Annotated in this window: 51 protein-coding genes (1 of these 51 running past the window's edge); 26 read left to right on the forward strand and 25 right to left on the reverse strand. The window is 63.0% G+C overall.

Annotated features, from left to right (window positions below; genetic code table 11):
• The 6 genes from LCM24_RS07590 to LCM24_RS07615 form a co-directional block, all read left to right on the forward strand.
• On the forward strand, positions 1-2751 hold a 2751-nt coding region (locus tag LCM24_RS07590; RefSeq protein ID WP_224803488.1), incomplete at its 5' end, for an Ig-like domain-containing protein.
• 34 nt (positions 2752-2785) lie between these two features.
• Positions 2786-3496 (forward strand): OmpA family protein, encoded by a 711-nt coding sequence (locus LCM24_RS07595; RefSeq protein ID WP_224803489.1) that lies wholly within the window; start codon positions 2786-2788, stop codon positions 3494-3496.
• A 15-nt stretch (positions 3497-3511) separates the two neighbouring features.
• The gene (locus LCM24_RS07600; RefSeq protein WP_224803490.1) at positions 3512-4915 is read left to right on the forward strand and encodes a TolC family protein; all 1404 of its coding nucleotides are present in this window, start codon (positions 3512-3514) and stop codon (positions 4913-4915) included.
• Positions 4916-4938: 23 nt separating this feature from the next.
• A complete protein-coding gene (locus LCM24_RS07605) occupies positions 4939-7083 on the forward strand; it encodes a type I secretion system permease/ATPase (protein ID WP_224803491.1) in 2145 nt (714 codons plus the stop codon).
• Positions 7080-8096: a cell wall hydrolase gene (locus LCM24_RS07610; RefSeq protein ID WP_224803492.1), complete on the forward strand. Its 1017-nt coding sequence runs from the start codon at positions 7080-7082 to the stop codon at positions 8094-8096. Before LCM24_RS07605 ends, LCM24_RS07610 begins: the two co-directional genes overlap by 4 nt.
• On the forward strand, positions 8093-9358 hold the full coding sequence (locus tag LCM24_RS07615; protein WP_224803493.1) for an HlyD family type I secretion periplasmic adaptor subunit: 1266 nt from the start codon (positions 8093-8095) through the stop codon (positions 9356-9358). The genes LCM24_RS07610 and LCM24_RS07615 overlap by 4 nt, the downstream gene beginning before the upstream one ends.
• 18 nt (positions 9359-9376) lie before the next feature.
• Here the strand turns inward: LCM24_RS07615 and LCM24_RS07620 are convergent, their stop codons facing one another.
• The gene (locus LCM24_RS07620) at positions 9377-10372 is read right to left on the reverse strand and encodes a transglutaminase-like cysteine peptidase (protein ID WP_224803494.1); all 996 of its coding nucleotides are present in this window, start codon (positions 10370-10372) and stop codon (positions 9377-9379) included.
• A gap of 138 nt (positions 10373-10510) precedes the next feature.
• Between LCM24_RS07620 and LCM24_RS07625 the strand changes: the two genes are divergently transcribed.
• Positions 10511-11053, forward strand: a complete 543-nt coding sequence (locus LCM24_RS07625) for an acyloxyacyl hydrolase (protein WP_224803495.1) — start codon at positions 10511-10513, stop codon at positions 11051-11053.
• A gap of 12 nt (positions 11054-11065) precedes the next feature.
• Here the strand turns inward: LCM24_RS07625 and LCM24_RS07630 are convergent, their stop codons facing one another.
• The 6 genes from LCM24_RS07630 to LCM24_RS13030 form a co-directional block, all read right to left on the reverse strand.
• A complete protein-coding gene (locus LCM24_RS07630) occupies positions 11066-11371 on the reverse strand; it encodes a hypothetical protein (RefSeq protein WP_224803496.1) in 306 nt (101 codons plus the stop codon).
• A 209-nt stretch (positions 11372-11580) separates the two neighbouring features.
• Entirely contained in the window at positions 11581-11958 is a 378-nt protein-coding gene (gene rplL, locus LCM24_RS07635) for a 50S ribosomal protein L7/L12 (protein ID WP_221430170.1), read from the reverse strand.
• 81 nt (positions 11959-12039) lie between these two features.
• Positions 12040-12555: a 50S ribosomal protein L10 gene (gene rplJ / locus LCM24_RS07640; RefSeq protein WP_224803497.1), complete on the reverse strand. Its 516-nt coding sequence runs from the start codon at positions 12553-12555 to the stop codon at positions 12040-12042.
• A gap of 278 nt (positions 12556-12833) precedes the next feature.
• On the reverse strand, positions 12834-13061 hold the full coding sequence (locus tag LCM24_RS07645) for a helix-turn-helix domain-containing protein (RefSeq protein WP_224803498.1): 228 nt from the start codon (positions 13059-13061) through the stop codon (positions 12834-12836).
• Positions 13061-13597: a DUF2975 domain-containing protein gene (locus tag LCM24_RS07650; protein WP_090477484.1), complete on the reverse strand. Its 537-nt coding sequence runs from the start codon at positions 13595-13597 to the stop codon at positions 13061-13063. Before LCM24_RS07650 ends, LCM24_RS07645 begins: the two co-directional genes overlap by 1 nt.
• A 20-nt stretch (positions 13598-13617) precedes the next feature.
• Positions 13618-13746, reverse strand: a complete 129-nt coding sequence (locus LCM24_RS13030) for a hypothetical protein (protein ID WP_263617978.1) — start codon at positions 13744-13746, stop codon at positions 13618-13620.
• A 605-nt stretch (positions 13747-14351) separates the two neighbouring features.
• Here LCM24_RS13030 and rpoB point away from each other — a divergent pair.
• The 5 genes from rpoB (at position 14352) to LCM24_RS07675 (ending at position 27314) form a co-directional block, all read left to right on the forward strand.
• Positions 14352-18533 (forward strand): DNA-directed RNA polymerase subunit beta, encoded by a 4182-nt coding sequence (gene rpoB / locus LCM24_RS07655; protein WP_224803499.1) that lies wholly within the window; start codon positions 14352-14354, stop codon positions 18531-18533.
• Between the two features lie 58 nt (positions 18534-18591).
• Positions 18592-22920, forward strand: coding sequence for a DNA-directed RNA polymerase subunit beta' (gene rpoC / locus LCM24_RS07660; RefSeq protein ID WP_224803500.1), 4329 nt, complete (start codon positions 18592-18594; stop codon positions 22918-22920).
• 119 nt (positions 22921-23039) lie between these two features.
• Complete coding sequence (locus LCM24_RS07665) at positions 23040-25427, forward strand: putative bifunctional diguanylate cyclase/phosphodiesterase (RefSeq protein WP_224803501.1); 2388 nt, start codon at positions 23040-23042, stop codon at positions 25425-25427.
• A 79-nt stretch (positions 25428-25506) separates the two neighbouring features.
• Positions 25507-26853, forward strand: a complete 1347-nt coding sequence (gene gltX / locus LCM24_RS07670; RefSeq protein WP_224803502.1) for a glutamate--tRNA ligase — start codon at positions 25507-25509, stop codon at positions 26851-26853.
• Positions 26854-26873: 20 nt separating this feature from the next.
• Entirely contained in the window at positions 26874-27314 is a 441-nt protein-coding gene (locus LCM24_RS07675) for a hypothetical protein (protein WP_224803503.1), read from the forward strand.
• On the opposite strand, the gene pyk is transcribed toward LCM24_RS07675, so the two are convergent.
• Complete coding sequence (pyk, locus tag LCM24_RS07680; RefSeq protein WP_090477499.1) at positions 27311-28795, reverse strand: pyruvate kinase; 1485 nt, start codon at positions 28793-28795, stop codon at positions 27311-27313. The two genes, LCM24_RS07675 and pyk, sit on opposite strands and share 4 nt — an antisense overlap.
• A 46-nt stretch (positions 28796-28841) precedes the next feature.
• Between pyk and LCM24_RS07685 the strand changes: the two genes are divergently transcribed.
• From LCM24_RS07685 to LCM24_RS07695, 3 genes are all read left to right on the forward strand, one after another.
• Positions 28842-29156, forward strand: a complete 315-nt coding sequence (locus tag LCM24_RS07685; RefSeq protein WP_224804922.1) for a DUF1244 domain-containing protein — start codon at positions 28842-28844, stop codon at positions 29154-29156.
• 83 nt (positions 29157-29239) lie between these two features.
• Positions 29240-29476 carry a DUF2312 domain-containing protein gene (locus LCM24_RS07690; protein ID WP_090477501.1) on the forward strand — a complete coding sequence of 79 codons (237 nt, stop codon included), beginning with the start codon at positions 29240-29242 and terminating at the stop codon, positions 29474-29476.
• Positions 29477-29534: 58 nt separating this feature from the next.
• Positions 29535-29882 carry a heavy metal-binding domain-containing protein gene (locus LCM24_RS07695; RefSeq protein ID WP_160596155.1) on the forward strand — a complete coding sequence of 116 codons (348 nt, stop codon included), beginning with the start codon at positions 29535-29537 and terminating at the stop codon, positions 29880-29882.
• A gap of 1 nt (position 29883) precedes the next feature.
• Here the strand turns inward: LCM24_RS07695 and LCM24_RS07700 are convergent, their stop codons facing one another.
• The 4 genes from LCM24_RS07700 to secB form a co-directional block, all read right to left on the reverse strand.
• Positions 29884-30453 carry a type II CAAX prenyl endopeptidase Rce1 family protein gene (locus LCM24_RS07700; protein WP_224803504.1) on the reverse strand — a complete coding sequence of 190 codons (570 nt, stop codon included), beginning with the start codon at positions 30451-30453 and terminating at the stop codon, positions 29884-29886.
• Positions 30454-30607: 154 nt separating this feature from the next.
• Positions 30608-31660, reverse strand: coding sequence for a tryptophan--tRNA ligase (trpS, locus tag LCM24_RS07705; RefSeq protein WP_224803505.1), 1053 nt, complete (start codon positions 31658-31660; stop codon positions 30608-30610).
• 6 nt (positions 31661-31666) lie between these two features.
• Positions 31667-33238, reverse strand: a complete 1572-nt coding sequence (gene murJ, locus LCM24_RS07710; RefSeq protein ID WP_224803506.1) for a murein biosynthesis integral membrane protein MurJ — start codon at positions 33236-33238, stop codon at positions 31667-31669.
• Between the two features lie 29 nt (positions 33239-33267).
• Positions 33268-33798, reverse strand: coding sequence for a protein-export chaperone SecB (gene secB / locus LCM24_RS07715; RefSeq protein ID WP_090477509.1), 531 nt, complete (start codon positions 33796-33798; stop codon positions 33268-33270).
• A gap of 270 nt (positions 33799-34068) precedes the next feature.
• Here secB and LCM24_RS07720 point away from each other — a divergent pair, with 270 nt between their 5' ends.
• Genes LCM24_RS07720 through LCM24_RS07730 form a run of 3 tightly spaced genes read left to right on the forward strand, consistent with a single transcriptional unit; the run spans position 34069 to position 36496 of the window.
• Positions 34069-34740: a Tim44/TimA family putative adaptor protein gene (locus LCM24_RS07720; RefSeq protein ID WP_224803507.1), complete on the forward strand. Its 672-nt coding sequence runs from the start codon at positions 34069-34071 to the stop codon at positions 34738-34740.
• Between the two features lie 26 nt (positions 34741-34766).
• Positions 34767-35951 carry a murein transglycosylase A gene (locus LCM24_RS07725; RefSeq protein ID WP_224803508.1) on the forward strand — a complete coding sequence of 395 codons (1185 nt, stop codon included), beginning with the start codon at positions 34767-34769 and terminating at the stop codon, positions 35949-35951.
• Positions 35948-36496: a Smr/MutS family protein gene (locus LCM24_RS07730; protein WP_224803509.1), complete on the forward strand. Its 549-nt coding sequence runs from the start codon at positions 35948-35950 to the stop codon at positions 36494-36496. The genes LCM24_RS07725 and LCM24_RS07730 overlap by 4 nt, the downstream gene beginning before the upstream one ends.
• Here the strand turns inward: LCM24_RS07730 and LCM24_RS07735 are convergent.
• The 4 genes from LCM24_RS07735 to ahpC all read right to left on the reverse strand — a co-directional run bounded on the left by LCM24_RS07735 (position 36480) and on the right by ahpC (position 41916).
• On the reverse strand, positions 36480-37094 hold the full coding sequence (locus tag LCM24_RS07735) for a Pr6Pr family membrane protein (RefSeq protein ID WP_224803510.1): 615 nt from the start codon (positions 37092-37094) through the stop codon (positions 36480-36482). The two genes, LCM24_RS07730 and LCM24_RS07735, sit on opposite strands and share 17 nt — an antisense overlap.
• Before the next feature lie 104 nt (positions 37095-37198).
• A complete protein-coding gene (gene katG, locus LCM24_RS07740) occupies positions 37199-39415 on the reverse strand; it encodes a catalase/peroxidase HPI (protein WP_224803511.1) in 2217 nt (738 codons plus the stop codon).
• Positions 39416-39617: 202 nt separating this feature from the next.
• A complete protein-coding gene (gene ahpF, locus LCM24_RS07745) occupies positions 39618-41207 on the reverse strand; it encodes an alkyl hydroperoxide reductase subunit F (protein WP_224803512.1) in 1590 nt (529 codons plus the stop codon).
• A gap of 142 nt (positions 41208-41349) precedes the next feature.
• On the reverse strand, positions 41350-41916 hold the full coding sequence (ahpC, locus tag LCM24_RS07750) for an alkyl hydroperoxide reductase subunit C (protein WP_224803513.1): 567 nt from the start codon (positions 41914-41916) through the stop codon (positions 41350-41352).
• 254 nt (positions 41917-42170) lie between these two features.
• On the opposite strand from ahpC, the gene LCM24_RS07755 reads away from it, so the two are divergent.
• Positions 42171-42674 (forward strand): helix-hairpin-helix domain-containing protein, encoded by a 504-nt coding sequence (locus LCM24_RS07755; RefSeq protein WP_224803514.1) that lies wholly within the window; start codon positions 42171-42173, stop codon positions 42672-42674.
• Here the strand turns inward: LCM24_RS07755 and LCM24_RS07760 are convergent.
• Positions 42659-43243, reverse strand: a complete 585-nt coding sequence (locus LCM24_RS07760) for a sulfite oxidase heme-binding subunit YedZ (RefSeq protein ID WP_224803515.1) — start codon at positions 43241-43243, stop codon at positions 42659-42661. The two genes, LCM24_RS07755 and LCM24_RS07760, sit on opposite strands and share 16 nt — an antisense overlap.
• A 28-nt stretch (positions 43244-43271) precedes the next feature.
• Positions 43272-44339, reverse strand: a complete 1068-nt coding sequence (gene aroC, locus LCM24_RS07765) for a chorismate synthase (protein WP_224803516.1) — start codon at positions 44337-44339, stop codon at positions 43272-43274.
• Between the two features lie 78 nt (positions 44340-44417).
• Between aroC and ruvA the strand changes: the two genes are divergently transcribed.
• The 5 genes from ruvA (at position 44418) to ruvB (ending at position 47499) form a co-directional block, all read left to right on the forward strand.
• The gene (ruvA, locus tag LCM24_RS07770) at positions 44418-45023 is read left to right on the forward strand and encodes a Holliday junction branch migration protein RuvA (protein ID WP_224803517.1); all 606 of its coding nucleotides are present in this window, start codon (positions 44418-44420) and stop codon (positions 45021-45023) included.
• 71 nt (positions 45024-45094) lie between these two features.
• Entirely contained in the window at positions 45095-45418 is a 324-nt protein-coding gene (locus tag LCM24_RS07775) for a GFA family protein (protein ID WP_224803518.1), read from the forward strand.
• A gap of 34 nt (positions 45419-45452) precedes the next feature.
• Entirely contained in the window at positions 45453-45965 is a 513-nt protein-coding gene (locus LCM24_RS07780; RefSeq protein ID WP_224803519.1) for a DsrE family protein, read from the forward strand.
• Positions 45965-46474, forward strand: coding sequence for a hypothetical protein (locus tag LCM24_RS07785; RefSeq protein WP_224803520.1), 510 nt, complete (start codon positions 45965-45967; stop codon positions 46472-46474). Before LCM24_RS07780 ends, LCM24_RS07785 begins: the two co-directional genes overlap by 1 nt.
• Positions 46471-47499 carry a Holliday junction branch migration DNA helicase RuvB gene (ruvB, locus tag LCM24_RS07790; protein WP_224803521.1) on the forward strand — a complete coding sequence of 343 codons (1029 nt, stop codon included), beginning with the start codon at positions 46471-46473 and terminating at the stop codon, positions 47497-47499. Before LCM24_RS07785 ends, ruvB begins: the two co-directional genes overlap by 4 nt.
• 416 nt (positions 47500-47915) lie before the next feature.
• Here the strand turns inward: ruvB and LCM24_RS07795 are convergent, their stop codons facing one another.
• The 3 genes from LCM24_RS07795 to acnA all read right to left on the reverse strand — a co-directional run bounded on the left by LCM24_RS07795 (position 47916) and on the right by acnA (position 52292).
• A complete protein-coding gene (locus LCM24_RS07795; protein ID WP_224803522.1) occupies positions 47916-48758 on the reverse strand; it encodes a hypothetical protein in 843 nt (280 codons plus the stop codon).
• 100 nt (positions 48759-48858) lie between these two features.
• Positions 48859-49575: a prolyl hydroxylase family protein gene (locus LCM24_RS07800; protein WP_224803523.1), complete on the reverse strand. Its 717-nt coding sequence runs from the start codon at positions 49573-49575 to the stop codon at positions 48859-48861.
• A gap of 41 nt (positions 49576-49616) precedes the next feature.
• Positions 49617-52292 carry an aconitate hydratase AcnA gene (gene acnA, locus LCM24_RS07805; RefSeq protein ID WP_224803524.1) on the reverse strand — a complete coding sequence of 892 codons (2676 nt, stop codon included), beginning with the start codon at positions 52290-52292 and terminating at the stop codon, positions 49617-49619.
• 228 nt (positions 52293-52520) lie between these two features.
• Between acnA and LCM24_RS07810 the strand changes: the two genes are divergently transcribed.
• Positions 52521-52688 (forward strand): hypothetical protein, encoded by a 168-nt coding sequence (locus LCM24_RS07810; protein ID WP_177201796.1) that lies wholly within the window; start codon positions 52521-52523, stop codon positions 52686-52688.
• Here the strand turns inward: LCM24_RS07810 and LCM24_RS07815 are convergent.
• Entirely contained in the window at positions 52685-53575 is an 891-nt protein-coding gene (locus tag LCM24_RS07815) for a DMT family transporter (RefSeq protein ID WP_224803525.1), read from the reverse strand. The two genes, LCM24_RS07810 and LCM24_RS07815, sit on opposite strands and share 4 nt — an antisense overlap.
• A gap of 141 nt (positions 53576-53716) precedes the next feature.
• On the opposite strand from LCM24_RS07815, the gene LCM24_RS07820 reads away from it, so the two are divergent.
• Entirely contained in the window at positions 53717-55123 is a 1407-nt protein-coding gene (locus tag LCM24_RS07820; protein WP_224803526.1) for a L,D-transpeptidase family protein, read from the forward strand.
• A 6-nt stretch (positions 55124-55129) separates the two neighbouring features.
• On the opposite strand, the gene LCM24_RS07825 is transcribed toward LCM24_RS07820, so the two are convergent.
• The 3 genes in view from LCM24_RS07825 to LCM24_RS07835 are tightly spaced (at most 36 nt apart) and all read right to left on the reverse strand, a layout consistent with a single transcriptional unit that may run on beyond the window.
• Positions 55130-55837 carry a murein L,D-transpeptidase catalytic domain-containing protein gene (locus LCM24_RS07825; protein WP_224803527.1) on the reverse strand — a complete coding sequence of 236 codons (708 nt, stop codon included), beginning with the start codon at positions 55835-55837 and terminating at the stop codon, positions 55130-55132.
• Complete coding sequence (locus LCM24_RS07830) at positions 55834-56754, reverse strand: histone deacetylase (protein ID WP_224803528.1); 921 nt, start codon at positions 56752-56754, stop codon at positions 55834-55836. Before LCM24_RS07830 ends, LCM24_RS07825 begins: the two co-directional genes overlap by 4 nt.
• 36 nt (positions 56755-56790) lie before the next feature.
• Positions 56791-57671 carry the 3' portion of an NAD(P)-binding protein gene (locus LCM24_RS07835; protein ID WP_224803529.1) on the reverse strand. It continues 538 nt past the right edge of the window, so the window shows 881 of its 1419 coding nt (coding positions 539-1419); its start codon lies off the right edge, out of view; it ends in the stop codon at positions 56791-56793.

Below are 57671 nucleotides of genomic sequence, written 5' to 3' on the forward strand. Positions count from 1 at the left end.
GGCGAGGTGAACCCGCTGAGCGACACGATCACCATGAGCGTCACCGACGCCACCGGCGACAGCGACGCAACCCCGGGCCAGATCGTCATCTCCATCGTCGATGACATCCCGGTCGCCGAAGACGACACGAACAGCGTCGTCGAAGGTCTGGACAATTTCACGACCGGCAACGTCTATGACGGTGCTGGCGTGGGCGACAATCCGGACGAGCTTGGCGCGGATACCGATGGCAAGTCGGGTATCGAGGTTACCGGTGTACGCACCGGTGAAGAAGGCGATGCAGGCGCGCTGACGGCAGTTGGCGGCGCAGTGACGGTCTCGAGCGCCTATGGCGACCTGACGATCAATCCGGACGGCAGCTATACCTATACGCTGACGACCGCCTCGATCCCCTCGGGGGTCACGAGCGATACCTTCACCTACCAGATCACCGACGCCGACGGCGATACGGACCTGGCAGAGCTGGTCATCACGCTGAACCAGGATCCCAACGCTCCCGACATCACGGGCGATGCGCTGACGGTCTATGAAGACGGTCTTGCGGACGGCGTCCAGCATGGTGCGAACAGCGAGACTGCTGCAGGCAGCTTCGATGTCGATACCAATGGCGAAAACGTCACCTTCACGCTGGAAGCGGACAACGGCAACACGCTGACCGATCCGGCCATCGGCGACACGCTGACGACGACCAAGGGCGTGATCGAGATCACGAATATCGTCGACAACGGCGATGGCACTTTCACCTACCAGTACACCTACACGCTCTCTGCAGCGCTGACCCATACGGGCCAGGGCGAGGTGAACCCGCTGAGCGACACCATCACCATGAGCGTCACCGACGCCACAGGCGACAGCGACGCAACCCCGGGGCAGATCGTCATCTCCATAGTCGACGACATCCCTGTCGCGATCGATCCGGTCGATATTCTCACCGGCTTCACCAACACGCCGGGTGCCGCAACGCGTGACCTCGATGTCGATGGCGAAGTGGTGAACAATATCGGCGCGGACCAGCCGGGCGACATCGTCTTCAACCATTCCAATGAAGACGATTCCGGTCTCGACTACCAGGGTGCGGACGTGCTCCTCTACGTGTCTTCCGATGGCACCACGATCGAAGGCCGGGCCGGCGCAGCACCCGACGGAACGGGCGGTACGCTGGTGTTCACGGTCGAGCTCAATCAGGGTAGTGCGGAATACACCTTCACCCTGATCGAACCGGTCGACAACGGCTCCGGTACCAAGTTCAGCGACCTATCGGGTGGCCAGGCGGGCAACCCGCCGTTTAAGATCATCGACAGTGCCGAAACCGGCAGCATCGAATTGCTCTTCACCCCGATCAATGCAGGATCCGTCAACAGCGATACCGATGACGTCGGCGTGGATGGCCAGTTCATCGATATCCAGAATCCCGATGCCGGTCTCAACATCCACTTCGGACAATTCACCGGCGTCGACCTGAGCGGTGGCCCGGCTCCCGAGGCCTACACGATGGATTCACTGTCGAACGTGAACGGCTTCCGCTTCACGCTCGACCAGATCTCCGGCGGCACCACGGCGGATGTCCGACTCACGGCCTATGATGCCGATAACGACGGGGGGACGAACCAGACCGCGCCCACCTATAACGGGTCGGACTCGATCGACGAGATCACCCGCGTCGACGTGTACGACGCTTCGGGCAATCTCGTGGGCTCGTTCGATCGCGCCGACGGCAACGTGAGCAACTTCAATTTTACCGGTCTCGATATCGTTTGGGAGACCAACACGGCACTGATCCAGGATGTGAATGAGCAATTCAGCATCGTGGCCTTTACCGATGATGGTTTCAACAACATCCAGATCACCAACGCCGGTACCGGCGCGGACGGCAAGTTCTCGCTCACCGACCTGCGGATCACGGAAACCGAAGAAGGGAACCCCGTTTCGACGTCCTTCGACCTGAAGGTCATCGACGAGGATCTCGACGAAGTGATCGTAACGGATGCAATCGAGGTTGTTATCGATCCGGTCGGCTCGGCTTCTGCCACCACGACGGCCAGCAGCGCCCGCACCATGGAAACGACCATGATCGCCGCAGCTGCGTCCGCCTTCATGATGGGCGATACCGGCGGAACCGACTCGTACTCGTCCCATAGCCCGGGGGATGGTTCGACTTCGACCTACTCCTTCATGGAAATGGACGGGGCGCTGAAACTGTCCGGTGATGAAAGCGGGTTCACGCAGGACTTCGTCCAGGAAGCCGATTTCGATCTCGCCTCGGCCCAGATCGCTCCTTCCGAGGCCAATATCCTCGGCGGCGGTTCCGCGATTGGCGATACAACTCCGGTATTCGGCTTCGACGCTCCGGAGATGGGTATCGACTATTCGGCTTTCGACGCGCCCGAAGCCGGGACCTTCGCTGCGAACGACGCATTCGGCGGGCTCGACATGGCAACCGGCGATGCAAGCGCAACGATGGAAGCCCTGCTGCTCATCGAAGCGCCGGAAATCGCCAATGCAAATGGCGCGATGGATGCCAAGCTGGCAATCGGTGAAGCGATCGAAGACATCGCTGCTGAAGCCGGCGTTGACGCACTGGTTACGCATTTCGCGAGTGAAAGCGCCATAGAGGGCGACGGCTGGCAGTCGATCGTCCCGACCGAAGGGTTGCTCGACACGATGGTCCAGCCGGGCCTCGCTCAATCGCTGGCAAACGGCCTGACGGTCGACCAGCTCGATGATGCCGCCCTTGCCGGGACGGCAGCATGATAACTCAGGAAACTCTGCAACAGGGGAACTTGCAATGAAGAAAATAACAGCGGTATTCACGCTGGCAGGAGCTGCGGTCGGGCTGACGCCCTCCGCGGCTTTCGCGCAGGATGACCTGATGGCGCTCGGCATGGACGAGCTCCGCTCCGAAGTGCAGCGGCGCTACGACGCAGGTCTGGCGATGACGAATGACAATTCGGTCGTGGCCGCCAACGACCCGCGCTACATCTGGGCCAGCGAAACCAAGGCCCAGTGTGGCATTGCTCTCGGCTATCTCAAGTCCAGCACCCGCGACGAGGTAAGCCTGTCGCGATGCGCTCTGGCTTACGACATGATGCAGCGTGCCCCGCGCCCGCGCGTCGAGCCGGCACCGCTGCCGACGCCCGAACCGGCGCCGGAAGTGTGCAACCGCGAAGCACCGGGCCTGATCTTCTTCGAGTTCGATTCCGCCACCCCGCAGCAGGATGCCGTCGAGACCGTCCAGTACGTCGTCGAGAATGCACCCGCCTGCGACTGGAACAGCTTCACCGTGATCGGCCATACCGATCGCGCCGGTAGCAACGCCTATAACGAAGGTCTTTCGCAGCGCCGCGCCGAAGCGGTGGCGAACCTGATGGCAAGCCGCGGTATTCCGGCTTCCAGCATCACGACCCAGGCACAGGGCGAGGAATCGCCGCGTGTGCCGACTGCCGATGGCGTGCGCGAGTTGCAGAACCGCCGCGTCGAAATCCAGGTCAGCGAATAAGAGGGGGGACGAATAATGCGTACGACAACCCTAGCAATGACCGCAGCGCTCCTGCTTGCAGGCGCAGCTCCGGCAGCCATGGCGCAGGATGCTGCGACCGAAGCCGTCACCATGCAGGAAGCGATCACGATTGCGATGCAGTCGAACCCGCAGATCCTGCAGGCGCAATACAACAAGGAGGCAATCGAATTCGAACGTCGCCAGGCGCAGGGCCTGTTCCTGCCGCGTGTGAACATCGAAGCGAGTGCGGGCATCCGCCGGCTTGAGAACAACACACGTCGCACGCTCGGCATTTCCGACGAAGAGCTTTATCCGCTCGAGGCCGGGATCACCGGCGAATGGACCGTATTCGACTTCGGTCGCCGCCGCGGAGAGCTTCTGCGCCAGGCAGCCCGTGTCGACGGTGCTTCGCTGCGGGTGCTTGAACGCTCCGAGTTCATCGCCTTGCAGATCGCTCGCCAGTACCTCGACGTCCTGCTCCAGCAGCGCGTCGTTGCCGCTGCGCGGGACAACGCATCGTTCCACCAGTCGCTGGTGACCGACCTTTCTCGCGGTGTCGACGAAGGTTCGATCTCGATTGCCGACCAGCAACAGGCTGAAGAGCGTCTGCAGTCGGCCCTGGTCCGTAGCGAAGAGGCGAGCCTCGAGCTCGAAAATGCCTACATCTCGCTGCGCCGCCTGACCGGGCTCGACGTTTCGTCGGCAACCCTGCCGCCGAACCTTGCCAGCGCGATGCCGCCGGATCTGCCCAGCGCAATCGGCCTTGCACGGATCAACAACCCGCTGGTGCGTGAAGCCCAAGCCGATGTCGATGCTGCAAACGCCCTCGTCGATTCAGCAGAAGGCGACCTGTGGCCCACGATCGGCCTCGAAGCGCGTGGCCGTGTCGGTGAAGACATCGACGGCTTCCGCGGTGAAACGAACGATATCCAGGCACGCGTAGTGCTGCGCTGGGATGTCTTCGATGGCGGGATCAATCGTGCCAAGCTGCAGGAAAACATCCGCCAGGCGAGCCTTGCACGCTATGCGCTGCATGACCGCCAGCGTGAAGCGGAGGAAGACGTCCGCCTTGCGTGGCAGCAGCTTTACACGCAGCGCCGCGTGACCGAACAGCTCGCACGCCAGAGCCAGGTGAGCGATGACCTGCTGCTGTCCTATCGCAGCCAGTTCAACATCGGCCGCCGTTCGCTGCTCGATGTGCTGGATGCGCAGAATACTAGGTTTAACACCCAGGTACGTCTCGAAACGGCACGCTTCTCGCAATTGTTTGCGCAGTACCAGACGTTAGCTGCTACAAACCAGTTCCTAGACGCGTTGAGCATTGCACCGGGTGCCGGTGCGATGGAGCAGGAACGCCAGCGGTTCGACTACGGTCCGCCGGTAGAGGCCGAGCTGCAAAGGCGCGTCGACGGAGATTGACACGCTAGGGGCTCGTGGAGGCCATGGAACAAACGGTTTCAGAACAGATCGACGGGCGGGTCCTTGATCCGCTCGTCGAGTGCGTTGCGGAAGGAGCCCGTCGCTACGGGCTGCCGTTCGCACGCGACCTGTTGGCGCAACTGCCGCGCAACCGTGACGGATTGCTTCCGCTCCACCAGGCTGCGGCCGCGCTCGAGCTTGCCGGCCTGAATTACGATATCGAGAAGCGGCGCAAGCTGCCGTCGACGGCCAAGGATCTTCCCGCCATCGTCGCGCTGGGAGAGCGGCAGTATGTCCTCCTGCTCGACATGCAGGGCGACGAACTCCTCGTCTGGCGCCCTGAGTCCGGCAGCGAAATCTGGGAAGCGCGTGACGGTATCGCGGAAGCTTTTGCAGGAACGCTTATCCCGATCCATGGCGATCCGGACAAGATGCGCACCGACGAGGCGCCATGGCACGCCAAGGCGCGCCAGCACTGGTTCTGGGGCGAATTGCGCCGCGAACGCCGGTCGTTCATGCCGGTGTTATTGGCCTCGCTGCTGATCAACCTGCTAGCCGTCGCGCTGCCGATCTTCACGATGAACGTGTATGACCGCGTAATCCCGAACCAGGCGCAGGAAACGCTCTGGGTTCTCGGTACGGGCGTGGTCCTGGCCTTCGTTCTCGAATTCGCCTTGCGCCGCGCACGCACCTCCATCGTCGACGAAATTGCCCAGCGGCTCGACCTCAAGCTCAGCCAGAAAATCTTTTCGCGCCTGCTTGCCGTGCCCCTGTCGGAACGCAAGGGACATACCGGCTCACTCGCCGCACGGGTGGCGGAATACGCCGTGGTGCGCGATTTCTTCGCCTCGACCTCGGTCGTCCTGGTGGTCGATGTCGCGTTCCTCCTTGTTTTCGTAGGGGTCATCGCAATCATCGCCGGCTGGCTTGCACTTGTGCCGCTGACGATCATCGCCGCGATGATGATCGCCGGATATGTTCTCCAGAAGAAGGTTGTCGAGGCATCGCAGGACGCGCAGGCCGATTACGGTCTGCAGCAGACCCTGCTGGTCGAATCGTTGACGGGCGCCGAAACGCTCAAGGCAATGGGCGGCGAAGGCGGCATGCTGTCGCGCTGGCACCAGCTGGCCGAGATCGGCGGCCATTCCCAACTGCGCCTGCGGTCGATCAACTCGCTGGCAGTGGGCCTCGCCCAGGTTTTCCAGCAGGTTTCGACCGTGTCGCTGATCATCGGCGGATACTACCTTTTCGCTTCCGGCCAGATCACCATGGGCGCGATCATTGCCATCGTGATGCTGGCCTCGCGCTCGCTTGCGCCCGCCGGGCAAATCGCCTTCCTGCTGACGCGGGGGCGGCAGGCCCAGGAAACGCTCGGCAGTATCGAGCGCCTGTTCGAGGGCGAGGACGAGCGTCGTCTCGGCGCCAGCGTGGCCCCGGCAGCAATCCGCAATCCGCGCATCGAATTTCACAATGCCGAATTTGCCTATGACGAGAATGCGCAGCCAGCGCTCTCCGGCCTCAACCTGACGATCGAACCGGGCGAGCGCGTGGCGCTGGTCGGACGGGTCGCATCGGGCAAATCCACTTTGGGCCGTCTGCTGTGCGGCCTCTACCGGCCGACCGGTGGCGCCATGCTGGTGAACGGTATCGACGTGCACCAGTATCGTCCGCAGCAATTGCGCGACGCGCTCGGCTTCGTCGGGCAGGACGCAGCGCTGTTCTCCGGTTCCGTGCGTGACAACCTGACGCTGGGCCGGATGGGAATTTCCGAAGAGGATCTGCAGGCAGCGATGCGCGCAACAGGCGCGGACTTCTTCCTGTCGCGCGACAGCGGCGGCTTCGACCGTGCGGTCGGCGAAGACGGCAGGCAGCTTTCGGGCGGCCAGCGTAGCTTCCTTGCGCTTACCCGCGCCATGGTCGCTCCGCGCGAGCTGTTGTTCCTGGACGAGCCGACAGGGGCGATGGACAGCGATACGGAGAAGATGTTCGTCGATCGTCTGGGCAATTCGCTCGATGCAAAACAGACGCTCGTCATCGCGACCCACCGCCCGGCACTGTTTTCGATCTGCGACCGCCTGATCGTCCTGGATCGCGGCCGCGTGGCGGCAGATGGTCCGGTGGCCGAAGTCCTGGCCAAGGCTGGCGCAGCGAAGGGAGCAGCATCATGACCGCTGCAACCGTTACCCGCGCCCGCCGGTTCGGTGCACTTGCTTTTCTGGCGCTGGCCAGCCTGCTTGTCGGCACCTCGTCCCTGCTGGCGCCTGCAAATTCGGCCCAGGCGATGGCGAAGCTCGCCCCGTCGCTCCAGCGCGACATCTCGGAAATGACGACGGGCACGGTCGAGATCGATGAATTGGGCGCGGCCCAGATCGTCGATGCGCAGAGCCGCAATCTCGCCATTCCCAAGATGAAGGCGCGGCTGGAAACTGCGCGTGGTTTCGCCGGCATTCCGCTGGGCTCCGCATCCTACAAGACGGCCAACCAGTGCCTCGCACAGGCTGTCTATTACGAGGCTGCCCTCGAACCGGAAAAGGGTCAGCGTGCCGTTGCCCAGGTTGTGTTGAACCGCGTCCGGCATCCGGCCTATCCGAACACCGTCTGCGGTGTCGTCTACCAGGGCTACAACCGGCCCGTCTGCCAGTTCAGCTTCACTTGCGACGGTGCTTTGATGCGTACGCCGCAGGCAAATCTCTGGAAGCAGGCAAAGGCGGTGGCGAAAGACGCGCTGGCCGGACACGTCGTGGCTGATGTCGGCACTGCGACGCACTACCACGCTGATTACGTGGTGCCGAAATGGGCCTATACGCTGGGCAAGATCACCCAGATCGGCCGGCATATTTTTTACCGCTTCCCCGGCTCGCCGGGTCGGGCCGCGAGCTTCTATCGTGGCTGGGGCGGAAGCGAGTACCTCCCGCAGGTGGATTTCAACCGGTTCCGCCTTGCCGCACAGGCGGAAGAGGAAGCGGTGATCGAAGAGACCTTTACGCCCGGGCTAACCGTGGCGCCTGACGTGAAGGACCGCCATGCCGCAGCCGATGTCGGTGGACGTATCGACACGACGAAAACATGGCGGCTGTCCATCCCCGACCCGGTCGCCGCCAGCGCCGGCTATCGCTCGACTTTGAGCGAGCAGGGCGAGGCTGTTCACGAAGAGACCGGTTCCGAAGGAGCGACGCCATGAGGCTGGGTGCAAGCTGGCGTACGATGCCCGCCGCACAACGCCTGATCGTTATTGCAGCTGTAGGCATCGCGCTGCTGTTTGCCTGGGCCGCATTTGCGCAGGTCGATCAGATCACGCGCGGGACGGGGAAGGTCATCCCGTCGAGCAAGGCGCAGCTGGTCCAGCCGGCAGAGCCTGCGGTGGTGTCGGAAATCCTCGTGCGCAACGGGCAGAGCGTCAAGAAAGGCGACTTGCTGGTTCGCCTCGACGATACGCAGTCGTCTGCTGCCCTGGGCGAGCTCCAGACAGAGAACGAACGCCTTGCCGCCCGCGCACGGCGCCTGGATTCAGAGGCATCGGGAGGTCAGATCGGATGCGAGCCGGGAACGGCATGCGCAGAAGAAGCGCGGCTTGCACAGGCGCGGCGGGCAACCGCGCGTGCACGTGAGAGTTCCTTGGCTTCGGCGGTGGAACAGCGCCGCCGCGATTTGTCGGAAGCGCAAGCGACCGCTCAAAGCCTTGAAAGCAGCCTTCGCCTTGCGCGCGAGCAGGTCGAAATGCTGCGCCCGCTCGCAGCACAGAACATCGTTCCGCAGACCGACCTGCTAACGGCCCAGCGAGAGGTCGTCGACCTGCAGGGCCGGCTCGCGGCCGCTCGGCAAGCAGCGGGCAGGGCTTCGGCCGCCATCAGCCAGGCGCAAGCCGATCTCAGCCAGGCACGTGCCGATTTCCGGCAGCAGGCGCTGGCCGAGCGCAGCGAAGTCGCGACACGCATCGCAGTCAACGAAGAGAGCATTCGCGGTGCCTCTGCACGGCGCGACCGCAACGAACTGCGTGCCCCGTCGGACGGCATCGTCAACGATTTGCAGGTCACGACGCAGGGCGGTTTCGTGGGTGCGGGCGAACAGATCATGCAGATCGTGCCGGTGGGCGACAAGCTGCTCATCGAGGCGCGCATCTCGCCAAGCGACCGCGCATTCGTGAAGGTCGGCGACGATGCAAACGTGAAGGTGACCGCCTATGACTTCTCGATCTATGGGGGCATCAAGGGTCGCGTCGCGCAGGTCAGCGCGGACAGCATTTTCGACGAGGTCGAGCGTGAAGCCTATTATGCGGTCGTGATCGAAACGGATCGTGCCTTTATCGAGAAGGGCGGCGTTCGCCTGCCGATCGTGCCGGGCATGATCTGCGATGTCGAAATCCTGACGGCTCGCCGCAGCGTACTGTCCTATCTGTTCAAGCCGGTAAACCGCGCTTTCGACAGGGCGATGACCGAGCGCTGAGCGCGCTCTGCCACGAACTCAGTATCCGTGTAGCCAGCTCTGCTTGGCGCCAAGGCTCATGACCGGGCGATAACCGTGGTCGGCGCGGGCATCGAGCGGCGCGTCGCCGACATTATCGAGCATGAGATAGCCTGCATCGGTCTTGACCAGCAGCACGGCGTGATCGCGGCGGCGAATAAGGTCGCGCGCCAGCGTCAGGATCATGTCGTCGCGCGAAATGCCGGCAGCGGCGAGCAATTCCATCTTGAGGAGCGCGAAATCCTCGCAATCACCTTTGCCGAGGCGCAGCGTGGTTCCGGCATCGGCCCAATAGTCGGCGCGGCCGAACAGGTCGCGGTCTTCGGCATGAGTAATGCTGCGATTGACCCAGCGGTTGACCGAGGCGACCAGCGCGTTCTGGTCGACACGCGGCGCGCCGATAGCGGCGAGCGTCGGGCCAAGGTTGGTGCGCGTGCGGCTGACGCGGGCAAAGGCGCTGTCGAAGCTTGTCGAGCCGACCGGAACCAGCTTGCTGCCAAGTATGCGGTCTGCGCCGCCACCAACCACCGGGGCGGCTGCCATCGGCGGTTGGGCGGTGCGACGCGGAATGAAGGACAATGGCTGGACCGGATCGAATACGGCACGCGCGGCGAAGGGGCTCGACACGCCGCAGCCTGCCTGCCTCGCCGGTGCGGGGCCGGCAGCCGGTTCGAGCGGCTTGGCTGGAGAGCCCGCAAACAACGGATGGTCTTCCTGGCCTTCCTGCTGTGCGCGAATAGCGTCGAGAGCGCTCGCCTGGCCGAGGATGGCCGCCGTCTTGCTCTGCCGCGAAAGTGTCGCGCCCGATCGTGCCGCGGCGCCGGGCTGGACCGCGTCGCAATCGGCTGCACCGGCGACACCGGGAGCAGCTGCGAGGAGGACCTGCGGGCTGGCTGCCTGCGCGGGCATCGCCAGCACTGCCGCGAACCCTGCGCCAGCGAGGGCGAGGGTTATGCCGGATCGTGAACGGCGGGGCAGGGTGGGCGCATTGACCATGCCCTCCCAGCTAAAGCGTCGCCGTCAAGACGAGGTTTCGCAGTCTGGTTAATGCCGCGCAAACATTTCTGGCGCTTCAGCCAGCGGAAAGGCTTCACCTTCTAGCTTCGCGTCATTCCTGACCATTGAGGACTTGCGATGCGCCTTCGACTAACGGCCCTGCTGGCCGCGACCCTGGCTTTCGGCCTTCCGGCAACTGCCCATGCCGACGAGGTTTATGGCGGCGTCTATGCGCATGGCGTCGATACGCCGTTCACATTCGACACGGGCGAGGGCGGGGCGGACCTGCAGGTCGGATATCGCTTCGATCCGATCGCTGGTCTGGAGAGCGTCGGTGGCCCGCAGCCCTATGTATTTGGCTCGGTCAATTCAGGCGGCGACACGAATTTTGCCGGCGTTGGCGTGAGTTGGAAGGCGGAGATCGGCAAGCTCTACCTGCGTCCCGGCGTGGGCCTCGTGATCCATGACGCACCCGATCTGCGGGTCGACCCTGCAACCGGGATGCGGACCGATCTCGGTAGCCGCGTCCTGTTCGAACCGGAGCTCGCGATCGGTGTGGACCTCCACCCACGCTGGTCTCTCGAGGCTAGCTGGGTCCACATCAGCAATGCGCGCCTGTTCAATTCCGAACAGAACCCTGGCATCGACATGATGGGGCTGAGGCTGAATTACCGAATGTAGTATCCTCGGCGATCAGGTCCGGCGACGACGCTGTCGGGGTTGCGAGCCGTAGCTGAAATACATCGAGGATCGCGACCGCAGCTTGCGTCCGGATATGACTTCGAAGAGACGCCGTAGCCCACGCATGGCCGCGGCGGATAGACTTGCGGCGAATGCAAACGCGTCCACGATCAATAAGACGGGGAGCGCCAGCATCGCCGAGAGCCACTTGCGAATGATCCGCGCCGACACCGAGTCCGGCACAAACCTGACCAGAACCGCGGAGACGACAAAACACAGCGCGCCGTACAGCGCGAAAAAACCAATCAAATCTAACATGTATACGACCCCTGTGGGAGGGCGCCATTAAGAGGGCGGTGTCCGCGGTGCAAGACCAATCGCTATCTTTTTCGAACCCTATTTTCGAGGGGTGAGGCAAGCGCTCCCGCAAGAGGGATCCCCGGGGATCAAGAATGGTGGCGGGCGCAAAAAAGGGCGGCGCCTTGCGGCACCGCCCTTCTTCAAAATCAGCGAAAGCTGAACGAAGCTTACTTGAGCTCGACGGTACCGCCGGCTGCTTCGATCTTGCCCTTGATTTCTTCGGCTTCTGCCTTGGCAACGCCTTCCTTGAGCGGCTTCGGCGCGCCTTCGACGAGGGCCTTTGCTTCGGTCAGGCCAAGACCCGTGATGGCACGGACTTCCTTGATGACCTGGATCTTCTTGCCACCGTCGCCGGTGAGGACGACGTCGAATTCGTCCTTTTCTTCAGCAGCGGCACCCGCGTCACCGCCGCCGGCCGGGCCAGCAACAGCAACAGCAGCAGCGGCGCTCACGCCCCACTCCTCTTCAAGTGCCTTGGCAAGCTCAGCGGCTTCCATGACAGTCAGCTTCGACAGTTCTTCAACAAGCTTGGCGATATCAGCCATGATGTTTCACTCCAATAAATAGGCCGGGGTGCCCGTAGGCTTCTGCCCCGATGAATATGTGTTCGTGCGTCGAACCAGCTCTTACGCGGCTTCCTTGGCGGCATATGCGCCGAAGACACGTGCGAGCTTGGCTGCGGGTGCGTTGACGACCTGGGCAACCTTGGTTGCCGGTGCGTTGACGAGACCCACGATCTTGCCGCGAAGTTCGTCGAGGCTCGGCATCGAGGCGAGTGCCTTGACCCCTGCTTCGTCGAGCTTCTGCGCGCCCATCGAACCGCCGACGATTTCGAGCTTGTCGGTCGTCTTGGCGAATTCCACCACAGCCTTGGCTGCAGCAACCGGATCCTCGGAATAACCGAGGGCGGTCGGACCGGACAGGAATTCATCGATTCCTGCGTAGTCGGTGTCCTTCAGGGCGAGCTTGGCGAGACGGTTCTTCGCAACCTTGTAGGACGCACCGGCTTCACGCATCTTCGTACGCAGTTCGGTCGACTGGTCGACCGTAAGGCCCAGGTTGCGGGTCACGACGACCACGCCTGCCTGGTTGAAGACTTCAGTGAGCTGGGCGACCGAATCGGCTTTCTGCGAACGATCCATGCCATACTCCTTCACTATGACCCCGCCGGATGGCTCCGCCGGGATCGGCTACGTTTGTCCATGCTGTCGAAACAACACGGGCGAGTCCGTTGATGGGGGAAGGAGTGCGCCATCTGGCGCGAAACGGCGGGCATCAAGCCTGCCGGAAAATCTCTTTTCCCCGTCTAGGCTGGAAATTAAGACCGGCAAATCCCGGTCACCAACTGTCTCGGACGGATGAGGGCGAATACAAAGAGACCCGCCTTCGCGGCGGGCCTCTAAGGATTTCGTGGGCTGAGTCAAGCATTCTCGTAGGAAAGCAGGTCGCCCGGCTGGCAATCCAGTTCCCGGCAAATGGCCGCCAGCGTCGAGAAACGGATTGCCTTGGCCTTGCCGGTCTTCAGGATGGAGAGGTTGGCAAGGGTGAGGCCGACGCGTTCCGCCAATTCGGTCAGCGTCATGCGGCGGTCGTGCAGGAGGTCGTCGAGTTTGACCATGATGGTGGCTCCTTCGTCTTCGGCTGGCATCACACGGTCCCTTCGAGATCTTCGCGCATCGCGGCGCCGTGGCGGAATACGCGGGCAAGGATGAAGAGCACCAGCGCAATCAAGAGGCCGGTGATCGAAAGTTCGACGTCGACCGTGAAGGTGTCCTGCTTCACCTGCTGCGCGATGAAGACGGCGAGGGCGCTGGCAGGCAGCTTGAGCAGTTCGATCGACACGGCCAGCCAGCCCATCGTGCGCAGGCGATCGGCGTTTTCGAGAATGAAGGGATCGCCTTCCCCGACCGAGCCGATGATCCGGCGAAGGATGCGCAGGAAGAAGAAGCCGATCGCGACCATGATCGCGCCCATGAACAGGACCACGGCGATAGTGGCGGCCACGGTACCTGCTGCCACGGTGGCAGTCGGGAGCATCTCGTCGACGATATGCGCCTGGCTCATCAGGACGATCGGGATGGCAACCAGCAGGGCCAGGAATGCCACGCCGAGCAAGAACTGGGCGATCAGGGTGACGATGCGCGCTGCCTTGAGCAGGCCGTCATTGGGAAGGGTCTGGGTCATGGCTCTTTCCTAAATCGGGTTCAGGCGATGGCCGGGGCGACCATTACGGTCGTTTCGGCAAGCGGGACGGCAGTGACTGCCTGCAGCGACAGGACTGTGATCACGATGGCGGCGGACACTGCGGCGAGGTGGTTGGTGAAACGGGTCATTTATCGAACTCCTTGATCTTCAATATCGATAATCAATAAGCCGAGTCGCATTTATTGTCAATCGATAATATCGAAAAACGATATGTTGGGGGGCGGCAAGTCGCGCGGGTGACGAAGGCGACACACTGTCGCCTCGGCGGGATCCCCGAAAATGGCGCTTTTCCAATGTCTTGGGCCGATCCGGCCTGGTTGACAGATTGACCGATGGCTTTCGGCAGGGAGGGCTTCCGGGCTTCAAGAGGGGGTGGTCGACCATTGGTGCCGGGCTTGTCTGGCGCGCCGGAGCGGCAGTAGGAAAGCCCCATCGCCAAAGCGCCTTCGCCGCCTTCAAACAGGCGTTTGACTTTCCCCTGCGCGCTTCCTACATGCTCCCCCGACCGCACGCTTCGAGCGAGTCCGATTCATGCGCGGGGATCGGAACCAGGATGGAAGCGGCGTTTCCATATCGCGACGTTCTATAAGAGCTGCAGCCGCCGCCCGACCGGGTGTGCTTGTCCTGCGGCCTTTTTGCGTCTTGCGATACGGTTCTCACGCGCATGAGACATCTATTGGCGACCCTGTCCGCGCGGGGTTGCAGGCACACTGAAAGAGGCACGAGCTCCTTTATGGCTACCAAGGCGAAGGCACCCCGCAACACATCGTCGGGCACCGCGAAGCGGCGTATCCGCAAGATTTTCGGCGACATCCACGAAGTCGTCGACATGCCGAACCTGATCGAGGTTCAGCGCGAGAGCTACGAACAGTTCCTGCGTTCGAACAAGGAGATCGATTACGTCTCCGGCCTCGAAAAGACGCTGCGCTCGGTCTTCCCGATCCGCGACTTCGCCGGCACTGCCGAACTCGACTTCGTGCATTACGAGCTCGAACAGCCGAAATACGACATCGTCGAATGCCGCCAGCGCGGCATCACCTACGCCGCGCCGATGAAGGTCACGCTGCGCCTGATCGTCTTCGAAGTCGACCAGGAAACCGAAACCCGCTCCGTCCTCGATATCAAGGAGCAGGACGTCTACATGGGCGACATGCCCCTGATGACGGACAACGGTACCTTCATCATCAACGGCACCGAGCGCGTTATCGTCTCGCAGATGCACCGTTCGCCGGGTGTGCTGTTCGACCATGACCGCGGCAAGACCCACTCCTCGGGCAAGCTGCTGTTCGCCGCCCGTATCATTCCGTACCGCGGTTCGTGGCTCGATTTCGAATTCGACGCCAAGGACGTGGTCAACGTGCGTATCGACCGCAAGCGCAAGCTGCCGGTCACCGCACTGCTTTATGCCCTCGGCCTCGATAGCGAAGGCATCCTCGACCACTTCTACGACAAGGTCACCTGGAAGCGCGCCAAGGACGGCTGGGAACTGCCGTTCGTCGCGGAAAACTGGCGCGGCCAGAAGCCGGCTTTCCCGCTGGTCGATGCCAAGACCGGTGAAGAAGTCTTCCCCGCAGGCCAGAAGATCAGCCCGCGTGCCGCCAACAAGGCTGCCAAGGACGGTCTGGAAACCCTCCTGCTGCCGACCGAAGAAGTCTTCGGCCGTTACGCCAGCGAAGACCTGATCGATGAAAGCACCGGCCGCATCTACATCGAAGCGGGCGACGAGGTCTCGGCAGAGAACCTCGAAGTGCTCGATGCTGCCGGCGTCGACAGCCTCGACCTGCTCGACATCGACCACATCACCACCGGTCCCTGGATCCGCAACACGATGAAGGTCGACAAGGCCGAAAACCGTGATGAAGGCCTGGAAGCGATCTACAAGGTCATGCGTCCCGGCGAACCGCCGACCAAGGAAACCGCAGAAGCGCTGTTCGAAGGCCTGTTCTTCGACGCCGAGCGTTACGACCTGTCGGCTGTCGGCCGCGTCAAGCTCAACATGCGTCTCGACCTCGACGCCGAAGACACCGTGACCACGCTGCGCAAGGAAGACATCCTCGCCGTGGTCAAGGAACTGGTCGACCTGAAGGACGGCAAGGGCGAAGTCGACGACATCGACAATCTCGGCAACCGCCGTGTCCGCTCGGTCGGCGAACTGCTGGAAAACCAGTACCGCGTCGGCCTGCTGCGCATGGAACGCGCGGTCAAGGAGCGCATGAGCAGCGTCGACGTGTCGACCGTCATGCCGAACGACCTGATCAACGCGAAGCCCGCCGTGGCTGCCGTGCGCGAGTTCTTCGGCTCCAGCCAGCTCTCGCAGTTCATGGACCAGACCAACCCGCTGTCGGAAGTCACCCACAAGCGCCGCGTTTCGGCGCTTGGCCCGGGCGGTCTCACGCGTGAGCGCGCAGGCTTCGAAGTCCGCGACGTTCACCCGACGCACTATGGCCGTATCTGCCCGATCGAAACGCCGGAAGGCCCGAACATCGGTCTGATCAACTCGCTCTCGACCTTCGCCCGCGTCAACAAGTACGGTTTTATCGAAACGCCGTATCGCAAGGTGAAGGACAACAAGGTCACCGACGAGGTCGTGTACCTTTCGGCGATGGAAGAGCAGAAGCACACCGTCGCACAGGCTTCGGCCGATCTCGACGACAAGGGCGGCTTCGTGGAAGAGCTGGTCTCGGCCCGCCAGGCCGGCGACAACCTGATGGCTCCGCGTGAAACGATCACGCTGATGGACGTCAGCCCCAAGCAGCTCGTCTCGGTCGGTGCATCGCTCATTCCGTTCCTGGAGAACGATGACGCCAACCGCGCACTGATGGGCGCCAACATGCAGCGTCAGGCCGTGCCGCTGGTCAAGGCGGAAGCGCCCTGGGTCGGCACCGGCATGGAAGAAACCGTGGCGCGCGATTCCGGCGCGGCGATCACCGCCAAGCGCGGCGGCATCGTCGACCAGGTCGACGCGACGCGTATTGTGATCCGCGCCATCGGCGATGTCGAACCCGGCCAGTCGGGCGTCGACATCTACACGCTCCAGAAGTTCCAGCGTTCGAACCAGAACACCTGCATCAACCAGCGTCCGCTGGTGAAGGTGGGCGAGACGGTCGCACCGGGCGACGTTATTGCCGACGGTCCCTCGACCGACCTCGGCGAACTGGCGGTGGGCCGTAACAGCCTCGTCGCCTTCATGCCCTGGAACGGCTACAACTACGAGGATAGTATCCTCATCTCCGAGCGTATCGTGAAAGACGACGTCTTCACCTCGATCCACATCGAGGAATTCGAAGTCATGGCGCGCGACACCAAGCTCGGGCCGGAAGACATCACCCGCGACATCCCGAACGTCGGCGAGGAAGCCCTGCGCAACCTCGACGAGGCGGGCATCGTCTACATCGGCGCCGAAGTGCACCCGGGCGATATCCTGTGCGGCAAGATCACGCCGAAGGGCGAAAGCCCGATGACGCCGGAAGAAAAGCTCCTGCGCGCCATCTTCGGTGAAAAGGCCAGCGACGTGCGCGACACCTCGCTCCGCCTGCCGCCGGGCGTTGCCGGCACCGTCGTGGAAGTCCGCGTCTTCAACCGCCACGGTATCGAGATCGACGACCGTACGCGTGCGATCCAGAACGAGGAAATCGAACGCCTCCGCAAGGACGCCGCCGACGAACGCGCGATCCTCAATCGTGCGACCTACAACCGCCTGCGCGACATGCTCGAAGGCCAGACCGCTTCGGCAGCGCCGAAGGGCGTCAAGAAGGGCAGCGAGATCACTCTCGACGTCCTCGAAGGCATCGACAAGCACGAGTGGTTCAAGTTCGCCGTTGCGGACGACAACCGGCAGCAGCAGCTCGAAGCGGTGAAGACCCAGTACGACGAGAGCGTGAAGGTCATCGACGAAAAGTTCGAAGACCGTAAGGAAAAGCTCGAGCGCGGTGACGAACTCGCTCCGGGCGTGCTCAAGATGGTCAAGGTCTTCGTTGCCGTGAAGCGCAAGCTTCAGCCGGGCGACAAGATGGCCGGCCGTCACGGTAACAAGGGTGTCATCTCGCGCATCCTGCCGGTCGAGGACATGCCGTTCCTCGAAGACGGTACGCCGGTCGACATCGTGCTGAACCCGCTGGGCGTGCCTTCGCGCATGAACGTGGGACAGATCTTCGAAACGCACCTCGGCATGGCTGCCCGCAACCTGGGCATGGAAATCGGCCGTCAGCTCGAAGAGTGGAAGGCTGCCAACCCGAACGCCGCCGAAGACTATTCCAAGGTCAAGCCGCCGGAAGCCGTGATCGAGCGCCTGAAGGACACCTACGGCGAGCGTTACCACGATGCGATCGACAGCCGTTCGACCGAGGAAATCGTCGAACTCGCGAGCAACCTGCGTACGGGTGTGCCGATGGGTACGCCGGTCTTCGACGGTGCGCGCGAAGGCGATGTGACCGTGGAACTGGAAAAGGCCGGCCTCGACGCAGACGGCCAGTCGGTCCTCTATGACGGCCGCACCGGTGAAGCATTCGACCGCAAGGTCACCGTGGGCATCATCTACATGCTCAAGCTGCACCACCTGGTCGACGACAAGATCCACGCCCGTTCGATCGGCCCCTACAGCCTCGTCACCCAGCAGCCGCTGGGCGGTAAGGCGCAGTTCGGCGGCCAGCGCTTCGGTGAGATGGAGGTCTGGGCACTCCAGGCCTACGGTGCAGCCTACACGCTGCAGGAAATCCTCACCGTGAAGTCGGACGACGTGATCGGCCGTACCAAGGTCTACGAAGCCATCGTCAAGGGCGACGATACCTTCGAGGCCGGCATTCCGGAGAGCTTCAACGTGCTCGTCAAGGAAATGCGCAGCCTGGGTCTCAACGTCGAATTGAAGTCGCTCAGCGACGACGAAGACGACGACGGCCTCGCGATCGCGGCGGAATAGGGGGCCAACGCCCCCTCCGCTTTCCGCCCATTAGAAATACCCCTTGGGAAATTAAGTCATGAACGAACTGACCAAATTCACCAACCAGCTCGCGAAGCCCGAAACCTTCGACGAGATCCAGATCGGCATCGCCTCGCCCGAGCGCATTCGCTCGTGGTCCTTCGGCGAAATCAAGAAGCCGGAAACGATCAACTACCGTACGTTCAAGCCCGAGCGTGACGGCCTGTTCTGTGCGCGCATCTTCGGTCCGGTGAAGGACTACGAATGCCTGTGCGGCAAGTACAAGCGCATGAAGTACAAGGGCGTCGTCTGCGAAAAGTGCGGCGTCGAAGTCACCGTGACCAAGGTCCGCCGCGAGCGCATGGGCCACATCGAGCTCGCCGCTCCGGTCGCGCACATCTGGTTCCTCAAGTCGCTGCCGTCGCGCATCGGCCTGCTGCTCGACATGCAGCTCAAGCAGCTTGAGCGCGTCCTCTATTTCGAAAGCTACATCGTCGTCGAACCCGGCCTCACGCCGCTGGAGAAGTTCCAGCTGCTGACCGAAGACGAAATGCTCGAAGCGCAGGACGAATACGGCGAAGACGCCTTCTCCGCATCGATCGGCGCCGAAGCCGTGAAGATGATGCTCATGGATCTCGATCTGGAGCAGGAAAAGGAAGACCTGCTGGAAGAGCTCGCGACCACCAAGTCCAAGCTCAAGCCCGCCAAGATAATCAAGCGGCTCAAGGTCGTCGAAAGCTTCATCGAATCCGGCAACCGTCCGGAATGGATGATCCTGGAAGTCGTGCCGGTCATTCCGCCGGAACTGCGCCCGCTCGTCCCGCTGGACGGTGGCCGTTTCGCAACGTCCGACCTCAACGACCTCTATCGCCGCGTCATCAACCGCAACAACCGCCTGAAGCGCCTCATGGAGCTGCGTGCGCCCGACATCATCGTGCGTAACGAAAAGCGCATGCTGCAGGAATCGGTCGACGCGTTGTTCGACAACGGTCGCCGCGGCCGCGTCATCACGGGTGCCAACAAGCGTCCGCTGAAGTCGCTGTCCGACATGCTCAAGGGTAAGCAGGGCCGCTTCCGCCAGAACCTTCTGGGTAAGCGCGTCGACTATTCGGGCCGTTCGGTCATCGTGACCGGTCCGGAACTCAAGCTTCACCAGTGCGGCCTGCCCAAGAAGATGGCGCTCGAACTGTTCAAGCCGTTCATCTACGCCCGCCTCGATGCCAAGGGTCTTTCGATGACCCTCAAGCAGGCGAAGAAGTGGGTCGAGAAGGAACGCAAGGAAGTCTGGGACATCCTCGACGAAGTGATCCGCGAGCACCCGGTTCTGCTGAACCGCGCGCCTACGCTTCACCGTCTCGGCATCCAGGCTTTCGAACCGGTCCTGATCGAAGGTAAGGCGATCCAGCTTCACCCGCTGGTCTGCGCTGCCTTCAACGCCGACTTCGACGGCGACCAGATGGCCGTCCACGTCCCGCTGAGCCTCGAGGCGCAGCTGGAAGCGCGCGTCCTGATGATGTCGACCAACAACATCCTTTCGCCCGCCAACGGCAAGCCGATCATCGTGCCTTCGCAGGATATGGTCCTGGGCCTCTATTACCTGTCGATGGAACGCCAGGAAAAGACGCCCGAATTTATCGAGGGCGACGACGGCGAGAAGCACGAGCAGCTGCCGATGTTCAGCGACATGGCCGAAGTGCACCACGCCCTGGAAAACAAGGACGTGACCCTGCACTCCAAGATCATGGCTCGCGTCCCGCAGGCCGATGAGAAGGGCAAGGTCGAGATGAAGCGTTTCGTCACGACCCCGGGCCGCATGCTGATCGGCGAATGCCTGCCGAAGAACCACAAGGTTCCCTTCGACATCGTCAACCGCCTGCTGACGAAGAAGGACATCGCCGACGTGATCGACGAGGTCTATCGTCACACCGGCCAGAAGGACACGGTGCTGTTCGCCGATGCGATCATGTCGCTCGGCTTCCGCCACGCGTTCAAGGCCGGCATCTCGTTCGGCAAGGACGACATGATCATTCCGGAAAGCAAGGTGGGCATGGTCGAAGAGACCAAGGCGCTGGTTGCCGACTACGAGCAGCAGTACCAGGACGGCCTGATCACCCAGCAGGAAAAGTACAACAAGGTCATCGACGCGTGGAGCCAGTGCGGCGACCGCGTGGCCGACGCCATGATGGAAGAGATCAAGTCGCAGCCGATCGACAAGGATGGCAAGGAAGCGCAGATCAACTCGATCTACATGATGAGCCACTCCGGTGCGCGTGGTAGCCCCGCGCAGATGAAGCAGCTCGCCGGTATGCGCGGCCTGATGGCGAAACCTTCGGGCGAGATCATCGAGAACCCGATTATCTCGAACTTCAAGGAAGGCCTGAACGTCCTCGAGTACTTCAACTCGACCCACGGTGCCCGTAAGGGTCTGGCGGATACGGCGCTCAAGACGGCGAACTCGGGTTACCTGACCCGCCGTCTGGTCGACGTGTCGCAGGACTGCGTCATCGTCGAGGAAGACTGCAAGACCGACAACGCGCTCGAAATGCGCGCCATCGTCCAGGGCGGTAGCGTTATCGCCTCGATCGGTGAGCGTATCCTGGGCCGTACGGTTGCCGAAGACATCGTCAACGCCTCGACCGACGAAGTGATCGTCAAGGCCGGAACGCTGGTCGACGAGCCGATGGTCAAGGTCATCGAGGATGCCGAAGTCCAGGTCGCCAAGATCCGCAGCCCGCTGGTCTGCGAAGCCAAGCAGGGCGTTTGCGCGACCTGCTACGGCCGTGACCTTGCACGCGGTACTCCGGTCAACATCGGTGAAGCTGTCGGCGTCATCGCTGCACAGTCGATCGGTGAGCCGGGCACGCAGCTGACCATGCGTACCTTCCACATCGGCGGTGCCGCACAGCTCAACGAAACGAGCCACCTTGAATCGATCTCGGACGGTAAGGTCGTTTATCGCGACATGCCGACGATCGTCGACAAAAAGGGTCGTATCCTGTCGCTCGCCCGCAATGGCGAACTGGCAGTCATCGACGCCGAAGGCCGTGAGCGCGAAATCCACAAGGTGCCTTACGGTACCGTGCTGATGCACAAGGATGGCGGCAAGGTGAAGGAAGGCGATCGCCTGGCGGAATGGGATCCGTTCTCGCTGCCGATCATCACCGAAACCTCGGGCGTGGTGAAGTTCCAGGACCTCATCGACGGTACTTCGATGGAAGAACGCGTCGACGATGCCACCGGTATCGCCCAGCGCGTCGTCACCGAGATCCGCACCAGCGGCCGCAAGAAGAAGGAAGACCTGCGTCCGCGCCTGACTCTCTTCAACGATGCGGGCGACGAGAACGAAGCTGCACGCTACATGCTGGCACCGGGTACCGCACTGTCGGTCGAAGACGGCCAGCAGGTCGAAGCTGGTGACATCCTTGCCCGTGCTTCGCGTGAAGCCGCCAAGACCCGTGACATCACCGGTGGTCTGCCGCGTGTTGCCGAACTGTTCGAGGCCCGCGTGCCGAAGGACAATGCGATCATCGCCAAGATTTCGGGCAAGATCGAATTCGTCCGCGAATACAAGGCGAAGCGCAAGATTGCGATCGTTCCGGAAGAGGGTGATGCAGTCGAGTACCTGATCCCCAAGACCAAGGTGATCGACGTCCAGGAAGGCGACTTCGTCAAGAAGGGCGATACGCTGATCTCGGGCTCGCCGAACCCGCACGACATCCTCGATGTCCTCGGGATCGAAGCGCTGGCCGAGTATCTCGTGAACGAAATCCAGGAAGTCTACCGACTGCAGGGCGTGAAGATCAACGACAAGCACATCGAGGTGATCGTTCGCCAGATGCTGCAGAAGGTTGAAATCACCGACGGTGGCGACACCGTGCTGCTGCCGGGCGAACAGGTCGACCTGGAAGAGCTGAACGAGACCAATGCCAAGCTCGGCCGGAACAAGGAGCCTGCCAAGGGCACCCCGATCCTGCTCGGCATCACCAAGGCCTCGCTCCAGACGCGTTCGTTCATCTCGGCGGCGTCGTTCCAGGAAACCACTCGCGTGCTCACCCAGGCTTCGGTCGAGGGCAAGAAGGACACGCTGGTCGGTCTCAAGGAAAACGTCATCGTGGGCCGTCTCATCCCCGCCGGTACCGGTGCGGGCATGAACCGGATGCGCGTGACCGCCTCCAGCCGCGACGCTGCGCTGCGCGCCCAGTGGAAAAAGGCCCAGGAAGCGATCATCGCTGCCAACACCGCAGAAGAAGAGCACGAGGCGGAACTCGCCCAGGGCCCCGAAGCTGCAATCGGCGACGATCCGCTGGCGAGCATGGAAGGTGAAACCCACGGCACCGATGCCGATGCGGGCGATTACCTCAATGAAGAGGCCAAGGACGGCGAATAAGCCGGTCTTTCGGACCTGACCCGAATTGGCCCCGCCGGAGCGATCCGGCGGGGCTTTTTCGTGGGTCGGGGCAAGCCGCACCGCTTGCCGCTATACATTGGCCGGCAGTTTCGGTTACAATGCAGGGGGATACGCGCGGTGAGGCGCGAGAACCGGGGGCCGAATTGGGAAAACCGACCGCGATCAGCGACGAGGTACGCCGGCTGCTACTGGTGCGCAGGATGCGTGCGGTCATCGCCGGCAATACGCTTGCGACCGCCGCGGCCCTTGCATCTGCCGCAGTCCTGATCGTCGGGTTCGATGAAGCGAAATGGCGCGCCCCGCTGCTTTCCTGGGCGATCATCGCCGCCCTTGCATTCGCGCTGCGGGCCTATTTCTTCGCGACACTCGACCCCGACGAAAACGATGGCGAGGCGCTGACCCGCGATTATCGCAGGGTCACTGGCTGGATGATCGTGACAAGCGCGCTCTGGGCGGTCGGCTTCGTCCTTTTCGCCCTCATCGCGCAAGGCCTCGAAATCGCCTTGCTCGGCGTGGTCGGCACTGCGATGCTCGTCGGCGTCCTGCTCATCCATCGCGCCGTGCCGTTCGCGGGATATGTCCACATCGCGCTCCTCCTATCGGCGCTCATAGCGGCGGCGTGGTTGAGCGTGGGTGCCCAATCGCTGCCGATTGCCCTGGTCCTCGTGATTTACGCCATGGCACTCTGGACCGCGGTCGGCCGGATGGATGCCGCATTCCAGGCGGCCATCGCGGCCGATGTCGAGCGCGAAGAGGCCCGCGCAACCGTCGCAATGCTGCTCAATGACTACGAAGAGCAGTCGACGGACTGGCTGTGGATCATCGACCGGCACGGCAATCTTCGCGAGGTAAGCGAGCGGTTTGCCAAGGCCTGCGCCCGCGATCCCGAAACTCTCGAGGGAACATCCATCCTCGACCTGGTGGAGCCTGGAGAAGGCCGCGATCAGCTGGCGCAGCATATCCTCAACACCCATGCCTTCCGCGATGTCGCGGTACGCGTTTCCATCGATGGGGCGCCCCGCTTCTGGCAACTTTCGGCCCGCCCGCGCAGTGATGGCAGCATGAGCGGCGTCGCGCGCGATGTGACCGCAGATCGCCTGATCGAAGAACGCGTCACCCAGATGGCGCATTACGACAGCCTGACCAATCTGGCCAACCGCTACCTCTTCAACGAGCGGCTGCGCGAATTGCTCGGCGATAGCAGGTCGAGCGGCGCCAACGTGGCGCTGTTCTATCTCGATCTCGACGACTTCAAGGCCATAAACGACACGCGCGGACACCTCGTCGGGGATCGCTTGCTGCGCGAGGTCGCCGAACGCCTGGCCTGCGAAGTGCGGGACGAAGACACGGTCGCGCGTCTTGGCGGCGACGAGTTTGCCGTGCTTATCGAAACGCGCGCCGGGGATGGCATGCTGATCGAACGGGCCCACCGTTTCCTTTCGACCGTCAGGGCGCCCTATGAAATCGACGGTCACAGCTACAGGGTGTCCACCAGCGTGGGCGTGGCGCGATGCCATGACGGCGATTGCGATGCGGAAGAGCTGATGCGCCGCGCCGACCTTGCGCTTTACGCTGCCAAGAACAAGGGGCGCGACAACCTCGCGATTTTCGAGCACTCGCTCGATCAGCAGGCGCGCGAGCGCCGCTCGCTCGAAGCGGACCTCGGCGAAGCGCTCGCGCGGGACCAGCTCCGGCTGCATTTCCAGCCGATCATCGAATTGGAGACCGGGCAGGCGACGGGGTATGAGGCCCTGCTCAGGTGGTATCATCCGGAACGCGGCGTCCTGGGGCCGAGCGAGTTCCTTTCCATCGCCGAAGAGACCGGGCTTATCATGCCCATCGGCGATTGGGTTATCCGCACCGCCTTGGCCGAAACCGTCGATTGGGCGGGTGATTTCCGCGTCGCCATCAACCTGTCGACTACGCAGGTCGCCGATCCCAGGATCGTGGCGACCTTGTCGCAGGCGCTGCGCGAAACCGATTTTCCGGCACACCGGGTCGAACTCGAAATCACAGAGCACGTGCTGATGGATCAAAGCGATGCCAATCGCGACACGCTCCTGAAAATGCGCGAAATGGGTCTCAGGATCGCCCTCGATGATTTCGGGACGGGCTTTTCTTCGCTCGCCTACCTGCGGCGTTTCCCGTTCGATCGCATCAAGATCGACCGCACTTTCGTCCGCGACCTGACTTCCGATATCGGCAGCCAGGCGATCGTTTCCACGATCACGAGGCTCGCCGAAGCGATGGATATGGAAACGACCGCAGAAGGCGTCGAGGACCGACGCCAGCTCGACCTCTTGCGCAAGCTCGGCGTCAAGGAGGCGCAGGGCTTCCTAATCAGCAAGCCCCTGCTGGCCGAAAAGATTTCCGCGACGACCATTCAGGCCGAAGAAGTGGCCGAGGCGCCGGTGGAGAAGGCGGTGATCGATTACCGGCAGGCGCGCAAGGCGGCGCTGAAGCGTCGCGGCGGCCAGGCAGCCTGAGCCGGACGCCACACGCTAACGCAGGGGCAGGCACTACTCTACTCGCCATAGGCGACCGGCTGCGCTATCGGCGCCTGTCATGACCACTATCACGCGTTTCGCCCCGTCACCGACGGGGAACCTCCATGTCGGCAATATCCGCACCGCCTTGCACAACTGGATGCTGGCGAGGAAATCGGGCGGGCGCTTCATCCTGCGCATCGATGATACCGATGCGGCGCGCAGTCGCGAGGAATATGTCGAAGCGATCCGTGCCGACCTCGCATGGCTCGGGCTTGCGGCGGACGGTGAGGAGCGGCAGTCCGAGCGGCTCGCGCTCTACCAGTCGGCATTCGACGCGCTTCTCGACGCCGGACGTATCTATCCCGCGTACGAAACCGCCCAGGAGCTCGAGCTCAAGCGCAAGATCCAGTTGGGCCGGGGCTTGCCGCCGATCTATGATCGCGCCGCGCTGCAGCTGAGCGATGCCGATCGTGCCGCAAAGGAAGCCGAAGGCGTTGCGCCGCACTGGCGATTCAAGCTCGATCATGGCGAGCCGATCGAGTGGGACGATGGAGTGCGCGGCAAGCAGAAATTCGATCCTGCACAGCTATCGGACCCGGTCATCCGCAGGGCGGACGGAAGCTGGCTCTACATGCTTCCCAGCGCGGTCGACGATCTCGATATGGGGGTAACACAGGTGTTGCGCGGCGAGGACCATGTGAGCAATACGGCCGTTCAAATTCAGATGTTTACCGCACTTATTGCTGCACAATATCCTGCAGCAAAAATTCCCGCCTTTGCACATGAGGCCTTGCTCGTCGGCAAGGAAGGCAAGCTGTCCAAACGCCTTGGCTCGCTCGGCTGCGACAGCTTCCGCGAGCGCGATATCGAACCCGAAGCGATCGTCGCCCTGCTGGCGCGGCTCGGCACCTCGCAACCCGTTGAGCCGATCGTCGATCGGAAGGTCCTCGTCGACACGTTCGACCTGTCGACATTCGGCCGTGCGCCCGCGAAGTTCGACGATACCGAACTCGACCGTCTCAATGCGGCGATCGTGCACCAGATGGATTATGAGGCGGTCCGGCACCGCCTTCCCGAAGGCATGGACGAGGCCGGCTGGCATGCCGTCCGCCCGAACCTTTCGCATGTCGGCGAGGCAGGAAACTGGTGGAAGCTGGTGACCGGGCCGATCGAGCAACCGGAATTCTCCAGCGAAGATCGCGCTTTCCTGTCGCAGGCCGCCGACGTGCTGGAGTGGGGCGATGATCCCTGGCGCTCGCTAACCGCTGCGCTGAAGGAAGCGAGTGGTCGCAAGGGCAAGCCGCTGTTCCTGCCGCTGCGCCAGGCTCTCACCGGAATGGACCACGGGCCGGACATGGGAGAACTGCTCCCGCTGATCGGTGAAGAAGAGGCGAGGGCGCGGCTGTGCCGGGCCGCAGTCTGAAAGGCCTTCTTGCCTGTGCGATGTGTGCGGGCCTTGTCGCTTGCGGCGGGCCGCAGGGCGATCCGGCATGGTATCGCTCACCCGAACCGGAACTGCGCTATGCATCGACATTCGGCGCACGGCTGCGTGTGATCGAGGGATGTGTAGCGCTTGTTACCGGACCCGATGCGCTCGACCGCGAGGCGGACGTGGAGATCGGGGACGCAGCCATACCGCTGTTCATCGACACATTCGAAGTCGAAGCCTCCGGCGGCCAGCTCAAGATAACCACGCCCGATGGCGAAATCCTGACCGACGGCGATCTGGTGCTGGGCGAGGGCGGACCTTGGCCCAAGAGCGATCCGCGTTCCGCACCTGTCAGCGATCCGCCCGATCTGTCGCGCTGCCCGGGCGATCCCTACCACGTCGTTGGCCTCAGCAAGGGCTGGGGTCCTTACGATCCGGAAGGATTGCTGGATTAGCCCTCGTGCTTTTCCAGTTCGTCACCCGCAATCGACACCACGTGCATGAGGTTGGTCGATCCGGGTGTGCCGAAGGGCACGCCGGCGAGGGCGATCAGCTTGCTGCCCGCAGCTGCGAAGCGGTGGCGCAGCGCCATGCGCTTGCCCTTGGCGATCATCTCTTCGAAGCTGCCGATATCCTTGGTCGCAACGGCATGCGCGCCCCATAGCAAGGCGAGGCGGCGCGCCGTCTTCATGCTCGGCGTCAGCACCATCATCGGCACGCTCGGCCGCTCGCGCGCGACGCGCCGGGCCGTGCTGCCGGAGCCGGTGAAGACCGTGATCGCGGAAATGGCGACTGTGTCGGCCACGGTCATGCAGGCATGCGCCAGCGCATCGGCAGTGGTGCGATCGGGCGGCGTGTCGAGAAAGCGCACGCGCGGCAGGTACGCTTCATCGCTTTCGACCTGCCGGGCAATGCGGTGCATGATGGTGACGGCTTCTTCGGGCCATTCGCCCGCTGCCGTTTCCGCCGACAGCATGACCGCGTCCGCGCCGTCGTAGACGGCGTTTGCGACATCGGAGACTTCCGCGCGGGTCGGGGCGGGGCTTTCGATCATGCTTTCCAGCATCTGCGTTGCAACGATGACCGGCTTGCCGGCTGTGCGCGTCTTGTTGACGATCTGCTTCTGGAGCGGCGGGACTTCCTGCGGTTCGAGCTCCACGCCAAGATCGCCGCGCGCGACCATGATGCCATCGGACAGTTCGATAATCTCGTCGAGGCGCCGCACGGCCATCGGCTTTTCGATCTTGGCGCACAGCGCGCCATATCCGCCCATCAGCTTGCGCGCTTCGGCAAGGTCTTCGGGGCGCTGGACGAAGGAGAGGCCGATCCAGTCGACGCCCTGCTGGACAGCGAAGGCAAGGTCGCGACGGTCCTTCTCGGTAAGCGCCGGAATGGGCACTTCGGCATCGGGCACATTGACGCCCTTGCGATCCGAGATCACGCCGCCGACTTCGGCCGAACACAGGATCTCGTTTTCGTCCGCGCGGATCACTTTCAGGCGTATCTTGCCGTCGTTGATCAGCAGGCGCTGGCCTTTTTCCAGCAGGCCGAAGAGTTCGGGATGCGGCAATTCGACGCGGGTGTGATCGCCCGGCTCGGGATTACGGTCGAGCGTGAAATGGCCCGAGTGGCGAATGACCGCCTCGCCGTTCTTGAACTTGCCGACGCGCAGCTTTGGACCTTGCAAGTCGGCAAGGATGGCGATGGGGCGATGGAACTCCTTCTCCATCGCGCGGATCGCCTTGATCGTTTCGGCGTGGGTCTCGTGTTCACCATGGCTCATGTTGACGCGGAAGGCGTCGACCCCGGCGCGGAACAGGCGGGCCAGCATTTCCGGAGACCGGCTCGCCGGGCCTACGGTCGCAAGAATCTTGACCTTGCGGCCACGCGGATCGAGCTTGGGCGCGCCGTCGCGCTCTTTGAGGGGCTTTGCCATGAGGCATCGCTATGGCACGGCGGTGCGACAATTCAAGGACGATGACATGGTTACGAATGCACCCGACGCGCTCGACACACTTGCCGATGACGTAGCGGCAGCCGCTTTCCGGCGACTGGTCCGGCACCTGCGCCATCGCCACGATGCGCAGAATATCGACCTGATGGGCCTGTCCGGCTTCTGTCGCAATTGCCTGGCCGACTGGATCCGCGATGCTGGCTTCGAAGGCGACAAGGCAGCCGCGCGCGAGCTGATCCACGGCATGCCGATGGACCAATGGAAAGCCGCACACCAGACGCCCGCCACCGAGGAGCAGCTGGCGCGCATGGAGGCGAGCATTGCGAAAAATCGCGTGGAGTAGCGAGTCGGCACCTTCACCCCGGCGCGGGAGGTGGCTATCCGCAGCAGCCAACCGATTCTCAAAGACACTGGAGCTGATACCCAATGGCCGAAGCCACCGACGACCGCCTGCGCCTTCTCATCGAGCGCATCGAGCGCCTTGAAGAAGAGAAGAAGGGCATCGCCGACGACATTCGCGACGTTTACGCAGAAGCCAAGGCCGTGGGTTACGACACCAAGATCATGCGCCAGGTCATCCGCCTGCGTAAGATGAAGCCCGACGAGCGCAGCGAACAGGAAACCATCCTCGATACCTACAAGGCCGCGCTCGGCATGGGTTGATCGCGCGCGAAAGCGTCCTATCTTGGTAACACACTTATCGAGATAGGAGGATTTTGCAATGCCCGGACCCTGGAAAGACGCGCGCGGTGTTACCGTAACGACCACGCCGACGATCGAAGGCAAGCCGATCCAGGATTACCTCGGAATCGTGACCGGCGAGGTGATCGTCGGCGCGAACCTGTTCCGCGATCTGTTTGCCAATATCCGCGACATCGTCGGCGGCCGCTCCGGCAGCTACGAGCGCATCCTCGCGGACGCGCGCAACCAGGCGATCGAGGAATTGCAGGCCGAATGCGCCACGCGCGGCGGCAATGCGGTTGTGGGGGTCGATCTCGACTACGAGGTGATCGGCGATACGGGCTCGATGCTGATGGTGTCCGCCAGCGGCACTGCCGTGAAGATCTAGGTCAAAGCCAAGGGTCGAGCGACGTGAACAGCGCGTTGAACAGCGCGTGCTGCAAGATCGCCGCGCCCAGGCCCAGGCGCGTGCGTGTGAAGGCGAGGATGAGGCCGCCGATCGTCTGCGGCAGCACCAGGAACACCGTGATGAACTGCAGTTCCGCGTAATTCGTCAGGTGGATCATCCCGAACAGGAGTGAGCTTGCGTAGATGATCTTGCCGTAGTGGCGGGAGAACCACGCGGGAACCGCACTGTTCGCCTTGCGCGTGGCGAGCCATCTTAGCCAGGCGACAATCACCCCCAAGACGAACACGCCGCCGATGGCGACTTCTCCGACCGCATCGAGGTAGGAGAGCCCGGTTGTAGCCAGGATCAATGCGACGAAGGTTGCCGCGAATTGGAGATCGGCGCGCCTTCCGCGCAGCCATCCCCGGAATATGACCTCTTCCATGACCGGCGCCACGGCGATCGCGAAAATGGCCAAGGTCACCGGATCGAGATCGAAATCCTCGACTTGCGGAAAGGTGGCTCCGAACCCTTCGGCGATTGCCACAACCGCAACCATGAGCGCGGCCACGGCAATGTCTACGGCCAGCACAACCGAAAATACGCGGCGTCGCTCTCTGCCTCGCAGCATCGGTCCCCCGGGCGGGGTCGGTGCCTTTGCGAAGGCCAGCAGTTGCCGCAGTGTGTCGGCGGGACTGCTGCCTGATGGTGTAGCGGGGTGGGCGTCAGCCCCTGACAAGGCCCAGCGCCTTGTAAGTCGCATCCAGCGTCGGGACTGCGATCTGGCGCGCCTGGGCGGCACCGCGCGCGAGGATCGCGTCCAGCGCTTCGCGGTCTTCGAGAAGGCCGGTGAAGCGTTCCGAGATCGGGCGCAGGGTCTCGACCAGCACTTCGCCCAGGGCAGGCTTGAACTTGCCGAACCCTTCGCCCCCGAAATCGGCCAGCACGTCGACGACACTCTTGTCGGTGAGTGCGGCGTAGATCGTCACGAGGTTGAGCGCTTCGGGCCGGTCTTCCAAGCCCTTCTCCTCGCTCGGCAGAGGTTCGGGGTCGGTCTTGGCCTTCTTGATCTTCTTCATCACCGTGTCGGGATCGTCGGCCAGTTCGATGCGGCTCATCTCCGACGGGTCGGACTTGCTCATCTTCTTCGATCCGTCGCGCAGGCTCATGATGCGCGCCGCCTGGGGCGGGCTGATCGGTTCGGGCAGGGTGAAGACCGGCGCCTCTTCGGAGGCGAAGTCGTTATTGAACTTCTGCGCAATGTCGCGCGCCAGTTCGAGGTGCTGCTTCTGGTCCTCGCCCACGGGCACGTGGGTCGCCTGGTAGAGCAGCACGTCGGCGGCCTGCAGAACGGGATAGGTGAAGAGCGCAACGCTGGCACCTTCGCGGTTCTTGCCGCTCTTGTCCTTGAACTGCGTCATGCGGTTCAGCCAGCCCATGCGTGCGGTGCCGTTGAGCAGCCACTGCAATTCGGCGTGCGCGTGCACCTGCGCCTGGTTGAACAGCACCGAACGCGAAGGATCGATGCCGCAGGCCACCAGCGCCGCCGCCATTTCGAGCGTGGCGCGACGCAGTTCCGTCGGCTCATGCGGCATCGAAATCGCGTGGAGGTCCGCAAGGAAGAACAGGCACTGCGCGTTCTTTTCTGCGCTACCGTCTTCGGCTGCTTGAGCGCGTTCCACCATGTCATCCTGCATCCGCACCCAATTGCGGATCGCACCCAGGTAATTGCCGAGATGGAGATTGCCGGTAGGCTGGATGCCGGAAACAACACGCATGATGATTTACGGAGCTTTCTTCTTGGTCAGGGCAGCGATGCGCTGCCGGTCGATGGCGCCGACTGCGAAAGCGACGCCGAAATAGACGATGCCCGAGCACAGGACGAGCCCGAGAAGCGCGGCCAGCCGGGCAAGCAGGCCAGCGGAATACCAACCGGTTAGCAAATCACGGGCGAACCACAAGGCGGCACCCATGGCGGCCGCTGCGACGAGTTGGCGTGCGATGCGTCCGACCAGCGCCAGGGGCACCGAATAATACCCTCGCTTGAGGAGGACGACGTAGAGGAACGCTACGTTGATCCACGCCCCGATGACGCTGGCGAGCGCTACCCCCTCCACGCCGAACCGCTGGAGGAAGGCGATGTTGAAAGCCACGAAAACGCCGAGGGAAATGAAGGCTGCATAGACCGGGGTCTTCGTATCCGACCGGGCGTAGAAATTGGGCACCAGCACCTTCACCATGACGTAGGCGGGCAGGCCGAGCACCAGGATCGCCAGGACACCGCCCGCGATGGCGGCATCCTCGACACTGAAGCGTCCGCCCTGGAAAATCATCGTGATGAAGGGCGTGGCACAGATAGCCAGCGCAACGGCGGCGGGGATGGTCAGCAGCATCGACAGTTCGATGGCATCGGACTGGATGCGATCCGCGCCTTCCTTGTTCTCGCTGCCGACGAATTTCGACAGGGTCGGCAGGATCGCGGTCGACAGAGCAATGCCGATAATGCCGAGCGGCAACTGGTTGAGCCGGTCGGCGTAGTTCATGTAGCTGACCGAACCGCTTTCGAGCTGGTTGAGGAAGTAGAGCTGGACCAGCGTGTTGATCTGGTAAGCGCCGCCACCGATCGCCGCGGGCAGCGCGATGATCGACAGGCGTTTCACCTCCGGCGTGATGCGGGGCCAGAGCAGCTTGGGCCGGAATCCCTCGACCCTTGTCCAGTAATACAGCCATCCCAGCTGCATGACGCCGCCCGCAGTTACCGCCCATGCGACGCCATAAGCGACCTGCTCGATGCTCGCTCCGGTGGCATTCATGAAGTATTCGCCCGCCAGCAGCGCGGCGATGAGCACGAGGTTGAGGATGATCGGGAAGCTGGCCCCCGGCGCAAAGCGCGAGACCGAATTCAGCATGCCGGTGAACAAGGTCACTAGGCTGACCAGCAGGATGTAGGGGAACATGATCCGGGCGAAGTCGACCGCGAGGTCGAACTGGCCGGGTTCGACCGGCTTTTCCGCCAGGATCCAGATCACCCCCGGCATGGCGAGCTCGAAGACGATGCACAGGGCGATCAGCACCGGCAGGAACACGCTCAGCACGTCGGCGGAGAAACTGCGGGCATCTTCGATCCCGCCTTCGCCGTTCAACCGCTTGGAGAACATCGGCACGAAGGCGGCGGAAAACGCGCCTTCCGCGAACAGGCGGCGGAAGACGTTGGGTATGATGAAGGCCTGAAACCAGGCGTCGGTCACCGCATTGGCGCCCAGCACGCGGCTGAAGATCATTTCGCGTGCCATGCCGGCGATGCGGCTCACCATGGTGAGCGAGCCGATCGTGCCGACGTTCTTGAGCAGGCTCATCGCGGAGCCTCCGTCCCGGTCCCGGTGCCTCAGGCGTTCCCGGTCGGAGCCGGGGCGCCTTCGCCCTGCTGGGCTGCGCGGGCCTGGAGCTGCTGCTGGTAGAGACCGGCGAAATCCATCGGCTCGAGCATCATCGGCGCATAGCCGAGGTCACGGACGGCATCGGAGATGATGGCGCGCGCGAAGGGGAAGAGCAGGCGAGGCGCTTCTGCGAACATGAATGCGTGCGCGTGTTCTTCGGGAACGTTGCGAATGCCGACGAGGCCGCAATAGGCGAGCTCGACGATATACTGTGCACCCTGTTCGGTATCGGCGCGCACCGTGATCTTGAGCTCCACTTCGGAAATTTCGTCCGTCACCTTGTTCGATGCGATGTTGAGCTGCACATCGACGCGCGGCTGTTCCTGCCACTGGTATGCCGCCGGCGCGTTCGGGTTTTCGACCGAAAGATCCTTCACATACTGGTTCAGGATGCCGACCGTCGGGCGGTTGTCGGCACCGTTGGCGCCAGCCGCCGGATCGGCATTGAGATCGGTCAGAACGTCGTTTTCATCGGCCATCGGGCAAGCTTTCTTTCGTATTTCCGTTTGAATAGGCGGGGAAGGTCGCGATCATGCGTCCCACCGGTCAGGGCGCGCGCCTAGCACCCCCCAAGGCGCGGGGCAATGTGCGAGTGGAGCGGGCTGGTCGAAGGAAAAGCAGGCTGAAAGGACCCTCAAGCGCCCATTGTGCGTTTGTAATTGATCCCTATCTAGGGCACTAAGGGAACCGTACCGGAAGGCATGGTTCCTCCGCTAAGTGCCAGAATTGAAACGAACGGAATTCCGCCAGTGATCACCGAGATCGTCATCCTTGCAGCCATCGCCGCTTTTCTCGGCCTGCGCCTTTACTCGGTGCTGGGCCAGCGGTCCGAGCATGAAGAGGATCCGATCCGTCGCAGCTATGGACCGCGCGAACAGAAATCGCCGCCTGCGGTGACCGGCACGACGCCCGATGCGGCCGCTCCTGCACGGCCTGCGGTGACCCTGCGCAGCGTCGATAACGCGACGAATGCGAACGAAAGCGCCATCCGCTCGATTGCCAATGCCGATTCGCGGTTCGACCTCCTCTCCTTCCTCGAAGGTGCCAAAGCAGCTTATGCCATGATCCTCGAAGCTTTCTGGGCAGGGGACAAGGAAACGCTGCGCGACCTGACGGACGATGATGTCTACGCCAGCTTCGCAGGCGCCATCGACGCGCGCGACGCTTCGGGCGAAACGCTCGACAACCGCCTGATCCGGATTGAGGACGCAACCGTGCATTCCGCCGAAATGGATGGTCGCACGGCGCGTATCGCAGTGCGCTTCGTCGCCGATATCGCCGCGGTAACCCGCGACAAGGACGGCACCGTGGTGGCAGGCTCGCTAGACGATGCCGTCGAAAGCCGCGACATCTGGACGTTCAGCCGTTCGGTCGACTCGATGGATCCGAACTGGGTCCTCGACGAAACCGACCAGGACTAATCTTCATCCTTACAGGAGTAGGCTCCATGCGAAGCGCGCTCACACTCGCGGCGGCTTCGCTGCTTTCGGCCTGCGCCGTCGTGCCCGAAGCGCGTCCGCCGATGGACACGGGCGCTGTCGAACAGCCGCCCGCCGAAATTGCAGACAATGCCGCATCGGCAGGTGTCCGTCCCGGCCCACCTATCGAGAGCTTCCCGTTCCTGCAGGCGGATGCGGAAGGTGCGCTGGCGGCATTCCGGCGCTCCTGCGACAAAATCCTGTACCGCGACGATACGAGCGGCCTCACGACCCGGCTCGACTGGCAGGGCCCATGCCTCGCTGCGAGTAACTGGTCGAGCGATCCTGCGCTGTTTTTCACCAGCCAGTTCGAAACCGCGATCGTGGGCGAGGGCGATGCCTTTGCGACGGGCTATTTCGAACCCGAAATCCTCGGCAGCCGAACAAAGGCGCCCGGCTACGAAGTGCCGGTCTACGCCCTCCCGTCCGACCTGGAACGCGGCTGGCCTGCGGAAATAGCCGAGAGCGAGCGTACCGGTCGCCCGCCGCTTGGCCGCTACAACGAAGACGGCGAGTTCGTGCGCTATTACGAGCGGTCGGAGATCGTGGCGGGCGCGCTGGACGGCAAGGTCCCGACCATCGCCTGGGCTGCCGACCCGGTCGAGTTCTTCTTCCTCCAGATCCAGGGAAGCGGCCTGCTGCGCCAGCCCGACGGCAGCGTGATGCGCATCGGCTATGCCGGGCAGAACGGGCGCGAATATGTCGCCATCGGCCGGCCCATGCGCGAGCAGGGGTTGATCGGCGACGGGACGCAGTACCCGACCTCGATGCAGGGCTTGATGGGCTGGCTGCGCGACAATCCGGAGCGCGCGGACGAGATCATGAACCTCAACAAGAGCTGGATCTTCTTCCGCGAACTGGACACCGACGGTCCGCTCGGCTCGCTGGAAGTCCCGGTCTACGGGCGCGACAGCATCGCGGTCGATCCCAAGTTCGTGCCTTATGGCGCACCGGTCTGGCTCGACATGGAAAGCGATGTGGCGGACGGCCTCTGGGTCGCGCAGGACACGGGCGGGGCCATCAAGGGCGCCAACCGCTTCGACACCTTCTGGGGCAATGGCGCGCAAGCCCGCGAAATCGCCGGTGGCATGAGCAGCGGCGGCACGGCCTACATCTTCCTGCCCAAGGGCACGCTCGCCCGCCTGAAGCGATGAGCGCGCCGCGCGGCCTCAGCGCGCAAGAAGCGGAAGCCTGGGAAAAGGTCGCCGCGACGGTCGAACCGCTTCACCCCCGCGCGCCTGTGCGCAAGGTTGATGCCCCGACCGCACCGAAGGTGGCAGTCCCCAAACCAACGCCAAGAAAGCTAGCGCCCCCGCCAGCACCCCGGCCCGTTGCCGCTCCCACCAAATCAGCCAGTTCCCTCGATTCCCATTGGGACCGCAGGCTCAAATCGGGAGCGATCCAGCCGGACTTCACGCTCGACCTGCACGACCATGGCCTCGACGCGGCCTACAACCGCCTGATCAGCGGCGTGGCGCAGGCACGCTCGATGGGCGCGCGCACGATCCTGCTGATCACCGGCAAGCCGCGCCCGGTCGATCCGGCGGATCGCGGGCACAGGCGCGGGGCCATCCGGGCTAAGGTGCTGGACTGGCTGGCAGCCTCCAGCCACCATTCGGCCATCGCGGCGGTACGCCGTGCGCATCAGCGCCATGGCGGCGACGGCGCGCTCTATATCGTCCTCAGGCGCGAGCGCTGAGCAAGCGGCGCAGGCCGAGCAGGATCAGGCCGAAGATCATGAAGATCACGGCAAGGCCGAGAATATTGGCGAGGACCGGTCCGTATCCGAATTGCGCAACGTCGAGGAAGAAGTAGGCGTAGAACCCACTCGCCTCTCCGTAAACCAGTGCGAAAACGGTATAGATCACCGGCGCTATCATCACCGCTGGAACGTTCTTCCAAGTGTTGTCGGAAGGCTCCGTGAACGCGATCCACCATCCGATCACCGCCAAGGGCACGAGCATGTGATGCATCTGGTTCGTGTACCAGTCGAGACCGACCGGATGGTGATCCTGCGCCAGCAGAGCATGATAGACGATCGCCACGATGGCGAGCGCAGTCGCCAGCGCGAATGGCAGCGAGGAGTGCGCCGATCCCCTGAGCGCGATCCAGCCCATGAGCATGGCAGCGGCCAAATTGCTCCAGATCGTGAAGAAGCGCATCAGCTGCGCGAAAGCGACAAGCGGGCCGGTGTCCGGGCCTGCTCCGATGAAAGCCTGCGCGACGAGTGCCGCGAAAGCTGCGGCGGAAATGAGCCCTGCGGTCAGGCGGGCACGCTGCGTGAATTGCGTGGTCATGACGCTGGCGTAGCGCCCCCGACGCTTCAGTAAAGGCAAGAAAAAGCCCCCGACAATCCTGCCGGGGGCTCCTTCTGCGGCCCAGGGGCTCAGTTCTGTTTTTCTTACCCGTGGTACTTTGCGTAGGTGAGGTCGAAACGGTCCGCGTCCATGACCTTGGTCCAGGCCTTGACGAAGTCGTTCACGAACTTCTCCTCATTGCCGTTTTCGGCATAGACTTCCGCCACCGCGCGCAGGCGCGAGTTGGAGCCGAAGACGAGGTCCGTACGCGTTGCGCGCCACAGTTCCTTGCCGGTCTTGCGGCAGGTGCCGACGAATTCCTCGTCGCCGCTGTCGTCGACCTCTTCCCAGATCACGCCCATGCCCAGCAGGTTCACGAACCAGCTGTTGTCGAGCTTGCCGGGAGTTTCGGTAAGGACGCCGATGCTGTTCCCGTGCTTGGCGTGCTTGCTGACGGCGCCCATTGCGCGCAACCCGCCGACCAGCGCGGTCATTTCGGGGATCGAAAGGCCCAGGAGGTGGGCACGGTCGACCAGCATGTCCTCGGTCTTCACCGAAGCCTTGGTCTTGAGGTAGTTGCGGAAACCGTCGGCAAACGGCTCCAGCGGCTCCCAGCTTTCGGCGTCGAAGTCTTCGCGCTTCGCATCGCCGCGGCCGGTGGTGACCGGAACGGAGATATCGAAGCCCGCATCCTTCGCAGCCTTTTCGACCGCAGCCGAACCGGCGATGACGATGGCGTCGGCCATCGAGATCGAGCCGCGGATCTCGTCGAGCTTGGCAAGGACTTTGCCCAGTTCTTCGGGATCGTTGACCGCCCAGTTCTTGATTTCATCGAAGCGGATGTGCGCACCGTTGGCGCCGCCGCGATGGTCGGAATTGCGGTAGGTCGAGGCCGAGGCCCACGCCGCCTTCACCAGTTCCGAAACGGACAGGCCGCTGTCGAGCACCTTCGACTTGAAGTCCGACAAATCGCTGTCGGAAACCTTTGTTCCGGCGGGGACGGGGTCCTGCCAGATCAGGTCTTCGGCCGGGACTTCGGGGCCGAGGTAGCGGACCTTGGGTCCCATGTCGCGGTGGCACAGCTTGAACCATGCGCGGGCGAAGGCATCGTCCAATGCCGCCTGGTCGTCGCGGAAGCGTTCGGAGATCTTGCGATATTCCGGATCGCGCTTCAGCGCCATGTCGGCAGTGGTCATCATGGTCGGGACCTTCTTGTTCGGGTCCCTGGCGTCGGGTGCCATGTCTTCCGGATCGGGATTGATCGGCTGCCACTGGTTCGCGCCTGCCGGGCTCTGGACGAGCTCGTAGTCGTATTTGAACAGCAGGCGGAAATAGTCGCCGCCCCACTGCGTCGGATTCGGGGTCCACGCGCCTTCGATGCCCGAGGTCGTGATGTGACCCTTGCCGATTTCATCGGGGTCGGTCAGCCAGCCGAAGCCCATGCGGTGCAGGGTTTCGCCTTCCGGAGCGCTGCCGAAGGTGTCGGCAGGCTTCGCGCCGTGGGCCTTGCCGAAGGCGTGTCCGCCTGCGGTAAGGGCGACGGTTTCCTCGTCGTTCATCGCCATGCGGGCGAAGGTTTCACGCATGTCGCGGGCCATGCCCTCGGCATCGTGCGGATTGCCGCCCGGACCCTCGGGATTGACGTAGATGAGGCCCATCTGGATCGCTGCGAGCGGGTTTTCGAGCGCCATGCCCTCATCCGGCTGGATGCGCGTTTCGGCGCCGGTATCGACCCACTTTTCTTCCGTGCCCCAATAGACGGTTTCCGGATCGAACACGTCCTTGCGACCGCCGCCGAAGCCGAACACGGGACCGCCCATGCTTTCGATGGCGACGTTACCGGTGAGGATGAAGAGGTCGGCCCAGCTGATGTGCTTGCCGTATTTCTGCTTGATCGGCCACAGCAGGCGGCGCGCCTTGTCGAGGTTGCCGTTATCGGGCCAGCTGTTGAGCGGAGCGAAGCGCTGCTGGCCGCTGCCGCCGCCGCCGCGACCATCGCCCGTGCGATAGGTGCCGGCTGCGTGCCAAGCCATGCGGATGAAGAACGGGCCGTAGTGACCATAGTCGGCCGGCCACCATTCCTGGCTGTCGGTCATCAGGTCGGTGAGGTCCTGCTTCAGCGCCTTGTAGTCCAGCGCGTTGAAGGCTTCGCAATAATCGAAGTCCTCACCCATCGGGTCGGCCGCACGGCCGCCTTCGGTAAGGATTTCCAGATCGAGCTGATCGGGCCACCAGTCACGGTTGCGGCGGCCGAACAAATCCCTGGTTCCGGCATCGCCGTGGAAGGGACAACCGCTGATATCTCCGGTTTTGGCGTCCATGAATACTCTCTCCTGTTAAAAAGACTCGGTCTCCCGTCCGAGAACCGGATGACGATGAACCTCGTCCGGTTATTCGTCCAATCGATTAAACGGTTCAAATTGATTGTCGCAAGCGATTGAGCGGCGAAACGTGGCGTGCATACGGAAAACGCCGCCATCCGGTTGGAATGGCGGCGCTTTGTCGTTTTGATCGAGAGCAAAATCAGGCTGCTTGCGCGATCTCGTCCACTGCCTCGGTGCGGATTAGGTAATCGAAAGCCGAAAGGCCAGCCTTCGAGCCTTCGCCCATCGCAACCACGATCTGCTTGTAGGGAACGTCGGTCACGTCGCCCGCGCCGAAGATACCGGGCAGGTTGGTGCGGCCTTCCTCGTCGGTTTCGATCTCGCCGAACCTGGTCAACGCAAGGCCGCTGTCCTTCAGCCATTCCGTATTCGGGACCAAGCCGATCTGGACGAACACGCCTTCCAGTTCGATGCGGCGCTCGTCACCGCTCTTGCGGTCCTTGAGTACCAGGCCGTCGACCTTGCCGTCCTTGCCGGTGATTTCGGTCGTCTGACCGCTGGTGACGATCTCGACATTGTCCATGCTGCGAAGCTTGGCCTGCAGCACTTCATCGGCGCGCAGTTTCTCGTCATATTCGATCAGCGTGACATGGCCGACGATCTTGGCGAGGTCGATGGCCGCTTCGACGCCCGAATTGCCGCCACCGATCACGGCGATGCGCTTGCCCTTGAACAGGGGGCCGTCGCAATGCGGGCAGTAGGCCACACCCTTGTTGCGGTATTCCGCCTCGCCCGGAACGCCGAGGTTCCGCCAGCGAGCGCCCGTCGCCAGGATCAGGCTGCGCGCCTTGAGGCTCGCGCCATTGCCCAGTTCGACCGTGTGGAGACCGCCCTCCTGCTTGGCAGGGACGAGCTTCACCGCCTTGGCGAGGTTCATGAGGTCGATGTCGTATTCACCGACATGACGCTCCAGCTCTCCGGCAAGCTTGGGGCCTTCCGTATAGGCCGTACCGGGCAGATTCTCGATACCCAGCGTGTCGTGCAGCTGACCGCCGAAGCGTTCGGCCGCGATACCGGTGCGGAAGCCCTTGCGGGCAGTATAGATGGCAGTCGCCGCGCCAGCCGGTCCGCCGCCGATGACGAGGACTTCGAACGGGTCCTTTGCGTCGAGCTTCTCTGCGGCCTTGGTATCGGCGCCGGTGTCGATCCTGGCCAGGATCTCGGCCAGTTCCATCTTGCCGTTGTAAAAGGGCTCGCCATTCAGGAAGGTCGCGGGCACGGCCATGATGTCGCGTGCATCGACCTCGTCCTGGTAGGTCCCGCCCTCGATCAGCGTCGCGGTGATGCGCGGGTTTTCGAACGCCATCAGCGTCAGTGCCTGCACTACGTCGGGGCAGTTGTGGCAGCTAAGCGAGAAATACATCTCGAAATTGAAGTCGCCCTCGATGCCGCGAACCTGTTCGATAAGGTCGGCATCGACCTTGGGCGGGTGCCCGCCGGCCCACAGCAGGGCGAGGACGAGCGAGGTGAATTCATGCCCCATCGGAAGGCCTGCGAAACGCACCCACTTTTCCGCATCGCTGGCGCGGCGGATGATGAAGCTGGGCTTGCGATCGTCGGTGCCGTCGAAGCTGGCCGTAACCAGCTCGTGCAGCGCGGCAATTTCTTCCAGCAGTTCGCGGGTCTGCGTGCTCTTGGCATCGTTAGCCAGTGAGGCGACGAGTTCGATCGGGTCGCGCAGATTGGCGAGATAGGTCGAAAGCTGTTGCTTCATTGCGGTGTCGAGCATGCAAGGTCTCCGGATGGATAGGGGATGGAAAAGGTCCGGGGCGGGGGGGGGAGGCAAATGCCCCGGACCTTCCAGCGACCCGAGGCTCGCTCGGGCTCTTGGGCGGCGCGCCGGGGAAAGGTGCGCCGCCTGAAGTTTTGACTTAGATCTTGCCGACGAGGTCGAGCGAGGGAGCCAGCGTTTCGCTGCCTTCTTCCCAGGCGGCCGGGCAGACCTGGCCGGGGTTCGCACGAACGTACTGGGCAGCCTTGATCTTGCGGGCCAGTTCGTTGGCATTGCGGCCGACGCCTTCGCAGGTCTGTTCCATGATCTGGATCACGCCGTCGGGATCGACCACGAAGGTCGCGCGATCGGCGAGGCCGACGCCTTCACGCAGCACATCGAAGTTGCGTGCAAGGACGTGGTTCTGGTCGCCCAGGAACGGGAACTGCAGCTTGCCGATCTTGTCGGAAGTGTCGTGCCATGCCTTGTGGCTGAAGTGCGTGTCGGTCGACACGGCATAGACTTCGACGTCCATCTTCTGGAGCATGGCGTACTGTTCGCCGAGGTCTTCCAGTTCGGTCGGACAGACGAAGGTGAAGTCGGCCGGATAGAAGAAGAACACGGACCACTTGCCCTTCACGTCTTCGTCGGTGACTTCGAAAAAGTCCTTGCCGGCCTGGAAGCCGGTGGCGTTGAACGGTTTGATTTCGCTTCCGATGATACCCATGGTTTTCTCCGTTATTCGGGGTGAATCTCGTCGGCTCCAGATAGGGGGTGCTGCGATGCACAAAAGCGATATGTTGCGATTGCGAGCATCGGAATAATCGATCAACTCGATGGAACTTTCTTAAAGCGCAACATAAACGCAATTATCATGCGTTTTCTGCAATAGAGGCCGCTGTGCCCAGAAAAATTTGAGAAATCGCTTCGCTGGTTGCGCTTTTATGATAATGAGAATACTTCGCAATAAGAGGATACGAAATGCGTAAGTTTGCTATCGCCGCTGCCTTCACCGCCAGCACCCTTGCTCTTGCCGCCTGCTCGGGCGCCGAAGAAAGCGCACCTGCTGCCGACGAGACTGCAGCCACCGACACCGTCGAAGCGGAAGCCGAAACCGCTAGCGTCCTCGACGCCAGCACCGCGACTGCCGAGCAGCTTGCCGGAATCGATGGCGTGTCCGACGAACTCGCCGCCGCCATCGTCGCAGGCCAGCCCTATGCCGACGTGACGGCGTTCAACGCGAAGCTGCTCGAAACGCTGTCGGCCGAAGAAGCCGCCGCCGTGCTCGAAACCGTGTTCGTCCCGGTCAACCTCAACGAAGCCACCGAAGAGCAGATCCGCCTCATCCCCGGCATGACCGACAAGATGGTCCACGAATTCGAAGAATACCGTCCTTATGAGGACATGGGCGAATTCAACCGCGAAATCGGCAAGTATGTCGACGAGGCGGAAGTCGCCCGTTTCCGCAATTACGTCACTCTCTGACGCATTTGCAGCACGATCCTGATCCCCTCGATCGCGACCAATATGCCGACGTGGATCCACGCGGTGGTCGGGTCGAAGGCGGACAGGACCCAGTGCACGAAGACCAGGATTGCCGCCGGATAGACCAGGCGATGCAAGGTCTTCCATGACCGCTTGAGTGCCCTCGTCGCGATATCGTTCGATGTCGCGGCGAGCGGTACGAACAGGGCCAGCGCCGCCCATCCGGCCAAAATGTAGGGCTCGCCCGCTTCCGACAGAATGACGGCCGGATCGACCTTCTTGCCGAGGTAAATGCCCGTGTGGAACGCGGCATAGGCGAAGCTTGCGACACCTAGGTCGCGCCGCCTGCGCATCAGCCAGACCGCCCATTTCCGCTTGCGAAAGGCGAGCCGGATCGGCGTCACCGCCAAAGTCACCAGCAACAGCCAGGCCGCCCAGTCACCGCTATCGCCGATCGCATGGCCATAGCCATAGCTGTCGGGTGTCAGAACCCACCGCCCCACCATCCAGAGCCCCGGCAAGGCGAGGATGAGCCACAACAAGGGGCGCGAATTGGCGATTGTTTTCATGATGCTTCGGTGAGTTCCGCCGCGCGGCTCAGCCGCATTGCGCGCGGTGCAGCAGTTTGTGATCGGCCAGCACCAGCGCCATCATCGCCTCGACAACCGGCGTACCACGAATGCCGACACAGGGATCGTGCCGCCCCTTGGTGCGCACCTCGGTCGCCTCGCCCTGCCGGTCAATACTGGCAACGGGGGTGAGGATCGAACTGGTCGGCTTGAACGCCACGCGGCAGACGACCGGCTGGCCGGTCGAAATCCCGCCCGCGATCCCGCCTGCATGGTTGGCCGCGAACTCCGGCCCGTTTTCGCCTGGTGACATGGCATCGGCGTTCTGTTCGCCGGTGAGGCGCGCGGCATCGAAGCCGTCGCCGATCTCCACGCCCTTGACCGCATTGATGCTCATCATCCCTGCAGCCAGGTCGCTGTCGAGCTTGGCATAGACCGGCGCGCCCCATCCTGCGGGTACGCCCGTCGCCACGCATTCGACCACCGCGCCGAGCGAAGAGCCTGTCTTGCGCGCTTCGTTGACCAGCGCTTCCCAGCGCTTGGCGGCCTGTGTGTCGGGGCACCAGAAGGGGTTGCGGGCGATTTCTTCGCGATCGAAATTTGCGGGGTCGATCCGGTCGCCGCCGATCTCCGCGACATAGGCGAGTATTGCGACCTCGGGGATGGCCTTTCTCGCCACCGCGCCTGCTGCAACGCGCATAGCCGTCTCGCGAGCGCTCGACCGCCCCCCGCCGCGGTAGTCGCGAAAGCCGTATTTCGCGTCATAGGCATAGTCGGCGTGGCCGGGACGATAGGTGTTGGCGATTTCCGAATAGTCTTTCGACCGCTGGTCCTTGTTCTCGATCAGCAGCGAGAGCGATGTGCCCGTGGTCTTGCCCTCGAACACGCCCGACAGGATGCGGACCTCGTCCGGCTCCTTGCGCTGGGTGGTGAACTTGTTCTGGCCCGGCTTGCGGGCATCGAGGAAAGGCTGGATATCGCTCTCGCTCAGCTCGAGCCCCGGCGGGCACCCGTCGACCACTGCGCCGATGGCAGGCCCATGGCTTTCCCCCCAGGTGGTGAAGCGAAGCACGCGTCCGAAAGTGTTCCAGCTCATGTCCGCCTTCCTGTCTCAACTGTGGGGCCAAGTCCACTAGGGCTGGACCAAGCCATTCTTGTAGCGCAAGAACAAACCATGATTGCCAAGCTTAAAGGCCTGCTCGACGAAACCGGTTCCGACTGGGCGGTGATCGATGTCTCGGGCGTCGGGTATCTCGTCCATTGCTCGGCACGCACATTGAGCCAGCTCGGCGAGAAGGGCGAGGCGTGCACGGTCTACACCGATCTTCAGGTGTCGGAAAACGACATGCGCCTGCTCGGCTTTGCCGAAGCTGCGGAGCGTGACTGGTTCCGCCTGCTCACGCAGGTACAGGGCGTGGGCAGCAAGGTCGGCCTTGCGATCCTGTCGGCGTTGTCGACCGGCGAGGTGCAGCAGGCCTGCTCCAGCGGCGATGCCGCCACGATCGCCCGCGCGCAGGGCGTAGGGCCGAAACTGGCCGGGCGCATCGTCAATGAACTGAAGGACAAGGCGGGCGCGCTTCCGGGCGGCGGTGCTGGCGGCGTAGCGGCTGCCGCGGCCCCGGTCGGCGGGGCGAGCGCCGATGCGGTGAGCGCGCTGGAAAACCTCGGCTTCAAACCGGCGATTGCCGCGCGGGCCGTGGCTGCGGCGCAAGGCGAGTTGGGCGAAGGCGCGAGCGAGGGCGACCTCATCCGCGTCGCATTGAAGAGGGCGGCAGGATGACTTCCAGAACGGCGACATGCCAATGCGGGCAATTGTCAGCGACGTGCAAGGATGATCCGGAGAGGGTTTCCGTGTGCCACTGCCTGGATTGCCAGAAGCGCAGCGGCTCTTCCTTCGCTGCACAGGCTCGATTTCCTGCCGGTGAAGTGCGCTTTTCCGGCGATCATCGCACCTGGCAGCGCAAGGGTGACGATGGCGGAGAAATCACTACACATTTCTGCCCGCACTGTGGATCTACCGTGTGGTTCACGCATGACCAGCAGCCGAACATCGTCGCGGTGGCGGTGGGCGGCTTTGCCGATCCGGCGTTCCCGGCCCCGGCGTTCTCTGTCTATGAAGAGCGCAAGCATGGCTGGGTCGCGATCGTGGGCGAGGAAATCGAACATTATGACTGAGCTTGCCGCCCGCTCTTCCCGGGAGAATGGATTCATGAGGATATTCCTGCTTGTTCTTGCTGCGACCGCCGCAGCGCCCCTTTCCGCGCAGGACATGAGCGCGTTCAAAACCGGTCCGGTATTCGCGCAATTCGGACCGCACGCGCCGGTCGAGGGGATCGGCGAAGTCCCCGGCGACACCGAATTCTCGATCGCTTTCGATGTCGCCAAGCCGGCGGACGAGGGCGCGCGCAATCGCGGCTTCGAAAGCGCCGCGCGCTTCATCAACATGCACGTCGCGCACGGCGTGCCGGAGGACAACATCCGCATCGCCGTGGTCGTCCACGGCAAGGCGGTGAACGACTTGCTGGCGAAGCCCGACAATACCTCTGCCGACATGGTGCAGGTGATGCTTGGCGAGGGCGTGCGCTTCATAGTCTGCGGCCAGAGCGCGGCGGCCTATGGGGTGACGCAGGACGACCTCCTGCCGGGCGTCGAAATGGCGCTCTCCGCCATGACCGCCCACGCCCTGCTGCAACAGCGCGGCTACACGGTGAACCCGTTTTGATGGCTGTGCCGCCTCTCGAAGTCCAAACGGCAATTGAGCATGGTCAAAACGCTAGAGGATGGATCCTAAACGGATACGCCCAAGTTGAGTATCTACTCGGCGATATCATCGTCAAAGCGAATGAAATGGTAGAATATGCCGCAGTTCAAGGACGTTTGCCGCACCGTGTAGAAAAGCGTATCGCGAAAGTGCGAGAGTTGCTGGTTCTCGAAGGTTATTTTTCTCAGCATTCTGAAGAAATAGAATGGATCATAGGCGCGTTTGAACAGAGCCAAGAGACGAGGCATCTGTTGGCTCATGGATTTTGCTCCGCCTATCACACTCCTGATGGTGACTTCGGTTTAGAATTTAGAAAATGGCATCGCGATGGTGACGCCGACTCAGAAATGATAAAGATGTTTCGTTTGGTCGATCTCGATTATGAGCGTGATCAATTTACACACGTCGCTCAGCGTGCAGTGACATTGGTCAGCCTCATCCACCATGATCTAGGTTTAGTAGGTCAATGACCGAACCCGTCCCTCTCCATTCGCCGGACCGGCAGCCGGAAGACCCGGATGCGGCGCTGCGGCCGAAATCGCTGGCCGAATTCGTCGGGCAGAAGGCGGCGCGCGAGAATTTGCGCGTGTTTATCGAGGCGGCCAAGAACCGCGGCGAAGCGATGGACCATGTGCTGTTCTTCGGGCCTCCGGGGCTCGGCAAAACCACGCTGGCGCAGATCGTATCCAAGGAACTGGGCGTCGGTTTCCGTGCCACTTCCGGCCCGGTGATCGCCAAGGCGGGCGATCTCGCCGCGCTGCTAACCAATCTCGAGCCGAACGACGTCCTCTTCATCGACGAGATCCACCGTCTCAATCCCGTGGTCGAGGAAGTGCTCTATCCCGCGATGGAAGACCGCGCGCTCGACATCATCATCGGCGAGGGCCCCTCGGCGCGCAGCGTGCGGATCGACCTGCCGCCTTTCACGCTGGTCGGCGCGACGACGCGGCAGGGCCTGCTGACCACGCCCTTGCGCGACCGTTTCGGCATTCCTGTGCGGCTCAATTTCTATACTGAGGACGAACTGCTCAAGGTCGTCACGCGCGGGGCAGGCTTGCTGGACATGGGCATCGACGAAGGCGGTGCACGCGAGATTGCCCGTCGTTCGCGCGGCACGCCTCGTGTCGCAGGCCGGTTGATGCGCCGCGTGCGCGACTTCGCCAGCGTGCTCGGCGAGGCCGTGGTCACGACCAGGGTGGCCGACGAAGCGCTGACCCGGCTGGAGGTCGACAGCCTCGGCCTCGATGCGATGGACCGCCGCTACCTCACCATGATCGCGACCACCTACAAGGGTGGGCCGGTGGGGGTCGAAACGCTTGCCGCAGGCCTCAGCGAACCACGCGATACGGTGGAGGAGGTGATCGAACCCTACCTCATCCAGCTCGGCCTCATTGCCCGGACAGCGCGGGGCCGGATGCTCAACGATGGCGGCTGGGCGCACCTTGGAATGAGCCCGCCCGGACCTGCCGGCCAGTCTGATATGTTCGACAAATAGGCTGAATCCCCGGGTAAGGATGGCCGGATCCGCGGTCCCAAAGCGGGACATGGCGCTCGCAACCCTCGCAAGATTGCGGAAAATTTAGTTTTGTCAGGGTAACAGGAAGTGTAAATTCGCTGACCGGGGGATTCGCCATTTGCGTGTGTCCGGTCGATGCGGGGCCAACCCGCACAACAGGAAGTGCAAGATATGTCGGTTAAAGCAGCGCTTGCAAAATTGTCGGCCACGGCGGCTGGCGGCGCACTCGTGGCGGGTGGCGCAGTGCATGTTGCAGAGCGGCCAGTAACCGATTCCCCCAGTTACAAGAGCCAGTCGGTCAAGCAGATCAAGGCGCGCCCGATCAAGCGTGCGACACCGAAACCACCGGTAAGGGCGGCTCGCGTCATTCCCAAGCGGGTGATCGAATGCGTGCCTTACGATTCGCCGGAAGCAGCGGTTGCCGATCCCGAAAACGTCTGCCCGCCGATCAGGCGTGTCGTCATGGCCCCTGTGCCCGTCCCGCCTCTTCCGCAAGCCGCGCCAGTCGCGGGCGGTGGCGGATCGCGCTCGATCCCGAGCGGCGGATACGGCGGTGGATATGGCGGCGGCTTCGGCGGCGGCTTCTTCGGCGGTTTCTTCGGCGGCGGGTCCAGCGGCGGCAGCGTTGTCGTGAATTCCACTACGACCACCGGAGGCGAAATTCCGGATATCGACATCGACGTGTCGACCTCAACCAGCACCAGCAATGGCGGCAGTTCGTCCAGTTCGTCGACCGGCTCGGTAACCTCGACGACATCGACCGGTGAAGTCAGCAGTTCAACGGGCGAGGTTTCTACCTCCACCGGCCAGGTCAGCACCTCCACCTCGACATCGACCAGCACCGGAGAGGTATCCACCTCGACCGGACAGGTGAGCTCGACGTCTACCTCCTCTTCCTCGGGCGATGTCAGCAGCTCGACTTCGACATCGGGGGACGTGTCCAGCTCCACGTCGACTTCGACCTCGACGAGCGGTGATGTCTCCAGTTCAAGCTCGAGCTCCTCGTCGAGCTCAAGTTCGTCCTCGTCCTCCTCCAGTTCCAGTTCGAGCGGGGATGTCACGAGCACTTCCAGCTCGTCGAGCGGGGACGTGTCGTCGAGCACCAGCAGTTCGAGCAGCTCCTCGACGAGTTCGTCCACCAGCTCCAGCACGTCGAGCTCGACCTCCTCGAGCAGCTCGACCAGCTCCAGCACCTCCAGCAGCACCAGCAGCGGTACCGAAGTCCCGGCACCCCCCATGATGATCCTGTTCGGAATGGCCGCAGCGGCGATATTCGGTCGGCGCCGTTTCCGTGTACGTCGCGGCGCACAGGGCGCGCAGGCCTGAGCCAATCCGCAATCAGCGGTAGTTGCGGCTCCACTCTTCCTGTCGGTACCACTGGGTAATCACGTATTTCTCGCCCGCCTCGACCGGCAGGGCGGCATGCCGCGTATTGCGATTGGGGCGGCCCTTGCGGGTCATGTTGTCCCAGGCGATCAGCAGGCCCGGTTCCGGCGTCACCAATAGGTCCAGTTCGGGAAATTCAGTCTCCCCGCCCGCTTCGACGCTGTTGAGATAGACCATCGCGGTCCAGCTGCGCTGTCCGCCGCGGCGCCGTTCGTTCTGCCAGTGCGGCCGCTCTTCGCGGAAATAGTCGCGGTGATGCAGGTACTGCTCGCCCACGTGATAGCGCTGGCCCTGGATCGTCTCCGCATGGGCGCGATCGATGCCGAGCGCCTCGTCGATCTTGCGTCCGAGCGCGATCGTCTCCGGCGCTTCATTGGAAAAGAAATGGGTCGAGCTCGTCCGCGCGCCCATGGTCTTGCGATCGGAGAAGAGCTTCGATGGCTGGATGCGGCTCTCGATCGTCGCGATCAGCTGCGCGCATTCCTGCGGCGTCAGGAAGTCCGGGATCAGGTAGAGATCCGCCTTGTCGCCGCCTTTCGCGACCGCTCGCGGATGTTGCGAGAGGCGTGCGCGGACATTGTCGCCGATCGCTGCAAGGATCGCGGGATCGGCCTTGGGGTCTGGTTGCTTGGTCCGGAAAAGCCGGGAGAGGTGGGTCAGCAGGGGCACGGAGCGAGCAATCTCCTATCCGTGCCCCTGCGTAAACCGGCTTACGATGCGGCGAGCTTGCGCAGCACGTAGTGGAGGATGCCGCCGTTGCGGTAATACTCCATCTCGTTGGCCGTATCGATGCGGCAGAGCGCGGTGAAGGTGGCCTTCGAGCCGTCTTCATGCGTCACTTCGACTTCGACGTCCTGGCCCGGGGTTAGGTCGGCAAGACCCTTGATCGTGAAGGTGTCGTCCGCGCCGAGACCGAGGCTCTGGCGCGTGTCGCCGTCCTTGAACTGCAGCGGGAGCACGCCCATGCCGATCAGGTTCGAGCGGTGGATACGCTCGAAGCTTTCGACGATCACGGCACGAACGCCGAGCAGGATAGTGCCCTTCGCGGCCCAGTCACGGCTCGAACCCGTGCCGTATTCCTTGCCTGCAACGACGACCAGCGGCGTACCGTCGGCCTTGTGCTTCATGGCAGCGTCGTAGATCGGCATCTGCTCACCCTTGTAGGTGGTGATGCCGCCTTCGGTGCCGGGGACCATTTCGTTCTTGATGCGGATGTTGGCGAAAGTGCCGCGCATCATTACTTCGTGGTTGCCGCGGCGCGAGCCGTAGGAGTTGAAGTCCGACTTCGAAACCTGGTGGCTCTTGAGGTATTCGCCTGCAGGGCTGTCTTCCTTGATCGAGCCTGCGGGCGAGATGTGGTCGGTCGTGGTCGAATCGCCGAGGATCGCCAGCGGCTTCGCATCGGTGATGTCGGTGACCGGCGCCGGTTCCATCTGCATGTCTTCGAAGAAGGGCGGGCTCGCCACGTAGGTGCTGGTCGGGTTCCAGCGGTAGGTGTCCGACGCTTCGACGTTGATCGCCTGCCAGTGCTCGTCGCCCTTGTAGACATCGGCATAGCGGCTTTCGAACATTTCACGGTCGATGTTCGCGGCGCGGTGGGCGCGGATTTCCTCGTTGCTCGGCCATACGTCGGCCAGCATCACGTCGTTGCCGTCCTGGTCCTGGCCCAGCGGCGTTTCGGTGATGTCCTTCGTGACCGTACCGAGGATCGAATAAGCGACCACGAGCGGGGGCGATGCGAGGAAGTTGGCGCGTACGTCGGGCGACACGCGGCCTTCGAAATTGCGGTTACCCGACAGGACCGAGGCGGCGACGATGTCGTTGCCGTTGATGGCCTTGCTGATCGGCGGGGCGAGCGGGCCCGAGTTGCCGATGCAGGTGGTGCAGCCGTAGCCGACAAGGTCGAAGCCCATGGCGTCGAGATCGTCCTGAAGGCCGCTCTTCTCGAGGTAGTCGGTAACGACCTGCGATCCCGGTGCAAGCGAAGTCTTCACCCACGGCTTGGGCGCGAGGCCCTTCTCGCGCGCCTTCTTGGCCACGAGACCGGCAGCGATCAGCACGTCGGGGTTGGAGGTATTGGTGCAGCTGGTGATGGCCGCGATCACGACGTCGCCATCACCGACGTCATGGTCCTTGCCTTCCACGTCAACGCGCAGCGGCGCATCCTTGGAGTAGATCGACTTGAGGTCGGTGTTGAACAGCTCGTCCACCTGCGGCAGCGCGACGCGGTCCTGCGGGCGCTTGGGGCCGGCGAGGCTGGGGACGACCTTGGATACGTCGAGGTCGAGCGTCTTGGTGAAGACCGGCTCGTTCTCCGGCGTGAACCACATGCCCTGCTTCTTGGCATAGGCTTCGACCAGCGCGATCGTCTCTTCCGGGCGACCGGTGAGGCGCATGTATTCGAGCGTCTTGTCGTCGATGCCGAAAAAGCCGCAGGTCGCGCCGTATTCGGGGGCCATGTTGGCGATCGTCGCACGGTCGGCGAGGCTGAGGTGGGCAACGCCTTCGCCGTAGAATTCGACGAAGCGGCCGACCACGCCGACTTCGCGCAGCATCTGCACGCAGGTCAGCACGAGGTCGGTGGCAGTGACGCCTTCGGCCATCTTGCCGGTCAGCTTGAAGCCGACGACTTCGGGGATCAGCATGGAGATCGGCTGGCCGAGCATGGCGGCTTCGGCCTCGATCCCGCCAACGCCCCAGCCAAGCACGCCGAGGCCGTTGATCATCGTGGTGTGGCTGTCGGTGCCGACGCAGGTATCGGGATAGGCGACAGCCTTTCCGTCCTGGTCGTCGGACGCCCACACGCCCTTGCCGATGTATTCCAGGTTCACCTGGTGGCAGATGCCGGTGCCCGGAGGCACGGCGGAGAAGTTCTCGAAGCTCTTCGAGCCCCACTTGAGGAAGTCGTAACGCTCCGCATTGCGGGCGTATTCGAGTTCGACGTTCTTTTCGAATGCCTTGGGGTGGCCGAATTCGTCGACCATGACCGAGTGGTCGATCACGAGGTTCACGGGAACCTGCGGATTGATCTTCGCCGTGTCGCCGCCAAGCTTGCTGATCGCATCGCGCATGGCTGCAAGGTCGACCACACAGGGAACGCCGGTGAAGTCCTGCAGCAGGACGCGGGCCGGACGATACTGGATTTCCTTCCCGGTCTTGGGGTTCTTCTGCCAGTCGGCAATCGCCTGCACATCGTCGGTCGACACGGTGAAGCCGCCGTCTTCGAAACGCAGCATGTTTTCGAGCAGGACCTTCAGACTGAACGGCAGTTTCGACACGTCGCCGATTTTCTCTGCCGCCTTCTCGAAGGAGTAATAAGCGTAATCCTTGCCATCGACGGTGAGGGTGGAGCGGGTTCCGAGCGTGTCCTTGCCGACCTGGGTCATGCGGGCATTCTTCCTTGTGTTAGAAATGGGCCTTTCCCGACCAATGGACGGACGGGCACAATGTGCCGCGCACCTGCGCCGAACACCGCAAAAAATCAAGGCCCAGAGCCTCGTCAAAACGTCTGATCGGGAACAAAAACGGCGCTTCAGGGCTTATTAAGGCAAAATTAGGGCAAAGTCGCTGCTCGGCAGCAAGGCAGGAGCGCGCAGCCCGACATGGAGTTTGAAATGAAAACCCTCGATCAGGCGCCGAGTGCGTCCCGCCGCACAGTCAAGCTGGCCGTCATGGCCGCAGCTCTTGGCGTGGCCGGATGTTTCACTGCCGCCTTCACTTTCGCAGGCACCGAAGCCCAGGCCGGCGAACAGGCCGACGCCCCGATCGTCGCTACCCGCTAAAGCGCTGCCTGCGCCGGCTGCTTGGGCTTGCGCCGCGCAGCGATCAGGCAGGCACCCACGATAATGGCCGTGCCCAACAGGGTCGTCGCGGTCACCTTTTCCTGAAAGAAGAGCCAGCCGAAGAGCGAGGCCCACAGGAAGCCCGAATATTCCAGCGGGACGAGCGTTTGCGCCTCTTCGCGGGCGTAGGCCCAGGCCATGCCCATTGCGCCTGCCACGGTCAGGAACGCGGCCATACCGAGGTCGAACCATATATCTGCAGTGGGCAGATTGAAGGCGAAGGGCATCGCCAGTCCCAACAGAACGACCGACACTCCCGAGTGGAACACCGCTATTTCGGCGGGACCGGCCATTTGCGATTGCCGCCGGATCAGGATGAAATTGTAGGCGTAGAGCAGGGCGGATACGAGGATTGCTGCCAGCCCCAGCGCAGCATCGCTATCGAAACCGTTGCGGCCAACCTTGCCGCCGACGATCACCAGCGTACCGGCAAACCCGACAATCGAAGCGACGATTGCCGACTTGCGGATCACCTCGCCCAATAGCAGGCGGGCGAGGTAAAGCGCGATCAGCGGAGCGATGAAGCTGATGGCGATAGCCTCTGCGATCGGCAGCTTGGTCAGCGCGTAAAAGAACGTCAGCGCCATGAAAGTCGAGATGATGCCGCGCCGGATATGCAGGCGAAGAACCTCCGGCCGTGGCCGCTTGCCGCCCCTGCCAAGCCACAGCGGCAACGCAATGGCGGTTGCGAGGGTCGAGCGCAGCCATGCCGCCGTAAGCGCGCCCAGTGCCAGTGCCGCGCTCTTCATGAAGGCATCCATCAGGGACAGGCTGGCTACGGCAAGCATGGCCGCCAGGATGGGCAGGAAGGCATGGTGGCGTGTCATCGCGCCACGCATATGCGTCCGCGGCCTGCACGTCATCATGGTTCAGCATAAGGCAAGCAGATGGCGTGGATAAGGATGCAAACATTTGCTAGTAACACGGCGGATGCAGCGCGTGACTGCAATCGCCAAATGGTGGGCTGAATGACACTTCGTACTCTTCTTTTGACTGGCGCGAGCAGCGCGCTTCTTCTTGCCGGCACTGCACAGGCGCAGAACAGCGCTCCGGAAAGCCTGTTGCCCGCCGAACGCGCGCAGCCGGCAGCGCAGGACGCGCCCGCTGATGCGCAAAGCGTCGAGGAAGCATTCGGCGACATCCGCATGCAGAGCGGTGAAGTGGTGCAGGAAGTACCCTCGCTCGAAGGCGAATGGACGCTGGAGCAGGTCGAAACCCTGCTCGCCTATATTCCCAATGTCGCGGCCGAAGGTCTCAACCCTGCCGATTATCGCGCCGATGAACTGAGCGCGCTGCTCACGGCGAACGGTCCCGGTGCAGAAGTGAATGCGCTGGCCAGCGAAATCTTCGTCTGGCTGGTCGAGGACCTGCGGGACGGCCGCACACCGATGGAATCGCGCCGCCAGTGGTTCGTGGTCGATCCCGACGCCGACCGCATGCCCACGTGGAAGCTCTTGGAAGACGCGCTTGCGAGCGGCGACATCGCCGGCACTCTCGACGGCCTCAATCCTGTGCACCCCGACTACGCGCGCCTGCGCGAAGAACTGGCTTCGGAAACCGATGCCGCGCGCATCAAGCTGATCCGTGCGAACATGGATCGCTGGCGCTGGTTGCCGCAGGACCTCGGCAAGCAGTATCTCGTCACCAACGTGCCTGAATTCATGCTCCGCCTGACGGTCAACGGACGCATCATCAAGAGCTATCGCACCGTCGTCGGCAAGCCCGGCCGCACAGCGACGCCGCAATTGGCTGAAATGGTCGAGGCAGTGATCTACAACCCGACCTGGACCGTGCCGCAGTCGATCGTGAAGGGCGAAGGCCTTGGCGCGAAAGTCCTCAATAATCCCGGCTGGGCCCGCAGCGCAGGCTACAAGGCGACCAAGGGCGCGAATGGCTGGGTGACCGTGGTACAGCAGCCGGGGCCGCAGAACGCGCTCGGCCTGATGAAGCTCGACATGCCGAACGAGCATGCGATCTTCCTCCACGACACGCCGAGCCGCCACCTCTTCGCGAACGAGAACCGCGCGCTCAGCCACGGCTGCATCCGCGTGCAGGGCGCGCGCGAGCTGGCCATGACCATGTCGCTGCTTGGCAATGCGAGTTCGAAGGATGAATTTCCCGCGATCATCGAGGAAGTGTCGGAAATCACCGGCAGCGGGGAGTACACGCGCTACGCCATGAAGAAGCAGTGGCCGGTGTACATCACCTATTTCACGATGGCGACGGACGTCGACGGCAAGCTCAAGACCTTCAAGGACCTCTACGACCGCGACGCGCCCGTGCTGGCCGCGCTTGACGCTCCGCGCCAGTCGGATCGTGCGCGCGAGACGAGTGAAGAAGCCGTCGAGATTATCGACGACATGCAGATCAGCTAAACCGGATCAGAACAGGCCGGGGTTGGCGCGTTCGAAAGTGCCGCCGCCCGGCCTGCGGATCAGGTCGGTCTGCGCAATCGGCGGGGTACGGCGGCTGCCGTCGGCCTGGATGCCGAGACTTTCCGCATAGAGCAGGCGCCCGCCGCTCAGGCTCAGCAGGACCTTGGCGAACTGGTCCGGCCCGAGGGCGAAGCAGCCGTTGGAGCGGCCGAGCCTGCCCCAGCGTGCGATGTGTTCCGGGCGCGCATATTCGGCAGGATGCATGACGATGGCGCGCGGCAGGGCGTTGGAATTGGTCGGATCGAGCCCGTCGAGCCTGATCGAGGTGCCATAGCGCCCACGATACCAGCTACGCGTCATGTAGGCGCCGCGACTGGTCGCCTCGCTCCCCTCGATATTGGAATACCGCTTGAGCCAGCCGTCGTGTTCGCTGTCGGACCCGGTGCCATGCGTCACGAAAAAGCTTTCGACGCGTTCGTTGTCGAGATCGACGAAATGGAAGCGCTGGTTGGCCGAATGGAGGCCGAAATCGGCAATGCCGACGATGTCCTTCTTCCAGATGCCTGCGCCGACACGGTCCAATTGGTCGCGTGCAATGGCGATAAGCTGGCGATCCCTTGAGGCCGTCGCATTGACCTGGGCAAACACGCGTGCCGGCAGCGCCGCTGCGGCGCCTGCGGCAAGAGTGCTTTTGAGAAGATCGCGACGTTTCATCCTGCTCCATCCATATCACAGCCGAGGCTTACGGGGAATGAACGTTCGAAGCGGGCATTGGTGTCGGCGCAGGTGATCATCGAGCGGGCGTGGCGCTGCCCCACCTCGCGCGGATCCTTGCCGTACCCGCCACCCAGCGCACTGGCGATCGGCAGGCCGCGCCGCCGCGCCTCCCCGACCACGAAGCGGTCGCGCCGTTCGATGCCTGTGTCACTAAGCGCCAGCCGACCGAGCCGGTCGTCGTCATGCACATCCACGCCAGCCTGGTAGAGCACCATGTCGGGCGCGAAGCTTTCGAAGACGCGCGGCAAATGCCTGTCGAGTGCTTCGAGGAAACCATCGTCGTCGATCCCGTCGGCCAGCGGCACGTCGAGGCTGGAGCGGGCCTTGCGCACCGGGAAATTCTTCTCCGCATGGACCGAGAGGGTGAAGATATCGTCGCGCAGGGCGGTGAGGCTGGCGGTCCCGTCACCCTGGTGGACATCGAGGTCGATGACCAGCACACGCTGAGCATCGCCTTCCGCGATCAACCGGTTTGCGGCCACGGCAAGGTCGTTGAACACGCAATAGCCCGCCCCCGTGTCGTAGAGCGCATGGTGGCTCCCCGCAGCCGAGTTCGCCGCATATCCGTGCTTCTTCGCCAGTTGGGCGGCGAGCCATGTGCCGCCATTGGTATGCTGGACGCGCTGGGAAATATGCGGCGTGACGGGAAAGCCGATGCGGCGTTCCTTCACCTGCGGCACGCTGGCGGTGAAGACTTCCTCGACGTAATCGGGACAGTGGATCGCCTCCAGCCAGCGGCGCGGCATTGGCGGCGGCGCGTGTTCGACCAGCGGATAGCCGCTTTGGCGCAGCGCCTCCATCACCGCCATGTACTTGTCGAAGCGGAAGGTGCCGCGCGTGGGCGCGGGGGCCATGTAGTCTGCGTGGTGAACGACGTGGAGAATGGCGATCTACCCGCGCTTCGCCTCGGCCTGCGCCACGAGCTTTTGCAGATTGGGAACGGCGGCCATTGTCGCGGCAGGCATTTCGGCGGCGACTGCGAGGCGTTGAGGCGCATTTTCCTTCAGCCAGCGCACGGTCGGCGCGCCCGGATCGAGCCGCGATTGCGACAGGAAGGCGGAGACCTTGGGATTGCTCGCCCAGAGGAAGCGATTCATGCCGGTGCCGAGCAGGGTTCCGGCATAGCCGTCGATATCGTCGACGAAGCTGACCGGCTTGCACAGCGCGTTCTTCTCCTCGTCGGTTTCGAAATTGGCCTCGATGAAAGCCGAGACTGCGGCATTGAGCGTCACCAGCGGGACGTGAAGTAGCTGGAGCGTGATCTTGCCTTCCTCCCATTGCGGGTGGACCGGCTTGGGGCTGACGGCAGACGCCGTGCAGTCGATGAAGAGCGTATTCTCCGGAACCGTCTCCTCGCCCCCGGCGAGGACCATCTTGCCGGGTACGATCCGCTGGACCCGGCCTTTGCGCACCACGTTCCCGATCTTGCGCAGCCGCTCTACCTCGCCTTCGGAGATCGTGGCGTAATGGAACATCTCCGGCTCGACATCGGTATCGATGCGCAGCATGGCCCCGTCCCTTTCCAGCTGGTGGAAGAGCGCGGGCACATCCTCGGCTGTCGCAGCCGCTTTCATCAGCTTGATCTGGCCGCCCACGGTGCTTTCGAAGAACTGTTCGCCCGGTTGCGTGATCGTGCGGTTGATCAGCCAGCTTTCGCGCGGCTTCACCCAGGTAATCCGGTCGGGTGCGATGCCCGCTTCAAGCAGCCAGACGCCGGCATCCATCGCGGTTTTTCCCGCACCCAGGATGACGAAATGCTCAGGAATGCTTG

Source organism: Qipengyuania aquimaris, from assembly GCF_020171965.1.
Classification (GTDB): Bacteria; Pseudomonadota; Alphaproteobacteria; order Sphingomonadales; family Sphingomonadaceae; genus Qipengyuania; species Qipengyuania aquimaris_A.

Coding starts and splice junctions, on each gene's coding strand:
- LCM24_RS07595 (WP_224803489.1), top strand. CDS start 2,786: ATGAAGAAAATAACAGCGGTATTCACGCTGGCAGGAGCTGCGGTCGGG.
- LCM24_RS07600 (WP_224803490.1), top strand. CDS start 3,512: ATGCGTACGACAACCCTAGCAATGACCGCAGCGCTCCTGCTTGCAGGC.
- LCM24_RS07605 (WP_224803491.1), top strand. CDS start 4,939: ATGGAACAAACGGTTTCAGAACAGATCGACGGGCGGGTCCTTGATCCG.
- LCM24_RS07610 (WP_224803492.1), top strand. CDS start 7,080: ATGACCGCTGCAACCGTTACCCGCGCCCGCCGGTTCGGTGCACTTGCT.
- LCM24_RS07615 (WP_224803493.1), top strand. CDS start 8,093: ATGAGGCTGGGTGCAAGCTGGCGTACGATGCCCGCCGCACAACGCCTG.
- LCM24_RS07620 (WP_224803494.1), bottom strand. CDS start 10,372: ATGGTCAATGCGCCCACCCTGCCCCGCCGTTCACGATCCGGCATAACC.
- LCM24_RS07625 (WP_224803495.1), top strand. CDS start 10,511: ATGCGCCTTCGACTAACGGCCCTGCTGGCCGCGACCCTGGCTTTCGGC.
- LCM24_RS07630 (WP_224803496.1), bottom strand. CDS start 11,371: ATGTTAGATTTGATTGGTTTTTTCGCGCTGTACGGCGCGCTGTGTTTT.
- rplL (WP_221430170.1), bottom strand. CDS start 11,958: ATGGCTGATATCGCCAAGCTTGTTGAAGAACTGTCGAAGCTGACTGTC.
- rplJ (WP_224803497.1), bottom strand. CDS start 12,555: ATGGATCGTTCGCAGAAAGCCGATTCGGTCGCCCAGCTCACTGAAGTC.
- LCM24_RS07645 (WP_224803498.1), bottom strand. CDS start 13,061: ATGCCAGCCGAAGACGAAGGAGCCACCATCATGGTCAAACTCGACGAC.
- LCM24_RS07650 (WP_090477484.1), bottom strand. CDS start 13,597: ATGACCCAGACCCTTCCCAATGACGGCCTGCTCAAGGCAGCGCGCATC.
- LCM24_RS13030 (WP_263617978.1), bottom strand. CDS start 13,746: ATGACCCGTTTCACCAACCACCTCGCCGCAGTGTCCGCCGCCATCGTG.
- rpoB (WP_224803499.1), top strand. CDS start 14,352: ATGGCTACCAAGGCGAAGGCACCCCGCAACACATCGTCGGGCACCGCG.
- rpoC (WP_224803500.1), top strand. CDS start 18,592: ATGAACGAACTGACCAAATTCACCAACCAGCTCGCGAAGCCCGAAACC.
- LCM24_RS07665 (WP_224803501.1), top strand. CDS start 23,040: ATGCAGGGGGATACGCGCGGTGAGGCGCGAGAACCGGGGGCCGAATTG.
- gltX (WP_224803502.1), top strand. CDS start 25,507: ATGACCACTATCACGCGTTTCGCCCCGTCACCGACGGGGAACCTCCAT.
- LCM24_RS07675 (WP_224803503.1), top strand. CDS start 26,874: ATGTGTGCGGGCCTTGTCGCTTGCGGCGGGCCGCAGGGCGATCCGGCA.
- pyk (WP_090477499.1), bottom strand. CDS start 28,795: ATGGCAAAGCCCCTCAAAGAGCGCGACGGCGCGCCCAAGCTCGATCCG.
- LCM24_RS07685 (WP_224804922.1), top strand. CDS start 28,842: ATGGTTACGAATGCACCCGACGCGCTCGACACACTTGCCGATGACGTA.
- LCM24_RS07690 (WP_090477501.1), top strand. CDS start 29,240: ATGGCCGAAGCCACCGACGACCGCCTGCGCCTTCTCATCGAGCGCATC.
- LCM24_RS07695 (WP_160596155.1), top strand. CDS start 29,535: ATGCCCGGACCCTGGAAAGACGCGCGCGGTGTTACCGTAACGACCACG.
- trpS (WP_224803505.1), bottom strand. CDS start 31,660: ATGCGTGTTGTTTCCGGCATCCAGCCTACCGGCAATCTCCATCTCGGC.
- murJ (WP_224803506.1), bottom strand. CDS start 33,238: ATGAGCCTGCTCAAGAACGTCGGCACGATCGGCTCGCTCACCATGGTG.
- secB (WP_090477509.1), bottom strand. CDS start 33,798: ATGGCCGATGAAAACGACGTTCTGACCGATCTCAATGCCGATCCGGCG.
- LCM24_RS07725 (WP_224803508.1), top strand. CDS start 34,767: ATGCGAAGCGCGCTCACACTCGCGGCGGCTTCGCTGCTTTCGGCCTGC.
- LCM24_RS07730 (WP_224803509.1), top strand. CDS start 35,948: ATGAGCGCGCCGCGCGGCCTCAGCGCGCAAGAAGCGGAAGCCTGGGAA.
- LCM24_RS07735 (WP_224803510.1), bottom strand. CDS start 37,094: ATGACCACGCAATTCACGCAGCGTGCCCGCCTGACCGCAGGGCTCATT.
- katG (WP_224803511.1), bottom strand. CDS start 39,415: ATGGACGCCAAAACCGGAGATATCAGCGGTTGTCCCTTCCACGGCGAT.
- ahpF (WP_224803512.1), bottom strand. CDS start 41,207: ATGCTCGACACCGCAATGAAGCAACAGCTTTCGACCTATCTCGCCAAT.
- ahpC (WP_224803513.1), bottom strand. CDS start 41,916: ATGGGTATCATCGGAAGCGAAATCAAACCGTTCAACGCCACCGGCTTC.
- LCM24_RS07755 (WP_224803514.1), top strand. CDS start 42,171: ATGCGTAAGTTTGCTATCGCCGCTGCCTTCACCGCCAGCACCCTTGCT.
- LCM24_RS07760 (WP_224803515.1), bottom strand. CDS start 43,243: ATGAAAACAATCGCCAATTCGCGCCCCTTGTTGTGGCTCATCCTCGCC.
- aroC (WP_224803516.1), bottom strand. CDS start 44,339: ATGAGCTGGAACACTTTCGGACGCGTGCTTCGCTTCACCACCTGGGGG.
- ruvA (WP_224803517.1), top strand. CDS start 44,418: ATGATTGCCAAGCTTAAAGGCCTGCTCGACGAAACCGGTTCCGACTGG.
- LCM24_RS07780 (WP_224803519.1), top strand. CDS start 45,453: ATGAGGATATTCCTGCTTGTTCTTGCTGCGACCGCCGCAGCGCCCCTT.
- LCM24_RS07785 (WP_224803520.1), top strand. CDS start 45,965: ATGGCTGTGCCGCCTCTCGAAGTCCAAACGGCAATTGAGCATGGTCAA.
- ruvB (WP_224803521.1), top strand. CDS start 46,471: ATGACCGAACCCGTCCCTCTCCATTCGCCGGACCGGCAGCCGGAAGAC.
- LCM24_RS07795 (WP_224803522.1), bottom strand. CDS start 48,758: ATGGGGGGTGCCGGGACTTCGGTACCGCTGCTGGTGCTGCTGGAGGTG.
- acnA (WP_224803524.1), bottom strand. CDS start 52,292: ATGACCCAGGTCGGCAAGGACACGCTCGGAACCCGCTCCACCCTCACC.
- LCM24_RS07810 (WP_177201796.1), top strand. CDS start 52,521: ATGAAAACCCTCGATCAGGCGCCGAGTGCGTCCCGCCGCACAGTCAAG.
- LCM24_RS07815 (WP_224803525.1), bottom strand. CDS start 53,575: ATGACACGCCACCATGCCTTCCTGCCCATCCTGGCGGCCATGCTTGCC.
- LCM24_RS07820 (WP_224803526.1), top strand. CDS start 53,717: ATGACACTTCGTACTCTTCTTTTGACTGGCGCGAGCAGCGCGCTTCTT.
- LCM24_RS07825 (WP_224803527.1), bottom strand. CDS start 55,837: ATGAAACGTCGCGATCTTCTCAAAAGCACTCTTGCCGCAGGCGCCGCA.
- LCM24_RS07830 (WP_224803528.1), bottom strand. CDS start 56,754: ATGGCCCCCGCGCCCACGCGCGGCACCTTCCGCTTCGACAAGTACATG.